This is a genomic window from Sorangium sp. So ce693, assembly GCF_051521375.1.
In the GTDB taxonomy this organism is placed as follows: domain Bacteria; phylum Myxococcota_A; class Polyangia; order Polyangiales; family Polyangiaceae; genus Sorangium; species Sorangium atrum.
In genome coordinates this window covers 9074735-9131016 of record NZ_CP150347.1, presented here as the reverse complement: position 1 = coordinate 9131016, position 56282 = coordinate 9074735, and the positions used below count along the sequence as shown (strand labels likewise).

Genomic DNA, 56282 nt, shown 5'->3' with positions numbered 1-56282 from the left:
GCTCGGTCGCGATCTCGATCTCCTCGCCCTGCTCTCAGCGCGGATGGAGGAGGGGGACGACGCCGTCCGCCAGGAGGTCGCGCCGCGGCGGCGCAGCGTGCTCGCGCGGCTCGCCGTGAGGGCGCGGGCCGAGGGGCGCGCCTCGGAGGCGGAGCTCTACGAGATGCTGCTCCAGAGCGAGCTCGCCTGATCGCTCCCTCGCGGCCCGCGCCCTCGCGGCGAGCCGCGCGCTTGGCCCGCGCGCCGCGCCCGTGATAGCCCGAGCTCTTGCGCAGCGCGCGCAGCGCTTGGAGGTGCAGCATGGCCGAGCAGCCGTCGAACCGCGCCCAGCAGGAGGGCTCGCCGTGCGAGCCGGGCGCCTCGCCCGCGAAGGCGGGCCGCCCGATCATCGTGCAGAAGTACGGCGGCTCATCGGTCGCCGACGTCGACAGGATCGGCAAGGTGGCCGAGCGCGTCGTCGCCGCGAAGCGCGCCGGCAACGACGTCGTCGTCGTGGTCAGCGCGATGGGCAAGACGACCGACGGCCTGCTCGCGCTCGCCCGGCAGGCGGCGAGCGCCGCCGCGGATCCTCCCCGGCGCGAGCTCGACATGCTGCTCTCGACCGGCGAGCGCGTCTCGATGGCGCTCCTCTCGATCGCCATCCAGGCGCGGGGCTTCGAGGCGATCTCGTTCACGGGCTCCCAGTCCGGCATCCTCACGAACGATCGCCACTTCGACGCGCGGATCATCGAGGTACGCCCGTTCCGCATCGAGGACGAGCTCGCCCGCGGTCGCATCGTGATCGTCGCCGGCTACCAGGGGATGAGCTACCGCCGTGAGATCACGACGCTCGGCCGCGGGGGCTCCGACACGACGGCCGTCGCGCTCGCGGCGGCGCTCAGCGCCGAGCGCTGCGAGATCTACAGCGACGTCGACGGCGTGTACTCGGCCGACCCGCGGGTCGTCCCGGACGCCCGCCACCTGCCCGAGCTCGACTGCGCGGTCCTCCAGGAGATGGCCGAGTGCGGCGCGAAGGTCGTCTGCGCCCAGGCGGTCGAGTGGGCGCGGCGATCCGGCGTGGCCCTGTACGCGCGGTCGACCTTCGATACCGGCCCCGGCGCGCGGGAGACGGTGGTGCGCCGGTTCGCGCCGGGCTCGGCGCCGAAGGCGCTCGCGGCGCGCGCGATCGTCGCCGAGGGCAACGTCGTCCTCGCGCGGGCTCACGGCGGGCTCCGGCTCGACGAGGTCCTCCGCGCGGCAGGCGAGCTGGGGCTGGGCTTCCGGGATCTCTCCTTCGGTCACGGCGGCGGCGCGCTCGTGATCCCGCTTCTCAACGTGCCCGAGTGGCAGGGGGCCAGGCGAAAGCTCGCCGCGCTGCTGCCGTCGCTCGAGCTCGTCGAGGGGCTCGCGGCGGTCAGCGTCGTCGGCGACGGGCTCTCCGCGACGGCGGAGCCGCTCGCGCGCTTCGTCGAGGTCCTCGGGCGCGCCGGCATCGCGCCGCGGTTCACGGTCGCGGGCCCCCTGCGCCTCGGCGCCCTCGTCGACGCCGCGGACGTCGCGGCCGCGCAGCGCCTGCTGCACGCGTCGTTCGTCGGCGGCTGAGCGCGCCGCCAGCGCTCGGCGAGCGACGCGTGAGCGCGGCGAGCCGGCGCTCGCGAGGCGGAGGACGACCGTCAGTGCTTTCTCTGTCGCGTGAGCGCGACGAGCCCCGCCCAGCACGCGACCCACACGATCTCGCGCGACGCGTCCCAGGCGATCGCCGCAGGTCCGATCGACGCGGCCTCCTCCTCGGGGGCGCCGGGGGGCGTCGCCCCGAGCTCGGCGACGAGCGTCGGGGCGGCGTTCGACGGCACGTGGACGAGCTGCGCCCGACGCTCGCCCTCGCGGGCGACGAGCGCGAGCAGCGGCGAGGCCTTGTGGTCGCCCGCGAAGGCGAGGGCGACGACCATAGCGAGCCCCTCCAGCACGCGGAACGTCTCGCCGCCGTCGCGCGACACGCAGAGGAGCCCGGCGCCGGAGATCGCGATCGAGCGACCGCCGGCCGCCGCTGCGAGCCGGCAGTCGTCGGCCTCGGCCGCGCGCCGCGCCGCCCCGGACAGCGGCACGACCGGCGAGCCTTCGTCGTCGCCGCGGAGCCGCTCGAGCTGCGGTCCCTCGGCCGCGCTCGTGAGCGCCACGATCACCCCCTCGCTCGCGCTCATCCGGAGCACGCCGTCCCGCAGCGCGGGCCCGGGCGTCAGGGAGAGCGCGCCCTTCGACGGCGTCGGCCCGCCGTCGCGGCGGGGCGAGCCCGTGGCCGCGGAGCCGGTCTCCGGCGGCGGGACGACCGCGCCGGCCGCGGGCGACCACAGCGTCTTGCCGGCCAGCACCCACAAGCGCCCCGGCGTCGTCGCGAGCGTCACCGGCGCGCCGCCCGAGCCCCACGCGCCGAGCGGGCTCGCGCTCTTCCCCCGGTCGTCGCTCCGCAGCAGGTTGCCGCGGCGCGTGGCGATGAGGATCGCGCTGTCCGACAGAGCGATAGAGGACGCCGACGTGTCGATGCCGGCGCGGCGCGCGGACAGCGCCCCCGCGTCGACGACGAGCACGGTCCCGCGATCGGCGCCCGCTCGCTCCGCGCGGCGCGGGCGGCCTCCCGATCGCGCGGCGGGCTCGCCCGTCAGCCCGGGCTCTGCGCCGGCGCTGCCCGCGACGACGTAGCCGCCGGTCACCGCGAGCGTGCTGCACGGGACGGCGGCGCCCGCGTCCTCGACGACGACCCAGGGCAGCGCATCCCAGACGGGGGCCTGGTCGTCCGGGAGATCGGGCAGCTCTGCGAGCAGATCTTCGCCCTCGTAGGCGCCGTCCTGGTCCGCGTCGAGCGCCGGCAGCTCCCCCTCGTCCACGTCGTCCGCCGGGTCGTCTCCCGTCCCTTCCGCGCCGCCGTCGTCGCCGTGCGCCCCGCCGTGATCGTCGAGATCGTCCTGCTCGGCGTCGCTCTGCTCGACGGCCTCATCGGACAGCCACGAGCCCGCGTCGGCGTCCGCGATCCCCTCGTGGAGCGCCCCGACATCGACGCCTTCTTCCGCGGGCTCGTCCTCCCCGGTCCCGCTGTCGTCCAGGGCGAGCTCGACGCCGATCTCGAGGTCGCTCGCGTTCGCGTCGTCGAGCCCCTGCTCCGCGTCGTCGAGCGTCTGCAGGAGGTCGTCGAAGCCCTCGTCGCCCCCTTCTTCCTCGTCGTGCCCGAGCGGCGGCAGGTCGACGAGCTTGCCGTCGTTCTCGTCGTTCTCGTCGTGCTCGCGCTCGTCGTCGTCGACGGCGGTCTTCGGCTGCGGCGCCGGGCACGTCTCGCGGCGCTCCTCCATTCGCTCGCTGCAGGCTCGTGAGGCTGACATCGGCGGGAGTGTAGCGCCCCTCGCGGCGCTTTCGCCCCGCGCGGCGATCCTCGTGCGCGCCGTGGGCCCCAGAGCCCGTCCGCCCCGGCTCGCGGCGGCGGCTCTCGTCGACTCTCGTCGGTTCTCGTCTGGTTCGGGCCCGCGGCCCGTCACGCTCCCGATGGCGCCGCCGGCGAGCCGCGGGCGCGGATCATGGAGGGGTGAAGGTGAGCGGCCCGACGATCTCGCTGCGCTTTGGCGGGCTCGAGAACGCCACGGCGCCCGCGGATCGAGGGAGGGACGCGGCATCTTGACGCGGCGAGGAGGCTGGCCATCCCCGCCGGGTGTGCCCGCTGGATCCCTCCGGCGAGCGGTGCTTAGCTCCGCCGTCCATGGGCCGGAACGACAGCAATTCCAGGCGAGTCGCATCCGCGTCTCCGGCCGGCGGGCACCCCTCGGGGGCCGCGGGGCAGCTCGGGCCCGCGCGCGGCCCCCTCTCGATCGCGGATGCGAGCGCCGGGATGCTGGTGCAGCACGTCCTTGTCCATCCAGCGGACGTCGTGTTCGTGAAGAGCATCGTCGAGGCGAGCGACGGCGTCGCGCTCCTGCTCGCGGATCGCGGCGGAGAGCTCACGCTCGCGGCGCCGCTCGGTCGGGGCGACGAGCTCGCCGAGCTCCTGCTCGATCTCGAGCGCGACGTCGGGGCGCGTCGCCGCGACGCGCTGCGCTGAGGGTGGCATGACGGAGCGCCGCGACCCGAGCTCGGTCGATCTCGTCGAGGAGCCCTCGCTGGACGCTGCCGCTCAAGACGGAGCGGCGCAGGGCCTACCCGCGCCGTCGGGCGCGCTGCTCGACCCGCGCATCCTCGCTGCCTGGCGGGAGTGGCTCGCCGCGCTCGCGACCGACGCCGAGGCTGCCATCGCTGCAGCCCACGTGTACGGGGAGCTCGGCCCCGAGGCGCGCGAGGCGTGGCTCGACGTCCTCGCGGAAGACGCGCCCAAGCTGCAGGTCCCTGCGGTGGCGATCTATGCCCCGCTCCTGTCGGTCGAGAGCGACGCCGGGCGCCGCGAGCGGATCGAGGTCGCGATCGGGGAAGGTGAGCGCGCTCCGCGTCCGGCGAGCGGCTTCGCGCTGCGCGGCGTCGCCGCGGGGGGCGATCGCGTGGTGGCGCTCGTGACGCCGCTCTACTTGCGCTTCGTCCGGGTGCTCTGGTGCCGCTATCTCCCCGAGGATGGCATCGCCTGGGCGCGGCACGATCCCATCGTCCGCGCGGAGGACGCGCCGGGTCCGGGGATCCTGCTCGACGGCGCGCAGCTCGAGGCCACGCCGATCAAGCTGGTCATCGAGGAGCTGTGCCATGCCGTCCTGGCGCAGCAGCGCAAGGGCGCCGAGCTCCCACCCTCGCTGCAGCTCTGCGCCGATCTCTTCGACGCGCACCTGGAGGGCGATCCGCTGCCATGAGGCCGCTCGCGCCGGTCTGCACGCCGCTCTTGCTGATCGCGATCGGCTGCGGCGGGGGCGGCGACGCCGTCCGGGAGCCAGCGGCGGGGCCGCCGGTCGCCGCGGCGGCCCCGGCGCCCGGCCCGGTGCGGAGCTTCTCGTACGAGACCCTCGACGGCCGCGAGCTCTCGACCGGGTCGCTCTCGGGCAGGTTCAGCGTGATCGGCTTCGTCGCGACCTACGATGTGGCGTCTCAGGCGGAGGCGCGGTTCCTCGCGGGGCTGTTCCGCGATCACACGCCGCGCGTCAACGCGGCGCTCCTTGTCCTCGAGGCGAGCGAGAACCGGCCGCTCGTCGAGGCATTCGTCGCGGCGCTCAGGCTCCCGTACCCGGTCGCGCTCGCGGACGCCCCGACGATCGCCGGAGAGGGGCCCTTCGCCGGGCTGCACCACGTGCCGAGCGTCGTCGTCCTGGACGCAGGGGGCCGGGAGGTATTCCGGCATGTGGGTCTCATCACCCAGGAAGCGCTCGAGGAGGTCCTCCGCGGCCTCGAGCGCGCGAGCGCGCGGCCCGCGCGGTAAGCCCGGCTGCGTGCCGCCCGCTGAACGTCGCGCCGGGCGGACAAGGGGGGCGACATCCGGGCGGCCGTGGCGCGCAACGCCGAATTCCTGCCGAAGACGGCAATCCGAGGTGGCCTATCGCAATGGCGCGCAGAGCGCTGGATGAGCGTGCCTCGGCACGAGGGAGGAGGAGCAGCAGCCCCATTTCTTCGGCCGGTGCGCGCCCGTTTGGGCGATGATGGCGCGCATGGCGATCGACCACATCGGTTTTCCAGTATCGGATTATGAGCGGAGCAAGGCCTTCTATCAGGCGGCCCTGGCCCCCCTTGGCTACGGGCTCCTGATGGAGATCACGCCCGAGATGACCGGGGGCGCGGGCAGCCACGCCGGCCTGGGGGCCGACGGGAAGCCGGACTTCTGGATCGGCACGGGAACCCCCCTGAAGGGCGGCTTGCATGTCGCCTTTGTCGCGAAGACACGGGCCGACGTCGACGCGTTTTACCGGGCCGCGCTGGCGGCTGGAGGCGTCGACAACGGTCCGCCGGGGCCGCGGCCGCAGTACCACCCGGGCTACTACGGTGCGTTCGTGCGCGATCCTGACGGGCACAACGTCGAAGCGGTCTGTCACGGCGGGTGAGGGATGACGGAGCATGGCGAGCGCTCCTCTCCGGCGCTCGTCCGGTGCTCGCCGCCCGCTCCTCGTCGCCCTCGGCGACCGTCCTCTCCTCGCGCTCAGATCCTGCTGAGGAGCTCTGCCTTCTTTGCAGCGAACTCCTGATCGGTGATGAACCCCTTTTGCCGAAGATCGGCGAGTCGCTCGATGGCGGCGAAGATATCCCCTTCCTGCGCCGGAGCAGGGCGGGGGAGGGCGGCGTCCGCCTGCGCCGGAGCGGGCGCTTGCGCCGGAGCGGGCGGGGCGATCGGCGCCTGCTTCACGGCAAGGTCGCCGGAGATGATTGGCAAGCTCATCACGCTCACCACGCCGTACTGGCTTGTGAACGTCACCGACGACCCTGATCCCTGCTGCTGCGACACGCCGCCGATCTGGTGATCGAGCGTGTCGTAGACGCTGACGCGCCCGTTGACCTCGACGGCCAGGCGCCGCGCGCCGGGGAAGTAGGCATATCGGACGTTGTTCTGCGATCCGCTGGAGCTCGGCACGCCGAGCTCCCCGGGCCACCAGCTGCCCGAGCCCCCTCCCGACCCCGGGACGAACAGGCTGACCGGCGATCCCCCGAAACCTCCACTGCCACCTTGCTGTTGCTGCTGGCCGCCCTGCGATGGATAGCTCGGGGGCGCTGGAACGAACGGCTGGTTGGCCAGCAGACTGGACAGCTCGGAGCACAGGCCATCCACCTTGGCCTTGAGACCGTTGTTGAACATGTCCCCGACCATGGTCATGCCGCCCTGCATCCACTGCCCTCCGCCGCCCAGCTCGGGGTGGTAGAACTGCGCCATGGTTCCATGGCCGTTCACGAGCGCCTGCAACAGCGTCATCACCGCGTCGGTGCTGACGAAATAGCGCTGTGACAGGTCGGAAACTCTCTGCTGACCTTCGACGGTGAGTTGCTGCATGGTGAGGCGCTCCAGGAGGAGGGAGCGCCCACCCTTGCACTGCGGTGCGTCGATCGCAATGCGGGCGAGCGACGATGACGGCGATCAGCCAGCGAGCTTGCGGACGCTCGCGAGCTGGACACAGACCGCGACGACGTCCATGGCGACGCGGATCTGATCCAGCGGCGGCATCGAGGGCGCGACCCGGATGTTGCGGTCGCGAGGATCGCGGCCGTACGGGTACGTCGCGCCGGCGCCGGTCAGCTTCACGCCCGCCTTGTTGGCCAGGCGCACGACCTCCTTCGCGCAGCCGTCGAGGGTGTCGAGGCTGACGAAGTAGCCGCCGCGCGGCGAGGTCCAGCTGGCGATGCCCTTGCCGCCGAGCTCGCGCTCGAACGTGGTCGTCACCGCCTCGAACTTGGGCCGCATGAGCTCGGCGTGCCGCTGCATGTGGCTCAGCAAGCCCTTGTAATCCTTGTAGAACCGCACGTGCCGCAGCTGGTTCACCTTGTCCGGACCGATGGTCTGGATGCCGAGGTGCTTCTTCGCGTCCGCCACGTTCGCGGGGCTGGATGCCATGGCGGCGACGCCGGCGCCGGCGAACGAGATCTTCGACGTGGAGGCGAAGACGAACGGCCGGTTGGGGTGGCCCGCGGACTGGCACGCCGGCACGATGTTCGCGAGCTTGTCGCCCTCGGCGTACAGGTCGTGGACCGCGTAGGCGTTGTCCCAGAAGAGGCGGAAGTCCGGGGCCGCCGTCTTCATGGCAGCGAGCCGGCGCACGACCTCGGGGCTGTACGTGGTGCCGGTGGGGTTGGAGTACTTCGGCACGCTCCACATGCCCTTGATGGCCGCGTCCTCGGCGACGAGCTTCTCGACCTGATCCATGTCCGGCCCGTCGTCGCGCAGGTCGATCGTGATCATCTCGATGCCGTGGTGCTCGCAGATCGCGAAGTGACGATCGTAGCCGGGGCTCGGGCACAGGAACTTCACCTTGGGCTGCTTCGCCCAGGGGCCGCTGCCGTCGGGCACGCCGTGGACGAGCGCGCGGACCACCGCGTCGTGCATCATCGTCAGGCTGCTGTTCCCGCCGACGATGACCTGCTCCGAGGGGACCTCGAGCATCTCGGCGAAGATGGCCTTCATCTCGGGCAGGCCGTCGAGGCCGCCGTAGTTGCGCGTATCCGAGCCGTCCGAGGCGATGAGGTCGCCCGCGCCGGGCAGCGCGAGCATGCCGTTCGCGAGATCGAGCTGCTCGGACGACGGCTTGCCGCGCGTCATGTCGAGCTTGAGGCCGCGGGCTTCAAAGGCAGCGAAACGCGCCTCGAGCTCACGGGTGAGCGAGGCAAGAGCATCGGGAGACAACGAGCGCAGTTCGGTCATGGCGCGCGATATCTAGCAGAATTTCGCGCGTGCGTCGCGGCCGGACGGCGCGCGGCGGGTGGGGCGGTGCGTCGATCGGGCAGAGGCGCGGAGAGGCGCGGAAAGGCGCGAGAGGCCGGGGAGCCGCCGGGCGCAGCTCGCCCGGCGGCGTCCGCCTCGTCCGCCTCACTCCGCGGCGATGGGCTCCACGCTGTTCGCCGCGTGGCTCACGTGGCTCACCTCGGGGTTGTTCTCGAAGTACGCCTTGCCGGCCAGGCGCTTGACCAGCGGGCTGAACCGCTCCGCGGCCTTGCCGCCGACGATGTCGCGGAGCAGCGCGACGTCCTCGCGCGCCCGGGCGAGCGTCTCCGGGTCCGTGAGGAACTCCTTTGCCGCCTTCGCCTTGGCCGGGGCGGCCATCACGGCGTCGCGGAGCGCGCCCGCCGCCGCCTTGGCCTTGCCCATGGCGCGCTCGGCGGCCGTCTGCTTGATGAGCGGCGCCACCTCGTAGACAAGGTTGGCGGCCGAGCCGGCGACGCGATGCGGCGCGTGGTGGAGCGGGCTCGCGTACTTCGGGTTCCTCGCGAGGAACGCGCGCACCTCGGCCTCCGTGACGCCCGCCTCCTCGTAGGCGCGGGTGAGCTCCTGCTCGGCCAGGATGCGCGCCTTGAACATGTACATCTGGATGCGGGAGTAGAAGTTCGTCGCGCCGTCGCCGCTCGTCTCCACCGCGCAGAAGATCGTCCCGGGGTAGCGCGACGTGATCAGCGACTGGACGCCGTCGGAGACGCCCGACGAGGGCATGCAGCCGAACGGCTTCACGCTCACCGTCACGTGCGCCTTCGACTTCACGGCGTTCACGATGAGCTTGCCGACCTCCATGTGCCCCTCGCCGCCGCGGAGGTCGTTCGAGTAGTAGTCCTTCGCCACCTCCGCCACGAGGTCCATGTCCGGAAGGTGGTAGTCGAGCAGGCCGAGCGGCAGCGCGAACGCCTGGAAGCCGACGCGCAGCGCCCCCTCCGCGAGCCGCATCGTCGCGAGGCGCTTCGCCACGCCGAACTCGTCCAGGCCGGCGAGGCCGTAATTGCCCTCGTCGGCGCCGCGCAGGTCGCGCCGCTCGCGGGTGTCTCGGGCGCACTCCCAGATGTTGTAGAGCAGCCACGCCGTCGTGAGCTGGATGTCGTTCTCGCCGCCCTCGCTCTCGAGGAACCTCTGCAGGGCGTAGTTGCCGTCTCCCTCGGTCGTCATCGCCCAGAACTCGCCGATGATCGACGTCTTCGCCTTGGGCCGGAGCTTGTCCACCCGGACGCCCTCGAACTCCTTGCGGGCCTCGTAGAGCGCCTTGAACACGTTCGTCTGCTCGAAGAGCGCCTTGTAGAGGATGCGCTTCGCGCTCTCCATCGCGCGGTTCGTCGCGCCCGGCTCGACCTCGTAAGGCCGGATCCGGTAGCCGAGCGCGTTCAGCGTATCGCCGCAGACGATGGCCTTGATGATCGCGATGAAGAACGCGGGGTTCATCTCGAGTCCGACGTCGTCGCCCGTCGCCTGCGAGAGGCCGCCCGTCTGCTGGAAGAGCATGACCCGGAAGCCGTCGAAGCCGGCGTCGCGGAGCGCCTTCCTGTACTCGGTCACGTACATGCCGAACCGACAGGGCCCGCACGCGCCCGCCGTCAGGAAGACGTAGTTCTTGATGATGTCCTCGGTCGACATCCCCTGCTTGTCGCGCAGGTCGATGAGGTACTTCACGAGGCCGCCGACCGTGAAGTACGTCGGGTTGCACTGGCCGCGGTTGCCGAACTCCTTGCCCGTCTGCAGCCCCGCGTTGTCGCTCATCCCGAAGTAGTGGACGTTGTAGCCGAGGCCCTTCAGCGCGCCCTCGCACAGGAAGTCCTGCGCGGCGGTGAGGCCGCTGATGAGGAGCGTCACGCTGTCGCGCTCCTTCTTGGTCATCTTCGGCTTGAGCATGTTGTCGACCCATTGGCGCCGCTCGGCCTTGAGCCCGAGCCGCTCCCGCTCGGCCTCCTCGAAGGCCCTGAGCTCGGCCTCGATGTCGACGTCGGTCTTGGTGGATCGCGCCTCGCCCACCAGAGGAAGGCGCGTCTTCTGCGTGGTGGTCGTGCTCGTCGTGCTCGTGTGTTGCATGGCGTGGCTTCCCTTCGCTTGGATGCTGGAAGGGGCGGCCCCGCCGTCCCCCCCTCGACCTTCGACGTGGTTCAGGCTTCCAGGGGGACGACGGTCCCGTCGGACTGCTTCTTCTTGAGCTGCACGAGGCCCGTCTTCTGCGCCTCGGGCGGCGAGACCGGCGCGACGTAGCTCCGGACCTTCTCGGCGAGCGCCGCGATCTCCCGCTCGAGCGCGGGATCCGTGATCTTGCGCGCCGCCTGCTGGTCGCGCTTCAGCTGGAGCAGCTCGAGCCGCTTCTCCTCGATGCGCTGGACCAGCTGCGCCTTCTTCTTCGCCGCGTCCTCGAGCGCCTCCTCGTGCAGCTTGAGGCTGTGCGCGTACGTCTTCACGCGGATCTTGATCGAGCCGCCCGGCTTGTTGGCGTCGATGTCGTGCAGCGCCGCGTACGGCGTGGCGCTCGAGCTCACGATGCTGTCGATGATCCCGTACGTCGGCGCGTCGTGGCCGCACTTGAAGCTCGAGAGATCGAGCAGGACGACGTTCGGGTGGCGGGCGGCGAACTTGGCCGCCCAGACCTTCTGCGCGCTGTTGGCCGAGTAGTTCTCCGGCCAGACGTCGTTGATGTCGAGCGGGTGCTGGCCCGTCGCGATCTCGTCCTTGAAGTACCTCGCGAGGTACTCCATGTCGCGCGGGACGGACCGCACCGAGAGGATCGGATAGCCGAGCACCTGGAACTCCTCCGGGATGCCGTGGTTCAGGCCCGGGTCGGAGTGGTACGGACGGCCGATCATCAGGATGGCGACGCGATTTTCGGACTCGACCGTCTCGAGGATCGCCCGCCCCTTGTCCTGGAGATCGCGCTCGAACTGCGAGAGCGCCCGCATCCCCTCGCGGTGCGCGTGATCGCTCTCGTCCTCGGTGATGCCGAGCCGCGGGCCCCAGGTCTCGAACATCCGGCGCGCCGTCAGCGTCATCTCGGAGAACGTGAGCGCGGGATCGAGGTACTCGATCCCGCGCGTCTTGAAGAAGTCGACCTCCTTCGTGAAGGCCGCCTTCATGACGTCCGGCACGCCCGCGACGATCGGGCAGCTCGTCTTGTCCATCACCCCTTCGCCGAAGCTCGGCACATGGGTGAGGATGGGGAAGAAGATGTAATGGAGCTTCTTCTCGTCCGAGTGGTGGTGGAAGAGCAGGTTGTGGACATGGGCCTGCGCCACCTTGGACGGGAAGCACGGATCGATCGAGCCGTACTTGCCGCCCTCGACCCACATCTCCTCGCTCGTCGCGTCGCTGAAGACGACGTTCTGCTTGGGGACGCCGAGCGCCTCGAAGTAGGCGCGGTAATACGGGCCGGTCGAGTAGATGTTGAGGACGCGCGGGATGCCGATGCGGACGCGGCGCAGGCGCTCGCGCACCTCGATGCCGCTCCGCCGGAACGGGCGCGTCGTCTCCACCCGGCGGATGCCGAGGAAGCCCTTCTTGACGACCGTGTCCTTCACCGGCGCGCCGTCCTCCGGGAGCGGCGCCGTGGCGTAGAAGTGCCGGAAGGCGAGCTTCGACTCGTAGTCGACGAGGTTCGGGAACTGCTTCGCGATCTTCTTCCGCTCGGCGACGAGCGCGAGCATCGCCTGCTCGCTCTCGACGGTGCCCTTCTCGCACGAGAAGCCCGAGATGTAGCGGCTCGTCGTCCCGTCAGGCCGCTTCGTGTCGATGAAGGTCCGCTTGCACTCGTTCGGGCAGAAGTGGCAGACCGTCTCCTCGTCGTTCTTCGTCGTGTATTCGAGGGCGATCGCCGCGTCGATCCCGATGAACGTCGACTGGCCCTTGCGCTTCACGACCCGGAGGGTCTCGAACGCGGCTCCGAGCGCGCCGGCCTCGCCGGTGTGCGGGTGGACGAACACCTCGGCGCCGGGGACGCGCTCCTTGATGTAATCGACCTGCGCCTTGACCGCCGCGAGGTTGTACTGCGTGCCGCCCTGCAGCACGTAGCGCGTGCCGAGCGCCGCGAGCCGCGGGATCTGCACGACGTACTGCCACACGTTCTTCGGCAGCACCTGGGCGAGGCCGGCGAGCAGCTCCTCCTTCGAGAAGCCCTCCTTCTGGAAGTTCACGCGGTCCGTGTCGAGGAAGACGGCGCAGCCGTAGCTGAACTTCGGCGCGAGCTCGGCGCCGAACGCCGTGTCGGCGTAGTCGGTCACCTTCAGGCCGAACTGGTCGGCCATCGCCTGGAGCAGCATGCCGTTGCCCGCAGAGCACGAGTTGGAGAGGCGGAAGTTCGCTATATCGCCGTTCTTCATGAACAGGACCTTGATGTCCTGTCCGCCGATATCGCAGATGACGTCGACGTCGCCGAAGAACTTCACCGCGCTCATCATGTGGGCGACGGTCTCGACGATGTTGACGTCGGCGCGCATGCACTCCTGGAGCACGTCGGCCGCGTACCCGGTGCCGCCGAAGCCGAGCACCTCGAGCGTCGCGCCCTGATCGAGCACGTACTGCCGGAGCTGGGAGAGGAGCTCCTTCGCGTCCTGGATCGGGTTGCCCTTGGAGAGCTGGTAGGCCTTGCAGACGATGCTCCCGTCCTCGTCGATGAGCACCGCCTTCGACGAGGTGGAGCCGCCGTCGAGGCCGATGACCCCGCGCACCACCTGGCCGGGCGCGAGCTTCATCGGCGTGAACCTCGGGATGCTGTAGAGCTTCCGGAACTCGTCGACCTCGTCGCGGGTCTTCACGAGCGGCGGGCCCGCGCTCTCGCCGAGCCGGGCCTTCCTGCCGTTCGTCATGTACTCGATGAGCCCCGCCTTGCCGGCGTAGAGGCCGACCTCCGGCGCCTCCTTGAGCCCGTACACGCACGCGCCGAACGCCGCGTAGTACTGCGAGTTCTCCGGGACGAAGATCGTCTCCTCGACCGGCCGGTCCTTCGGCCAGCTGTAGCCGCGCTCGTCCCAGGTCTCGGGGATCCGCTTGCGCCAGCACTCCTGGAGGAAGGGGAGGTAGGTGTTGGGGCCGCCGAGCAGGAGCACCTTGTGCTTCAGCGTCGAGCCGCGCGTCAGCACCGACAGGTTCTGGAGGACGATCGCGTCGGCGAGGGAGCAGAGGATCTCCGTCGAGGGGATGCCGCTCTTCACGAGGTTCACGATGTCCGTCTCGGCGAAGACGCCGCACTTCGCGGCGACGTGGTGGAGCTTCGAGTCGTCGAAGTGGATCTTCACCACCTCCGACGACGGGAGGCCCACCTTGATCATGCACTTGTCGATGGTGGCGCCCGTGCCGGAGGCGCACTTGTCGTTCATCGATGGCGCGGCGGTTTTGTCGCCCGTCTTCTCGTCGCGCTGGAAGATGATGATCTTCGCGTCCTGCCCGCCGAGCTCGATGACGCTGCCCACGTCCGGGTGCAGGTTCTCGACAGCGAGCGTGACCGCGTTGACCTCCTGGACGAACTTGGCGCCGAGGCCCGGGCAGAGGGGCGCGGCGCCGGAGCCCGTCATGAACACCCGCCAGCTGTCCCTCGGCGACGCGGGGAACGACGCCTCGATGGTCTCGAGGAGCTCGAGCACCTTCTCCGGCTGCTTCGTCTGATGCCGCTGGTAGTCGCTCCAGAGAATCTCGAGCGTCTGCGGATCGAGCACGACGGCCTTGACCGTCGTCGAGCCGACGTCGATGCCGACCACGACCGGTTCCTGGATCTGCCTTCCCATCGGGGCTCCTCCCACCGCCGTCGCCGGTCCCCAGCGTCCGACTGACTGGCTGGTCAGTCGTGATGGCTACAACGGGGTGCCCTGGAAATCAAGCAATCCGGTGCGTCTTGGTCGTCGCGAAACGCTGTTTTTCGGCCATCTCCGGCCGTCGCTGCGTCCAGGGTGCAAGGTTCCGACGCGGCGCTCGGTGGCGGGCGGTTGCGGCTGGTTGCGTTTGGTTGCGCGCCGTTCCCTTCGGCGTCCGCGTGTCGTGCGCTGTGCCGCGAACTTTCCGGAACTTTTCAGGCGGCGGGCCTGCTCGACGCCGGAGGGGAGACATCGATCCCCAGATGGCGGGCCGGTGATGGTAAAGCGACCGGCCCATGGACAAGGCCGAGCGCCGCCAAGCGCTCCTCCGCGCGGCGCGTACCGTGTTTTCCGAGAAGGGGTATCACGAGGCGAAGGTCGACGACATCGTCGCGCTCGCGAAGGTCGCGAAGGGGACGTTCTACCTCTACTTCCCCGACAAGCGCTCGGTGTTCGGCGAGCTCGTGCGCGGCCTCTTCTCGCGGCTCGGCGGCGCCATCCTGCGCGTGGACCCGTCGGCGGACGTCGAGGCGCAGGTCAAGCACAACATCCGCGCGATCGTGGCCGTCCTGCTCGACGATCCGGCGCTGACGAGCATCCTCCTGTCGCACGCGGCCGGGCTCGACCCGGCGTTCGTCAAGGAGCTGCGGGCCTTCCGGCAGGAGGTGAAGCTCCTGCTGCAGCAGAGCCTCGCGGAGGGGCAGCGGCTCGGCGTCATCGAGCCGGGGGACACCGAGCTCTACGCGACGTTCACGATCGGCGCGCTGAAGGAGGTGCTGTTCGAGAACGCCCTCGAGGAGCAGGCCCGCCCGCGCGAGCGGATCGTCACGGCGCTCCACGATTTCCTGCGGCGCGGCTACCTCCGGATGGACCCCGCGGCCGGGCTCGAGGCGCGGCGCCCGGAGGGCGAGCGCGCCGTGCCCGCGGCGGGGGACGCCCCCGGCGAGGCGCCGGAGCGGGCGAGCCCGCCGCGCGGTCGGCGGGCCAGGTCGCGCGGGGACTGACCGGCGCGTCAGGTCGAGATGACCGGCGCGTCAGTCAGGGGATGGACTACCCCGGTCAGGTCGGCTGTGTAGGGATCAAGCGCCGCGCACGACAACGTGCCGGATGAAATTGTGCAGCGTCCTTGTGCCGAGCTGATCCGGCGCGATGGGGGCGAGGAGCGCCGGGACGTCGTGGCCCTCGGCCTGCAGGATCTCGCGCCGCCACGCGATGTAGCCGGCGATGACGTCGTGGTCCATCTCGGGGTGGAACTGCACGCCGTAGCAGGCGCTCGTGAAGCGGATGACCTGGTGGTCGTCGAGCTCGGTGAACGCGAGGCTCGTGGCGCCCTCGGGCAGCGTGCCGACCGTGTCGACGTGGGTCGCGTGGGTCTCGAAGCTCGACGGCAGGCCGTCGAAGAGGGGGTCGTCGGCGCGGCGCTGGACGCGGATCCTGCCGATCTCGCGGCCGCGCGGGTTGCGGACGACCTCGCCGCCGAGGGCCTGGGCGAGGATCTGGTGGCCGAAGCAGATGCCGAACGTCGGGGTGCCGGCGTGCACGACGCCGCGCAGCCACGCCTCGCAGCGGAGCATCCAGGGCTCGCGGTGGGGGACGTTGGCCGACGAGCCGGTGACGACGAAGGCGGCTGTCTCGGGGGCGTCGGGGGCGGGGAGCTCGTCCGTGCGGGCGTCGACGGTGGCGTACCCGCCGCTCCAGGTGGCGCCGATCGTCTGCTCGATCAAGACGGAGAACTGACCGCGCCGCTCGAGGACCGGGGGGACGGGCTCACCGGTCTTCACGATGACGATCTTCTTGCGATGTCGCACCGTTCCAACATAGCGCAGCGCGGCCGTCGAGCGAGGGCGGGGCTTGGCAGCGCGGGGCTGGAGCGCGAAGATGCGCCCCGATGTCCGCGTACGTCGTGTCTCGCCCCGTCTGGCGGCGGTTTCGCCCGCGTTTCCTGAGCCGCGCAGCGGCGCACGTGAGGGCCGGCGGGCACGCCGCCATCGTGCTGCCGGACGAACGGGTGGACCTGCTGCTCTCCATCGGCGAGGACGGGAAGCTCACGGAGCTCGGGCTGTGGTCGCTCCTGTCGATCGAGCAGCAGCGCTTTCGCCGCGTGAGCGAGGGGCCGGCCAAGGGGCTCGCGACGGCGCGGGTGAAGCGGCAGTACGAGGGCTCGGTCCTCGACTGGTGCGAGCGCGACAGCACGCACCCCGGGGCGCTCCGCGAGGTGGCGCTCGACTGCCTGGCGTGCGGCGCCTGCTGCCACGACGCCAACGTGGTGCTCGACGAGGTGGACCTCGCGCGCTTCCGGGGGGCCGGGCGCGGCGACCTCACGGGGCGCACCTACGTGCGGCGGGCGCGGGACGGGAAGATCACGCTGCGCTTCGCGGCGAGCGGGCGGTGCCAGCACCTCTGCGAGGACCGGCGCTGCGCCATCTACGAGATCAGGCCGGACAACTGCCGCGCGTTCGTCGTGGGGAGCGAGGCGTGCCTGTCGGCGCGCGAGGAGACGCTCGGGATACGCGACGGGGCGCCGGTGGAGCGGTGAGCGGCGGGCTCGCCGCGGGGCCCGCGGTCACGTGACGGCGGGGGCGGCGGGGCGAGCGTCGCGCGCCTTCAGAACAGGAGCCGGACGCTTCCGCCGAGCGGACCGAGCTGCAGCTCCGCCTGAGTCGTGGCGCGATCGAGCTTGATCTGACCCGTGATCCAGAGCGGTACACCCGTGAGGACCATCGCGCCTCCGGCGCTCATCAGCACGGTGGGAAAGACCCATGCGCGAGACGCGCAACCACAGGAGTCGTCGCCGCTCTTTCGGGTGAGGAAGAACATGCCTGCTCCGACGGAGCCGAGGACCAGCCCGCCCACGGAGAGGCCGGTGCCCACGTCGCGCCGCGTGGTGTCGACGGCGGGCGCCGGCGCCGTCGACTGGGCGTGCGCGTTGCCCACGAGCAACAGGATCACCCCGAACGCGGCGAAACGCATGCCGGCGAGGATCCCTGGTCGCGGCGCGCCCGTCAAGACGAGGAGAGTCTCTCGATCGGTCGAGAACGTGGCGCGGCGGACGCGCGGGAACGCGAGGATCGAGGCCACGATTCCCCTGGGCCGGGCGCTCACGTCCGAACGCTCGTGAGCTGGCCCGCGACCGCGGCGTCATGGAACGCCGAGAGGTCGCGATGGGCGGCCTCCCGGTCCGGCAGGCCGTGGGTGGCCAGCCAGGCGACGCCTTCCTCGAGGCTGGCGAAGACACAATGTGGAAACTGCTGGCGTCCCAGGGCGTTGAGCCCCGTGACGATGCTGCGCACGATGGACGCGCGGAAGCCCGAACCGACGTGGATCACCGCCGAGTGGGACACGATGCCATCCACCGAACACAACATCCCGGCGAGGGCGCTGCGGCTGCGCGTGTCGGGTACGATGGCCTCAGGGGTCACGATCTGCAGGAGCCACACCTTGCGGGACGGGGAGCTTGCCTGGGCCCCCACGATCGCCGCCCTCAAGGAGGCGGCGTGGTGCGGGTGGGTCGTCTTCATCCAGACCGCGGTGGCCAGGGAGCTCCAATAGCCTACCGCGACATCCGCCGTCGCCTCGACGACCTGACAGCTCGCGCGCAGCTCGAGCTGCTCACCGGCCTGGGTGAGCGACCGCTGCGGTGCATCGATGAGAGGTCCACACGACGTCGACGACCTGTTCACTCCGCTCGATTCTACGCGAATCTGGCGAAGATCACGGCGAAGAGTGGCGTCGAGCAGGTCGATCGCACGCTGGGTAACCCGGGCGTCTGGCAACGAGAACGAGGCGAACGTGCTGCGCGTCGATCGCCTGGTGTTCTTCGGCGCGGGTCAGGTCCATTCTCCGCCCTCTCACCACAGATTTCCAGTGGGAGCCTGTCTCAACCGACGTTGGCACAGAGGGCGGTGACGGCCCCACGAGGGAGCCGTTCAGCCGATGTGAACACACGGGGCACCTGAACGAAAGAACGTGTTGTGAGGTTCCGGAGGGTCGGTACGATGCCAGTTTATGCGGCATGGGTACTGGCTCATCGTTGGAATGGCGATGTTTGCAGCGTCGTCGGCCAAGGCAGATGCCCCGAAGACGGACGCCGCGATCCGGAAGGCTCTCATCGCCGAGTCACGAGCGGCGTACAGCGGGAGCTGCCCGTGTCCTTACGATACCGATCGAGCGGGCAGACAATGCGGCAAGCGCAGCGCTTATTCGCGGCCGGGAGGCGCAGCGCCTCTCTGTTATGATCGCGACGTGACGAAGGAGATGATCGCCGAGTACCGCGCGCGCGACGCGGGTCCTTGAGCTGTCTCGATCGCGTCGTTGCTCCTCGTCGCGCCTGGCGCTGCACCCACCCTCGGCCGCCTGGCTCTGTCCGGCGTTCTTGGCGAGGCGCGGCTGGTTGCGGGCGCGGCTCGCGACGAGCACGACGACTGGAGTGTAGGCGTTTCCCAGGGAATCCAGGTGTCGGCGTCGATCGTGAACTTGGAGCGTTCATCGTCCTGCTCACCTGCAACGGCAATCCCGGCCAGCAATGGTCCGTCACCGATCTCGGCGGCGGTGCCGTCCGCATCACGTCGCGCCTAAGCGGCAAGGTCATCGACGCTCACGGTTCCCCGCCGACCGACCGCACCGCCCTCTTCCAGACGGCTTCCAGCGGCGGCAGCAGCCAGCTGTTCACGCTGAACCCGGTCGGAACCGGCGCCGACGCCGGTGCGGGCACCACCGGCGAACCGGAGCCGTGACGCCGCTCGTCCTTCGATCAAAGCCACCCCACGAGGCTGAGGCTGCCGAGCAGCGCCGGGCGCGCGCCGCGCGCCGCCTCGGTCTCGACGAAGCGGACCACCGGATACGGGTGCGCGACGAGCGCGTGCGCCTCGGCGACGACGTGGAGCCGCCTCACGATCCCGAGCTCGACGCCGGCGCCGGCGTCCGCGGCGAACGCCCACTGCGCGCTGTGGACCCCCCGGTACGGCCACGATGCCTCGCCGTCGACGGCGACATGGAGCGCCCCGAGGCCCACCGAGAACCTCGGGCGCAAGCGCAGCTCGGGCCAGGGGAGCGCCGCGAGCTCGACGAGCCCGAACCGCTGCTGCACGGTCGCGCTGCCCTGCGGCCCGACCACGCGCGGCGCCGTCCCGAGCCCGGCGAACGAGAGGCGCGCCTCGAGCGGACCGATCGGCGCGAAGCGCAGACGCGCGACCAGGAGCAGCGCCGGGCCGATGCCGCCCGGGCTCGCGAGGAGCCCGCCCCCCAGCTCGACGCCCCAGGTCGATCGGCGCGACGCGTGGACGCGCGGCTGCTCCGCCTGTCGAGGCACCTGCTCGCTCACCTTGCTCGGGGGCGGCGCGGCGGCGGGCGCGGGCGCGGGCGCGCGCTGCGAGGACATCAGGAGCTCGAGCAGGCTCGCGCGGAGCAGCTCGACGGCGCGCACCGCGAGCACCTCGACGATGTGCTCCCGCGCCTCGCCGCGCGTGTCGATCCGCCGCACGAGCGTCTCGTGCGTCCGCGGGTCGACCACCCAGAGCTCGGCGGCCTGACCATCCGGCGCCAGGAACAGCCCGATCAGGGCCGCAGAGCCGGCCTGCTGCCCGGCGTCGTCCATCGTCGGCCGGGGGGCGGAGGCCGACTGCGCATCGAGGACCTCCACGTCGAATCCGTCGGCGACGAGCTCCCCGCGGATGCGGATCAGCGCCTCGGAGATCGACGGATCGGCGGCGCCTGGCCGCACGAGGACCACGCGCGCAGGCTCCCCCGACGCCGCGGGGCTCGCCGCGCAGAGGAGGAGCGCGAGGGCCCCGGCCAGCGCCTGCGCCCGCGCGAGCCTCACGGCGTTCGAGCGAGGGCCCGCGCCGCCTGCGCGTAGGTTCCGCCCGGGAACCGGCTCAGGTACGCCCGCGCGACGGCCTCGGCCTCCGCGTCGCCGTGGAGCCGCTGCACGATCACCATCTTTCGCCCGAGCGCTTCGGAGGCATAAGCCCCCTGCGGAGCCTCCTTGAGGTAGGTCTCGAACCAGGCGAGCGCCGCGGCGCCTCCCTCCTGGGCCTCCGCGAGGCGGCCGAGCAGGAACGCCGCCTCCTTGCCCCGTTGCGTCGCCGGAAAGCGCCGGCGCTGGGCGAGGAGCGCCTGCCGCGCGACGTCGTTCCGCCTCGTGTACCGCGCCGCGTCCGCGAGGACCGAGAGCTCCTCGTTGCTGCTCTCCGCGAGCGAGACGCCGAGCCCGCGGCGCTGCGCCTCGTCGACGATGGCGTCGAGCTTCCCCGCCGCGAGCTTCCCGGCCCAGTCGCGCCTCGGCTCGGCCGAGAGCGCCGCCGCGGTCGGGCCCGCGGGGGTCCCGGGCGGATCCGGAACCGGCGCTGCGCTGGGCTCCTCGGCGCGGTCGGGCGGCGCCGGGGCGGGCGCCGGCGACGCCTCCGCGCCTTGCTGAAGATCGAGATCGCGCAGGAGGACCTCTCCCGTGCGCTGCCGCAGGGTCAGCCACTGCCCGGCGCGCACCGCGATCGGCTTGCCGGACAGCGGTCCGCTGACGATGACGGCGCCGTTCTCGAGCCGCAGATCGAGGCGCTCGTCCTCCGGCGCCCAGGAAAGCGCGAAGGCCGTCCCGGTCACGGTCACGAGGAACGGCCCCGCGTCGAACAGCCACTGCGCCTCCGACCGATGGACCACGCGCGCGTGGACCTCTCCCCGGTCGAGGGCGACCCTGGCGCCCTGCTCGTCCACCGACACGATGTGCGCGCGCGCCATCTCGGCGAGCTGCACCTCGGTGCCATCGGAGAACCGGACCTTCGGACGGCTCGACGTGTCCGCCTGGACGGAGCCGTCCTGCTGCACGGCGCCGCCCTCCACCTCGTAGGAGAGCCGATCGGAGCGCGCTCCTCGCTGCCACACGTTGACGCCGAGAAGGACCGCGGCGGCCGCTGCGAGCGCGAGCGCTCCGGCCCGGAGGGGCGACAGCCGGAAGCCCGGGCGCCTCGCCGTCCGCTCCGTCACGCGGAGCAGCCCCTGGACACGCTGCTGGGGCGACATCATGCCGAGCGACCGGCGAGCCAGCTCGACCGCGCGCGCGGCCTCCGGGCCGAGCGCCGGGTCCTTCTCCTCGTCAAGAGTCATCCTGCGCCTCCGCTCTCATGCAGTAAGCGGCGAGGGACGTGTCCTTCTCGACCTGGGACGACACGCGCTCCGTTGCCCGGCTGAGCCTGCGCTTCACGGTGGCCAGCGATATGCCGGTTGCCTCCGCGATCTCCGGCAGGCTCATCCCCTCCATGTGGCGGAGCACGAACGCGGTCCGGTCGTCTGCGCTCAGCGTGTCGAGGATCGCATAGAGGCGGCCCAGCGCCTCGCGCGCCTCGCTGTCCGCCGGCTCGACCGCCTGTTCCGGGAGCTCGGCAGTGTCCGTGAGCTGGAGGATGCGCCTCACGCGCCTGCGGCGGAGCTCCCATTTCAGGAGTCGGACGGTCACCGAGAACACGAAGCTCCCCAGCGCATCGGGGTCTCTCAGCCCGGATACTCTGGAGAACACGCGAACAAAGACCTCCTGGGTCACGTCCTCTGCGTCCGCGCCGGGCCCGAGCACGCGCGCGACGATCCGGAACACCTTGGGCGCATGTGCGTTCCACACCGCGGTTGCCGCCCATGGTTCCCCTTCGATGAGCGCGCGAGCCACCTCACTTGCGTCAGTACCGCCACGCTCTGACGGAGCGATGGCAAGGCTGGCTCTACGCACGACGTCATCGCTCCGAGGGCTCGTGACTTCGCAGATCAGTCGTGATGAGCGAGCACAGTACCGAGCGGAGGTTCCCGGCGCAAGGCGGTCAGCGCGCGCCGCCGGGGGGGTCGTTCCGGCAAGCTGCGCTGGCCCCAGCGCGGGGTGTGGTGCGATCGTCGCCGACACCCTCGGAGTGAGCCGCGCGAGGCAGCGGGCAGCGAGGTCCCTGTACACCCGGACTGCGGCGACGGCCCACCAGATGACCTGGAGTGGAGTCAATATCACATCGGACGCCCACGATCTGCGTTGCCCAGATCCCGGCACGGCGACCGCCACGGATGTCCGCGGAGGCCGCAAGGAACTCGGTGGGTACTTCGACCCAGCCAGCCAGGCGCACGTCTGTCAGGCAGTAGCGGCGCGCCCTCGAACCGGCTCACCGCGAGAATAAATATCGTGGGGCGGGAGATTTCCATCGTGAGGGCGGATGCGGCGCGGGCTCGGACGCGGCGCGCGGCCTCGAGGACGTGGACGTCTGACGAGCTCGATCGTGGCGCGTGCGCCTCCATGGCGATCGCGCCAGCGGGCGCCGGGGCGGGCGACGCGGGGCGCACCACTTTTGCATCACTGCCCGGGTTGAATCGCCGGCCGCCACTCAGGTGCGGCTGGACCTCGCGAGGCGCCGGCGCAGCCGCGCGGTGGCGAGCGCCCCGAGGGCGAGCAGCCAGGCCGGCGCGCCCTGGCTGCCTGGCGTCATGTGGCAGCCGCCGCCCCCTCCTGCGCTCGGGAGGTCGCCGCCGCCGCTGCTCTGCGCGCCGGTTGCGCCGGTGCCGGCGCTGCTGGCGTCATCGCCGCCGGCGGCGGTCGTGGTGGATGTGGCGCCAGCTTCACTGCTGGCACCTCCGCCGTCGCCGCCGGTGGCAGCGCCGCCTTCACCACCGCCACCGGCGGGTGCGCCGGTGCCGACGCCGCTGGTCGCATCGCCGCCGGCGCCACTCGTTGCATTGGCGCTGGCACTGCCGGTTGCGCTACCGCCGCCACCGCTGTTCGGGTCGCCGCCGCCACCGCTGGTCGGGTCGCCGCCGCCACCGCTGGTCGGGTCGCCGCCGCCACCGCTGGTCGGGTCGCCGCCACCGCTGGTTGGGTCGCCGCCGTTACCGCTGTTCGCGCCGCCGCCACCGCTGGTTGGGTCGCCGCCGACGCCAGCGCTGATCCCACCGCCATCACCGCCTGTGCCCGTGCCGCCCGCCCCGCCGTCGCCGCCCGTACCGCTGCTCGCGCCGCCGCCCGCGCCGTCTCCGCCTGTGCCGTCTCCACCCGGCACGCAGGCGCCCGCCTGGCACGCCCCGCGCGACGCGGGCTGCGCCGGGACGTAGAGCCACGCATGGTCGATCTTCTGGTAAGGCGCAACCACAGAACCGGCGTTGCCGCCGGCGATCAGGACACGGCCATCGTTGAGCAGCGCCGTCGCGTGGTCGTTGACCATCACGTCCAGCGCCGGCCCGAGCGCCCAGGTGTCGCTCGCCGGATCGTAGAGCTCGGCGGCGAGGGCGCCGTCGCTTTCGTCATGCGAGTTGCCCGCCATCATGACCCTACCGTCCGCGAAGAGCGCCGTTCCAGGAGATCTCCGCGCCGTCGTCATCTCCGCCGCCGAGGTCCACGTATCGCTCGAAGGATCGTAGATCTCGACCGTCTTGCCGCTCTCGGTACCCCAGCTTCCGGCCACCAGCACCCGGCCGTCCGGAAGCAGCGTCGCCGTGTGCCGCATGCGAGCCCAGCGCATCGAGGCGACGGGCGTCCACGTGTCGGTCGCCGGATCGTACGTCTCCGCGCTCGTCAGGTGGTGATCCGGGCTCTCGGGGGGATACCCGTCAGCGCCGCCCGCGACGAGGACCCGGCCGTCCTGGAGCAGCGTCGCCGAATGGTTCTGGCGCGCGACGTTCATGGGCGCCCTCGCGGTCCACGTGTCCGCGACCGGATCGTAGACCTCGACCAGGACACCACCGGCACCGCCGGGCTTGTCGCCGCCGGCGACGAGCACCCGGCCGTCCTGAAGCAGCGTGGCGGTGTGAAAGAAGCGCGGCGCGACCGTGGACGCGGCCGGCGTCCACACGCCCGTCGCCGGGTCGAATCGCCTCGTCGGCGCAGGGCCAAAGTCGGTGCTCACGAACGGGCTGTCGCCGATCACCAGGACCGTCCCGTCCGGAAGCAATGTGGGTGTCTGCGCGCTCCGCAGGCCGTCGATCGTCGCGGTCGGCGCCCACGCGCCCGTGCTCGGATCGTAGCGAGTCCAGACACGCCGAGTTTGGTTCCGGCCGGGCACCGGGGCCCCGCCGATGACAAGGACCGTCTCGTCCAGGAGCACCGTGGTCTGCAACCCGGGGAGGATGGAGGCGTCGATCCGCGCCGTCTCCTGCCACCGATCCTCGGCGCCCGGGAAAGCGCAGGGGGTGCTGTCCGGCAGCGCGGGTCCGGGCGCCGCGCACCCGGCCGCGGGGTCGCACGCCGGCGCCTCGTGGCACTCGTCGGCGGGCAGGCACACCGCGAGGCTCGACCCCTCGCAGGCGCCGGCCACGCAGGCGCTCGCCGTCGAGCACACGTCGCCGTCGCTGCATGGCGTCCCGTCCGGCGCCGCCGCGCCCCCGACGCACGCGCCCGCCTCGCAGACGCCGCCCGCGATGCACGCGTCCGCGTCGTCACAGGCGGCGCCCGTGACCGGCGTGCAGGCGCCGTCTTGCGATGCGCCCGACGCGGCCGCGCAGGCGTCGCAGGGGCCGTCGCAGCGCGCGTCGCAGCACACCGAGTCCGCGCAGGAGCCGCTGCCACAGTCGCTGTCCGTCGCGCAGCCCGCGCCGAGCGGCGAGCGCTCGTGGAAGAGCACGGCCGACGCCGTCGGGGTCGTGGCGCCGACGTACCCGCCGGCGAGGAGCACGCTGCCGTCCTCGAGGCGCGTCGAGGAGTGGAACGCGCGCGCCAGGGTGGCCGGCGACTCCAGGTCGAGGCTCGACCAGGCGAGGGTCGCCTCGTCGAAGAGCGCCTTCGTCCCGTAGAACGTGTACGTGCCGCAGGTCTCCAGGCCTCCGGTCAGTAGCACCTTCCCGCTCGGGAGCAGCGATGTGCGCGTCCCCCGGATGCTGCTCGAGCTCGGGGCCGTCCCGCACGACGAGGCCGGAGCATAGGACCCGGACGTCGCCGCCCAGCGGTCCTCCCGGGGGAAGTAGACCTGCGAGAAGGCGTGGACCGCCGGGTCGGGACCGGAGAGGGTGCCTCCCGTGACAAGGACACCGCCGCTCGCGAGCGTCATCGCGTCAGGGTACCTGTACCTCGACGTCGACAGGACAGGCCTGCGCTCGTTGGTCCAGAGCCGGGTCTCCAGGTCATAGATGCTGCAGCTGCTCCCGACCGACATCACCCGCCCGTCATGGAGCAGCGTCGCGCTCACCGGGTTGATCGTCGACTCGCGGCACAAGGCCGCTTCCGTCCAGGAGCGCGACGTCGGGTCGTAGACGGCCGCGTTCAGCTCGTCGATGAACAGCGAGTTGGACCAGGCCATGCCGACCAGCACGGGCCTGCCGTCGACGAGCACCATCGAGGGCGCGGGGTGGGGCTTGGCCAGGTACCCCACCTTGGTCCAGGTGTCGTTCGTCGGGTCATACAGCTCCGCCGAGCTGAGCTCTGTCCCGCTCTGCTCGCGTCTGATCCGGCCGCCCGCCACGAGGACCTGTCCGTCCGGCAGGAGGACGGCCGCGTGACCGTGCCGACCCTGGTAGAGCGGCGCCGCAGGCGACCACGTCCTGGTCGCGGGGTCGTAGATCTCGACCGCCGCGAGGCCCACCGCCGTGCGCGCTGCGTCCGGCGACCCGTCGTCCACCTCCGTGAATCCACCGACGACGAGCACACGGCCGTCCTGAAGCACCGTGGCCGAGTGCTCGGCCCGGGGGGTGATCATCGAGGGAACGGCCTCCCAGGACGGCGTGCTGGCCGCCCACGCGACGCCCGCGGGCAGCGCCACGATCCCGCACGTGAGGGCGGCTCCGAATCTCCAAGTCGATCGCATGGTCCTCTCGGCCTCCGCGGCCTTCGTTGCGCGGGGTCGCGTGAACATTCACCGCATTGTTCGACACCATGGCGTCGGACATGACGTCATCCGAGACGTGATGGATCGCTTGCTCGATCGCATCGCCGGCCGGCAGGCCGTCAGCATGTCCGGATGACCGCCGGCCTCGCCAGCACGCCTGTCCCGCGGGCGACGCGCCCCGCGCGTTTCGGAGCGGCTCGCAGCGCTAAGGTGCGCCGTCCTCCTCGCCCGGCCGGAGGAACACCCCCACGCTCCGGAGATCGCGGTGCGCATAATGCACCTTCACGGTCTCCGCGTGCGCGCGCCGCCCGAGCTTCTCGTACGCCATCACCAGCAGCTCGAGCGCGGCGTCGCGGTATTCCTCCTTATCGAGCCAGTGCAGGTCGAGCCCGAACGTCAGCGCCGCCGCGGGCCGCCCCTCGGCGCAATCGCGCTTCGCCGATTCGATCCACTTCTGCACGCGGGGCGGCTGCGTCTTCCACGCCTTCACGCGCTCGTCGGGCGAGCCCACGCGGATGCTCCCAGCGCCGGGCGGCAGCGCGGGCCCGAACGTGCCGAGGGTCGGGATGCGATCCGCCTCGAGCCAGCGTTCCGCGGGCGGGTCCTCGGCGAGGGCCTTGCGGTCGGCCTCCTCGAACCATTCGATGGCGGCGAGCGCGGCGTACACCTGCAGCGGCGCCGGCTCCTCCTCGTCAGGGCTCGAGATGAGCTCGCGCGCGCGGGCAGCGAGCACCGCGAGGGGCGTGGGCTCGCTGTCTCTCCAGGTCTCCGCGGAGTCGCGCGCGTAGTTGTGCGCGATGCACGTCGGCGGATCCGCGGGGTCGTCGTACCACAGGCCATGGTGCAGCCCGTCGGAGTCGCCCCACATCACGGTGACCAGCTCGGGCGGGTCGGCGCGGAACCGGCACTCGAGCCGCGGGTCGAGCCTGCCGCGCGTCTTCCGCTCGAGCCCGCCGTCCTCGAACCAGATCATGATCCCGCCCGGCGAGCGCCCCAGGTGGCTCATCCCCTGCCGCTCCATGTCGTCGAGGCTGCGCCAGAACGCCGCGAAGGTCGCGAGGTAGCGCGGCAGCCGCAGGCCATAGACCTCTTTCATTCGTGTGGCCACGGCCTCGAAGCGGGCGTTCATCGACGCGAGCGCCTCGGCGCGGCGGCGCGCCCCGAGCTCGTCGGTCGCGAACATGCCCTCGGTGTAACGCGCCGGCGCGAGGCCCACCGTCGCCTCGAGCGGCGCGTCGAGCTGCGAGGCGACGCCGCGAGACCTGAGCCCCTCGAGCGTCGCGGCGAGCTCGTCGAGCGCCGCCGCGGGCTCGCCCATCCGCGCGAGCGGCACGACGATCAGCTCGCCGGACGGCCCTCGGTTCGTGCGCGCTTCGAAGAGGCTGAACGCCGCCACGAGGCCGAGCCCCGGCACGAAGTGCGGCGGATCCCAGCTCGCGAGCTTCGCGCGCTCGTCCTCGACGGGGAACATCTTCTCCCAGCGTTCGCGCGCGAGCGCGAGCGCTGCCTCGATCTCCGGGTTGCTCATGGCGCTCGCCATCGTACGTGAAGCCGGCCCCGCCGGGGGCGGAGGCGAAGGGGCTGGTGCGTGCTGGCACGAGCGCCGCCCGGTCGTGGGGCCATGTCGGCTTCGGGTGCCGCCTCTGTTGCTTCTGCTGGAGCCGGCGCGGTGCACGTTGCGCCGTGGGCCAAGCTTCCGGCGGCCTACGCGCCCATCTACACACCGACCAGCTCGCGTGCGAAAAAATCGAAGTTCAAGCTGTCTTCACTGATGTCTCATAATCGAGCCGGGGGCCGCGCGGGTAGAGCCCTTCCGGTTTTCCGTGGCCGATCATGCAGATAAAGTTCGACTTCAGCGAGGTGCCCTTGAAGAAGAGCTCGTCGACGAGCGCATTGTCGAATCCCGAGAGCGGGCCGACGTCGAACCCGAGCGCTCGTGCGGCCAGCATGAGATAAGCCCCTTGCAGCGAGCTGTTCCGGAAAGCCGTCTCGTGGCTCATCTGGAGATTCGAGGTGAAGTACGGTTTGACGTCAAACGCGGGCCACAGCTCGTCGAGCCGTTCGTAGAACTTTTCGTCGTAGGCGACGATGATCGTCGCGGGGGCGCGTTTGACCTGACGTCTGTTCGTCTCCATCAGAGCGGGGTAGAGCTTCTCCTTCGCTTCGTTCGAGCGGATGTTGAGAAAGCGGGCCGGCATCGAGTTCACCGATGTCGATCCCCATTTGAACAATTCGTAGATGGTCTTGAGATCGTCCTCGGTCACGTCCTGGTCCGTCCAATCGTGATACGAGCGCGCCTCGGTGAAGAGCTGCTCCAGGGCATCAGGCGCCAAGATCTTCTTCATGTGTCGTCTCCGGTTGGCTCCATTATCGTCGCGGCGAACGAAGTTGACCAGGTCGGACAATCCGGATAGTCTGTACGGGGCAGCGGATGATGAGCTTGGACCTGAACGCCGCGAGGATCTTCGTCGAGGTCGTCACCGCGGGCTCCTTCACCGAGGCCGCGAAGCGCTTGGAAATGCCCGCCTCCACGGTGAGCGACCGGATCGCCGCCCTGGAGAAGGCCCTGGGCGTGAGCTTGCTCACGCGGACGACGCGAAGCCTGCGCCTGACCGACACGGGCGAAGAGTACTTCAACAAGAGCGCGCCCGCGGTCCGTCAGCTCGTCGACGTGTTCGATGAGACGCACGGAGCTCAGGCGCAGCCGAGCGGAACGTTGCGCCTCGCCTGTCCCGCGGAGTTCGCCTCGCGGGAAATCGCCGAGGCCGTGGTCGAGTACCGAAAGAGATTTCCGCAGATGAACGTCGAGATCCTCATCGCGAACGATCTCGTCCATTTTCATCGGGACCGCGTCGACATCGCGATCCGCGGAGGCCACCTGAAGGACTCGAGCCTCAGGGCGAAGAGGCTGGGCCTCGGCCGTTTGATCCTGGTGGCGAGCCCGAAATACCTGCGGCAGTCCGCCCGGATCACCGGTCCGGCGGATCTGCGCGCGCACTCGTGCCTGGGTTTTCTCTCCTCGGACAAGGCCGGCTCCGAAACCGTCTGGAACCTGCAGACGGCTTCGGGCCTGAAGGCCAAAGCCAAACCGAGGATCACCACGAGCACGAATTCGTTCGGGGCGATGGAAGAGCTGATGAAGGCCCACGAGGGAATCGGCTTCGTCCCCGAGAACCTCATCCGGGAAGCCATCCGCCGCGGGAAGGTCACCCAGGTCCTCACGGACTGGTCGAGCGGCCCTATTCCGGTCCACCTCGTCTTCCCGGCGCATAGAACGCAGCTCCCCAAGATCCGAGAGATTATCCCCCTCCTGACGATGAAGGTAAGCCCTCTTCTTTCGAGCGAACCGTAGGCTCGTCGTACGGAGATGCAGGAATTCAGCACGTGAGTGCCTCGGGAGCCACCGATCACATCCGCTTTGCCTCGTCGACCAGGATGCTCACCGCGGCGCTGAACTGCGCGGGGCTGACCCGGCCGTAAGCGAGCCGCATGCCCGCGCTGCTCGCTTCGAGGGTGGCGAGCGGGCCCGGCAGGACGGCGACGCCGCGTACCAGGGCGCGGCGCGCCAGCTCCACGATCGGGTGCCGGGGCCAGAGCGTCCAGACCGCCAGGCCTCCGTCGGGAGGCGTGACCTCGAGAGGGACCTTCCGCGCCGCGCGCGCCAGCGACTCGAGCGCGGCGTCGCGACGCTCGGCGTAGGCGCGCCGGGCACGCCGCACGTGGCGCTCGAAGCCTCCCTCCGCGATCCAATCGGCGAGCGCTGCCTGGGTCACGCCGTCCCCCGCCCTGACGCTGCTCTGGCGCTGCCGCGCGAGCACGTCGAGCAGCTCGCTGCTGCCGCACACCATGCCGACGCGAACGCCCGGCGCGACCAGCTTCGAGAGGCTGGCGACGTACAGGACGTGCGGCGCCGACGCGCTGGCGGCGAGCGGAGGCTGAGGCTCGCCGCGATAGTGGTACTCGTGATCGTAGTCGTCCTCGAGAATGGGCACGCCGTGCGCGAGGGTGAGGTCGAGCAGCGCGCGGCGGCGCGGCGCCGAGAGCGTGACCGTGGTCGGATACTGATGATTCGGCGTCACGTACACGAGCCGGACGCGCCGCCGCCGCAGCAGCCGCTCGAGAGCGCCGACGTGCAGGCCTCGCGCGTCCACCGGGACGGGCACCACCTCGGCTCCCGCCGCTCGAAACGCCCGCCAGGCGGGGAAGTACCCTGGATCTTCCACGGCCACGACGTCGCCGGGTCCGAGCAAGGTGTGCGCGGCGAGCGCGATGCCCTCCTGCGAGCCGCACGTGACCAGCAAGCGCTCGAACTGCACCGCCCGCGCGCGCCGCAAGTAGGCGAGCAGCTCCCGCACGAGCGCCGGATTGCCGTCCACGTCGGCAGCATGCAGCGCGCTCGTACCGCGCCGCGCGAGCACGTGCGCGTACGATGCCCGAAGCTCGCGCAGGGGCAACAGCGCCGGATCGGGCGTCGCGGCGTGCAGCGGATACCGCACCTGGCCGAGCGCCGCGGGGGGCGGCCCGGGCTCGCGCACGACGCGAAACTGGTAGCGCGCAGCGCTGCGCTCCTCGTGCCGCGGCGCAGGCGGCCCGGGCTCGGGAGGGGCGACGCGATAGCCACGGCGCGGCTCCGCGCACAGCAGCCCCTCCGCGCATAGCGCGTCCAGCGCCACCATGACCGTCTGCCGGTGCACCCCATAGGTGCTCGCCAGCTCGCGCGTGGACGGTAGCAGCTCGCCCGCCACGCGGCTGCCGCTCGCCAGCGACCGGCGCAGCGCCTGCGCGACGGGCACCCAGCGCGTGCGCCGACCGTCGCGGGAGACGGCGCTGCGCGGCTTCGGAGAGGGACCCATCTGGTCGAAGTATAAACGCACATCTGGACGAAATGCTGCAACCAGCCTGCGCTAGACATCCGGGAGAGGCGCGGCTCGTTGGTGGGGTCGGCCTCCCGGAAAGAACCCACATGCACCTCACCCCGAGCACGCTCCGCGGCGAAGCCGTGGTGCTCCAGCCCCTGTCCGAAGATCAGCTGCCCGAGATCAAGCGGGCCGCGCTGTCCGCTCCCGACGTCTGGCGGTTCATCCCTTACTCCATGCGCGATGCGGCGGACGTCGAGAAGGTCATCCGCCTTGCGCTCGCAATGCAGACCCGCGGAGAAGCCATCTCCTTCGGAACCCGCCTCGCGTCGACGGGCGAGCTGATCGGCGGCACCAGCATTCGCCGGGTGGACGCCGCGCTGCCGTCCGTCGAGGTCGGCGGCACCTGGATCGTGCCAGCGTGGCAGCGCACCCGCGTCAACACGGAAGCCAAGCTGCTCCAGCTAACGCATGGCTTCGAGCAACTCGGCTGCCAGCGCATCGAGCTGAAGACCGATGTCCGCAACCTGCGCTCCCAGGCCGCCATCCAGCGCATCGGCGGGACCCGGGAGGGGGTGCTGCGGTCGCACATGCGGCGCGCCGACGGCAGCCTGCGTGACAGCGTGCTGTTCTCGATCCTGGCGAGCGAATGGGCTGCGGTGAAGGAGCGCTTGCTGGCCCGGCTGGCGAGCGCTGAGGGAGCGACGCTGGCGTTGCGCGTGGCTGGCTGAGGATCATCGCGGCGGCTGGGTGGACGTGGCCTGTCCCGGAGCTCTCCCTGGATCTAGAAGATGCGGACGAACGACCCGATCGCGTTGCGTCGAGAGTGGCTTCTGGCCGGACCTCCGTAGGCCGGCCCTCGTCGAGGCAACGATGTCGGCGAGCTTCACGAGAAAAGTGTCCAAGTCGAAGCGAGTGGTCGCCGCGGGCGCGCCGGCGCGGGATCTCACGGGGCGATGCGCCGCGCCCGAAGCGCCCGGCGGGCCTGTCAGTCGGTCTCGGGGCGCACCGACGCGGAGATGATGCCGTCCGTCTCTGCGGGCGAGCCATCGGCGTTCCTGGGATCGTGGATCTCGATGGTCGTGTAAACCGCCTTCAGCCGGGCGGACGAGCGGTCCTCTGCGGGCTTGCTCGGCTCCTCGGCCAGCAGCGGCTCGCCCCGGGCCCTCGATGTGTCGAAGACGCGACGTACCATCGGAGGAGCCCCTCTCGGGACAGCGGCGCCGTGGCCAGGTCGGGGTCGGCGAGCCCGGCCTCCTCCAGCGAACGCTGCTTGTCGCGGGCGCGCGTCCAGAGCCGCACCTACAGGTCGTCGAGGCGGAGCTGGTCCACGAGGTGCGCGCTGATGTGCGGCGCCGCCCAGCGCTGCACCGCCACGACCTGGGTCTCGCTTTCCATGAGGCGCGCGAACTCCTCCGCGCGAAGGCCGTTCTCGCGCAGCCAGCCCTCGGGCCGGGCCGCCCGAGCTCCTCGCGTGCGGCAGCCGTGATGTTCGGGTCGCGCTGCCGCACGTACTGGCTGGGGTAGCGGTCATCGCGCGAACCCGCGATCTGGGTGAGCCGGCTCTGGGCCGCCTCGGTCAACGCCCGCAGCAGCGCTATCTCGCGCACGGGATGACAGCCCATCCCCTCGTTGACGCCGAGCCTCCGCAGGGCGTTGTCGCGTCGGTCGCAGATCTTGCACAAGAATGCGGGGATGCCGACGTCCGACGTGATCTCCCACGCGCCGACGGCGACGTCCGCGCGCTCGTACCTGTCCAGGACCTCGCGGCAGCCTCCCTCCGGGATGCTGTCGAGATCGATCCGGGTGGCCGCGCGCGACGCCGGGCTGCGCTGCCGCCACAGGGTCGTCGCGTCGCGCTCCACCGCCTCGCACAGACCGTGGCTGATCGCCTCGAGCACGCCGTTGCCGGAGGCCAGGCCGTTCGAGCTCGCGACGGTGATGCCCATGACGGGCATCAAGCGACGCACGCGGCGCAGCGTCTCGTCGGGATCTATCTGGCGGTGGGTGCGGGCGAAGTAGCCTTTCGGGACCGGGCTGTCCAGCGTGCTCGGATCGAACCGGGGATGCATGTCGCCTCCGGAGGAGACCCGGAACGCCTCGGGGGGGTCAAGCGCCCAGGGAGAAGGCCAATCAGAACATGCGCGACCTGCCGGACGGCAGGGGGCTCGGCACGTTCTTCTGGGAGCCGACGCGGAGCGGTTCATGGGGCTCTTCCCTCTTCACGCCGCAGGGCGGCGCGTAGGAGGCCAACCGCGGCGACTTCGCGGAGTTCGACGCGATCGAGGCGAGCTTCGGCCTGTGGTAGGGCGTTCCACCGCGAGCCCGTGGGCTGCTCGGCGGCGATCCCGGCCAGACGTCTGGCCGTACCAGGCGAGCGGACACATTTCGGAGGGGATCGAGCGCTTCGGCGCTCACCAGAACTGATGGGACGACGATGTCCGCGCGATCCCTGCTCGGCACGCGCCAGCGCCGCAATTCCATCGTGGACGGTGGCGGCGTGCAAGGCGATCGATGATCCCATTGCCTCTGCCAGATGCGTAGAACGTTCTATCGCTTTTCTGGATGAATGAATGAGCCTAGAACTTTCTCCGGTGTTTCGTCGACGACATGCGAATGGTTGCTCGTCGTGATTGCTGTTCCATGGCCTCTCGCTTCCATGGCCAGAATAGATTCCGGACGATAGTAGGCCCACGGATGCTGCCTGTTGTAGTCTGATGGAACGTTCGTGCCGCGTCCGTCCGAGTTGCGAGTCAGTCGAATGAATGGCGTCAAATCAAGCTGAGCTACGAGTTTGTCGATCGGATCGACCGTGTCGAGGCCTAGAAATGGGGTGCCGATGTGGGTGTCCAGGCCTAACCCCGGATTTCTCGGGACAATCGCGTGGATCGTGTCCCGATCCAGCACCCAATCGTATCGATGTTCCGATCCGCCTTGTCCGGCGGCGCATTGCGCGAAAGACACCGGGTGCGCGATCGGGCATGCTTTCAGCACAGCCTCGGCCGGTAGGCCTGCAAGCTTGACTGCGCCGTGTAATTCAATGGTTCCGCTTCGGTCCGTCCGGAATCCTTTTATCCGGTTCGCCCGGAAGAATGCTCGACCGCCTTTGACCTGAGCGACTGTCATGTTCGTCGTCCAGTTCGGCTCGAGCTGGTCGCTGTGCACGCTCTCCCGGCTGTCGAAGGTGTAAACGTAGGTGGGCGAGTCTTCGAGGGGAGACGCTCCGAGCAATCGCTCGCGACGAAAGTAAATGACTTGTCCCTCGTTGCTGTGCATGCAATCGAATGTCTCGTCGGGGAACCTGGCCATCAACTCGCTCGGCGACTCTGCGGCCATGTAATCTCGGCCGCTTGACGTGTGGACCGTCGTTGCGTCGTTGATGCTCGTGATGTACTCGATTGCGCTGAGTCGAATATGTCCCCATGTGCGTATCGAGTTCTTTGAGAATGGAATTTTTGCGAATGGGTCGTCTCCTTGGATGGTGCTTAACAAGGATTCGGCCATGCGACTTTCCAGGTAGCGTCGCCCATGAAGTTCATTGAGGAGCGTTCCCTTCTCCTCTTGTAATAGAAATTCGATGGCGAGAGGTCGAATGTAAAGAGGCGGGCGGTTGCCCGAGGAATGTGCCAGCGTGATGAATGTCATGGATGGCCCTCCTGAAATTTCAGGGGCCAGGCATCCTAGGAACCTGGCGTCCGCGAGGTCAATCCTGCTGCGGGTTGACGCTGGCTGAGCTCCACGCCGGTGAGATCGGTTCGCTCGCTCGATCCTCGACCTGAACGGCAATCAGACCGGCGACGCCTGCGACCTGGGCATCGACGAGCGCGGCGGGGCATGCCTGGCCGCCGGGGTCGTCGATCGCGACGACGACACGAGCTGGCCGAACCCTGCCAGCCTTCCGAGCCCCGAGACCATCGACACCGCGATCTTCGGCCGGTACTGCGGCGGGCGCTTCCTTTACCTATGCGCTATCGCTGGGCGGCGCAGGTTGCGATCGCCTCGCTGCCAGGACAGCCTCCTTCACCGGGGCGCTCAAGTCTGGATAGCGCTCACGGCGAGCTCAAGCGCCGAGCTCGGGAAGCAGGACTATATCTTTCTACCATCAGCGCAATTCCCCCGCCGAAAAGTCGATCGATGCGTGATTTTTGTAGCAAAGCTGCTTGGACGCTCGCCGTGTTGGGACATACTGGTCCCCTCGATGGCTTGGCCGCATCCGGGGGCAATTGCCTGCCCGCTCGGGTCGCGCTGAGGAAAGGAGACTTATGTCACGATGGTTGAAGCTCTCGTTGATCGCCCTTGGTGCCAGTGCTCTCTTGGCCGCGTGCGGGGATGACGGTGAGTCGTCCGCTGGCTCCGGCAGCGGCGCGAGCACGTCGGCCGCGAGCGGCTCGGGCGGCGGCGACGCTTCGACGAGCACCTCTGCGTCCGGAAGCGGCGGCGGTGACGGCGGAAGCGGCGGCGGCGATGGCGGGAGCGGCGGCGGCGATGGCGGGAGTGGCGGCGGCGATGGCGGGAGTGGCGGTGGCGATGGCGGGAGTGGCGGCGGCGAGTCCCTGCGGGCCGAGGCGGAGCTCCAGGGGTTGAACTCGAGCGGTCTGACCGGGACTGCGACGTTCACGCAGGCCGGAGAGGAGGTGACGCTCACCATCACGGTGTCCGGCTGCCCTGCCGGCGAGCACTCCGCTCACATCCACCAGAACAAGAGTTGCGAGAACAACGGTGACGCTGCGGGCGCCCACTGGATCCCCAACGGCGAAGGGCTCGGCAGCTTCGAGTGCGATGAGGCTGGCAAGGGCACGCATAGCGTCAAGCGCGGGACCGATATTTGGACCGTCGGTGGTGACGAGGCCACCGACGTGACGAAGTACGCGATCGTGGTGCACGCCGCGGCAGACCCGCAAGCCGGCGGCCGCATCGCCTGCGGGCTCATCGAGCTGGAGTAACCCTCCGCGCAGCGCTTCCGTCCGGGCCTCCAGGGGCGCATCCCCCTCCGACCGGCTCGCTCTTTCCCCCGACCCGATGGCGCCTGGCGAGATCGACGCGCTCGTGCCCGACCTCGCCGGCTGGCGCCGCGAGCGCATGCCCGAGCTGCCCGAGACGGCGTACTTCGCGCTCGCCCCGGACTGGATCTGCGAGGTCCTGAGCCCGTCGACCGAGGACGTCGACCGCGCGGAGAAGATGCCGATCTACGCGCGCGAGGGCGTGCGGTACGCGTGGCTGGTCGACCCGATCGCGCGCACGCTCGATGTGCTCTCTCTCGTGTCCAGTCGAAGCTGGGAGCGCGGTCCGATCCACCGCGACGCCGCCCGCGTTCGCGTCGCCACCTTCGAGGCGATCGAGCTCGACCTCTCGGTCCTCTGGGCGAAGTAGTAGCTCCTCGATTGCGTGGTGACGGGAGGTTCTGTTCGACGCTCTTGGAGCGGATCTCGTCGTGGTCGGTCAGCTGGGCGGCGGCTCGGCGCTGGCCTGGCGGGGCCCCGGGATCAGCGGCACCGAGGCATCTCAGCCAGGAAACTAACTAAATCTAGGCGGAATCTAGAAAATTAACTCTGCATATTGGCTAAATGAAAGCTCCGTTCAGAATTGATTCTCTAGGATCCAGGTGATCGGAAGCCACATCGAGAGAATCGACTCTGGGAACCAGATTGATCTACCCAGGATCCAGAAAAAGCGCTCAGGAATCGGGCTAAACGCCCCGCGCGGGCCCTGTCGGATCGGTGATCCGTGGACGCACGGCACCGGATCCGGCCACGCCGCGCGGGAGGACGAGGGCTCAGCGCTTCAGCTCAGGGCGCCGCCGCTCCCTGCTCGGCCGGCGCAGCCTGCGGCGCGGGGGCGGGCGGCTGTGCGGCGGCGCCGTCCTGCGCCGGCGCATCCATGGCGCAGCGGAAGCCGATCCACGCGTGCGCCGTCACGGGCGCCGCGGCGGTGCGGTACGTGGCGGAGAGCTTCTCGGGGCCGTCCAGGAAGCTCCCGCCGCGCACGACCTTCAGCGGGAAAGAAGGGTCGCCCTGCGGGTTCTCGCCGCCGGGCGGCGGGAAGACGAGGCCGTCCGAGACCCACTCGGACACGTTGCCGGCGAGATCGTAGACGCCCTCCGGGGTGCGATCGCTCGGGTGGGCGCCGGACGCGCACGTCGAGACGTCGGCGCCGCGCGCTAGGCAGCCCTCGTTGCGGTCGTAGCAGGCGCGCTCGCAGGCCGGCGCCTCGTCGCCCCAGACGAACGCCCGGCCGGCCGCGCCGCGCGCGGCGACCTCCCACTCCGCCTCGGTGGGCAGCCGCCGGCCGCGGAAGCGGCAGTAGCTCTCGGCCTGGGAGTAGTCGACGCAGTTGATCGGGTGCCCGGTCGCGTTGCGGGGCTCGTTGCAGCGCCGCGTCCAGAGCTCGACCTCCCGCTGCTCCTCCGGCGTCGTCGGCGCCTGCGCGCCGGGCAGGAGCTCGGGCGTCAGCGAGACGTGATCGGCCGTGGAGCACATGCGCTGCTGCATGCAGGCCCGGTAGGCGCGGACGGTGACCTCGTTGCGATCGATGTAGAACCCGCGGGTGAGCGTCACCTGGCGCGCCTCGCCCGCGGCGCCGATCGTGGTCGAGATGGGCCCGATGAAGACCATGTCCGCCGGCGGCGCCGCAGGCGCGGCGGGCTCGGCGGAAGGCGCCGCGGCCGAGGCGCTCGCCGTCGGCGCGGCGGTGGCGGGCGCCGGCACGCCCGCCGCGGCCGGCGCGGTACGCCCGGCGGACGATGCCGCGGTGGTGCGCGCGGCCGGCGCCTTCGCCGGCTTCTTGTCGGGCGCCCGCGTCAGGACATACGCCGTCGCGCCGGCGCCCCCGAGCACGAGCGCCGCGACGAACCAGGGAAGCGCCGCGCGCGCGGTGCTGCGACGGTGCTGTGGCGCGGCGTGCGGCGGCGGCGGCGTGGCGTGCGGCGGCCCGCCCGCCGCGGCCTGGGGGTGCGGGGCCGCGCCGGGGTGCGGGGCCGCGCCGGGATGCGGGGCCGCGCCGGCCGCAGGGGGTCTGGCCGGCGCGACCGTCTCGATCATGGAGTCCTCGACCTGCGCGGTCCTGGAGCCCCCCGTCGCCAGCGCGCCGGCCCCGTCTCGCGCCCGAGGCGCCGCGCCGCCCGTCGCGCCGGCGGCCTGCGGCCCGCTCGCGCCGGCGGCCTGCGGCCCGCTCGCGCCGGCGGCCTGCGGCCCGCTCGCGCCTTGGCTCACCTTGACGACGGCAGGCCGCGCCGGGGCGGGCGCGTGCGCGTCGGCGAGCATCGTCGGCTCGCTCGGCCCGACGGCCACGCCGAGCCCTTGCGCTGCCGCGTACTCCGCGGTCGACTGCCCCGCCGCGTGCTCCGGGGAGGAACCGCCCCGACCCGCGAAGGACCCCGCGCGCTCGCCGTGCGCCGCGGCCGAGAGGGCGTCCCAGAACTCGCCTGCGCTCGTGAAGCGGTGCTTGGGCTCGATCGCGAGCGCCTTGTCGAGCACGCGCTCGATCGCCTCGGGCGCGTCAGGGAGCCCGCGCGCGCGCAGCGTCGGGCGCACCGCAGGGTCGGCCGAGGCGACGTAGAGCTGCGTGGGGTCGTCCCCCTCGAGCGCGCGCCTGCCGCTCACGAGCTCGACGAAGATGAGCCCGAGCGCGAACACGTCGGTCCACGGGCCCGTCGCGCCGCGGGCCTTGTTGAACTGCTCGGGCGCGCCGTAGCGCGGCGTGAAGGCGCTCGGCCCCTGCCGGGTCGCGGCGAGCGCCTCGGTGAACGTCGGGTGATCGGACAGCACCTTGGCGATGCCGAAATCGAGCACCTTCAGCGTCCGCGCCCCGCCGACCTGGGTGAGGAACAGGTTCGCCGGCTTCACGTCCCGGTGCGCGACCTTGTGCGCGTGCGCGACGGCGAGCGCGCGCGCGGCCGGCGTGAGCAGCTGGATCGCCTCGGCGATCGACATGCCGGCCTCGCCCCGCTCGCGGCGCTCCCGGAGGTATTGCCCGAGCGTCTGGCCCTCGAGCCACTCCAGCACCAGGTAGGGCACCCACACGCCGGCCTGGGTGGTGAACGCGCCGACGTCGAGCGCCTGCACGATGCCCGAGGTGGCCCGCGACAGCCGGTGCAGGATCCGCCCCTCGCCCCGCAGCGTCTCGAGCAGCGCGTCCCGCTCCGCGGCGTCGAGCGAGGCCGGCAGCTTCAGGCACTTGATCGCGATGAGCTCGCCGAAGCCCTCGTGCATCCCGCGGTAGACGACGCCGAACCCGCCGTCGCCGATGACGGCGGCGACGCGGTACTTCCCCTCGATGGTCTGCCCCGAGAGGCCAAACGGATCGTCGGACGGCTCCGCCATGCCCCGCTCCTAGCGCGTCGCCGTGCCCAGGCAAAGGGGCTTCCGCGCCGCCTGTCTCCGCCGGCGCGCGCACGCGCTCGCGCGGCTTGCATCTGCATGCATGGGCTTGCATCTGCATGCATGGGCTTGCATCTGCTCGCATTCGCTTGCATCCGCTCGCTCAGCCTGCGTCCGGCTTGCGCCCCTCGGCGTCCTGGGTGCGTCCGGCTTGCATCCGGCGGCCCGCGGCCCCATGCCGACGCTCATGAAGACGCCGCGAGCGCTCGTGATCCTCGCCGAGGGAGCCGAGGAGATGGAAACGACGATCATCGTCGATGTCCTGCGCCGCGCCGAGGTCGAGGTCGTCCTCGCCGGGCTCGATGGCCCGGGCCCGGTGCGCTGCAGCCGAGGCGTGCGCCTCGTGCCGGACGCCGATCTCTCGGCGGTGACGGGCGACTTCGACGTGGTGGTCCTCCCGGGCGGCAAGGGCGGGGCCGACCGGCTGGCCAGCTCGCCGGCCGTCGGGGAGCGCCTTCATGCGCAGGCGCAGGCGGGCCGGGTCGTCGCGGCGATCTGCGCCGCGCCGATCGCGCTGGCGGCGCACGGGCTCTTCCAGGGCCGCAGGATGGCGTGCCACCCGTCCGTGAACGACGTGGTGTCGGCGCACGGCCAGCTCCTCGCGAGCCCGGTCGTCGAGGACGGGCTGCTCGTCACGAGCCAGGGGCCGGGCACCGCGATGGCGTTCGCGCTCGCGCTCGTCGCGCGGCTCCGGGGCGAGGAGATCGCCGCGAAGGTGCGCGCGCCGATGATGCTGACGGCCTGAGCGAGATCGGCGCTCGGCCGGCCGAAGTTCTGCTAGGCAATCGAGGACGTCAGATTTGCTTTCCGCATCCACGGAGGTCGAGATGAAGCTTATTTCCAAGAGCGCAATTGTCACCGGGGCTGGCCAGGGGATCGGCCTCGAGATCGCGAGAGATCTCATGAGCCGGGGCAGCAACGTGCTGCTCTTCGGCCGGACGGCGGCGAAGGTCGAGGCGGCTGCCGAGGAGCTGAACCGCGCGGCCGACGGCCCGGCGCGCGCGCTGCCCTTCCTGGGCGACGCGTCCCGCGCAGAAGACGTGTCGCGCGCCGTCGAGGCGGCGACGTCGGCGTTCGGATTGCCGGGGATCCTCGTGAACAACGCGGGGATCGCCACGCTCGCGCTCCTGACGGACCTGCCGGAGGAGGATTTCGACCGCGTCATCGACATCAACCTGAAGGGCCCCTTCCTCTTCATGAAGGCGGTCGCCCGCGGCCTCATCGCCGCGAAGCAGCCTGGCGCCTTCGTCAACATCAGCTCCATCAACCAGGTCCTGGCGACCGACGGCCTGTCGCATTACTGCGCCTCCAAGGCGGCCCTCGCGCAGCTCACCAAGGGGGCCGCGTCCGAGCTCGGGCGCCACGGCATCCGGGTGAACGTCGTGGCGCCGGGGCTCATCCGGACCCCGCTCGTCGACGACTTCGGGCTCACGACGGGGCTCAGCGCCCAGAGGTTCCTCGAGCGCACGCCGCTCGGGCGGATCGGGGAGACGACCGACGTGGCGCCCGTGGTCTCGTTCCTCTGCAGCGAGGAGTCGCGCTGGATCACCGGCGATACGGTGTTCGTCGACGGCGGGAACAACCTCCGCGGCCTGCACAGCTACTGGGACACGATGAACGCCAGCCTCTGAGGGCCGCGCGTCCCCGAGGGGGCTCCTCCGGACCGGCACCATCGGGCTCTCCGGCGTCGTAGCGCCTTGCATCGACCCGGAGCCCCGAGGCGCCGCCGAGGGGGTGTAGCTCGGCGTCGAGTCCGGACGCTTCAAGCGCCGTGATGGGCGGGGGCCTGCGCCCGTCCGGCGACCCACCGCCGCCCTTCCCCTTCGTTTGCAGGATCACCGTCGCCCGCGGAAGGCGCGTATACTCCGCCGCGTGCTGCCGCTGCTCGCTCTGACAGTCATCGTCGTGCTGTGCCTTGGCTACCGCTTCTACGGGAGGATCGTCGCGCGCAACTACGCGCTCGACGACGGCGCCGTGACGCCCGCCGTGAAGGTGAACGACGGCGAGGACTACGTCCCCACGAAGCCGTTCTACCTCTTCGGGCAGCACTTCAGCGCCATCGCCGCCGCCGGGCCGATCGCGGGCCCCATCCTCGCCGGCCAGGCGTTCGGGTGGCTCCCGTGCATCCTCTGGATCGCGATCGGCGTCGTGTTCATCGGCGCGGTGCACGACTTCTCGGCGCTCATCGCGAGCGTCCGCCATGAGGCCGAGAGCGTCGCCGAGATCGCGAAGCGGCACATCGGCCGGCGCGCCTGGCTGTCGATGATGATCTTCATCTGGCTCGCGCTCGCCTACGTGATCGTCGCCTTCACGGACATCACGGCGAGCACCTTCGTCGGCAAGACCGAGGAGTTCGAGGGCGGCACGTTCCAGTTCAACCCCGGCGGCGCCGTCGCCGCGGCGAGCGCCGCCTACCTCGGCCTCTCCATCGTCATGGGCGTGGTCGAGAAGTACCTCAAGCCGCCGCTCTGGCTCACCACGCTCATCTTCGTGCCCGCGACGCTCGGCGTCGTCTGGCTCGGCACCAAGATCTCGACCGCGTTCGTCCTGCCGCTCGACAACCCGCAGCGCGCGTTCGGCCTCATCATCCTCGTCTACTGCCTCATCGCCTCGCTCCTGCCGGTCTGGCTGCTGCTCCAGCCGCGCGGCTACCTGGGCGGGTTCGTCCTCTACATCGCGCTCGCGGTCGGTGTGATCGGGATCTTCTTTGGAAACCTCCGTTATCCGGGGGAGTTCGAGCTGCGGCAGCCCGCGTTCACCACGTTCAACGCCGGCGGCGCGACCGGCATGCTCTTCCCGTTCCTGTTCGTCACCATCGCCTGCGGCGCCTGCTCCGGCTTCCACGGGCTCGTCTGCTCGGGGACGACGTCGAAGCAGATCTCGAAGGAGACGCACACCCACCCGGTGGGCTACGGCGCGATGCTGGCCGAGGCGTTCGTCGCGCTGATCGCGCTCGCGACGCTCGTCATCGTGGCGCAGGGGACGAAGCTGCCCGGGCCGGGCAAGATCTACGGCGACGGGATCGGCAGGTTCCTCACCGTCATCATCGGCAAGGATCACTTCCTGTTCGCCGCGACGTTCGGCGCCATGGCGTTCTCCACGTTCGTGTTCGACACGCTCGACGTCTCGACGCGCCTCAGCCGCTACATCCTCCAGGAGCTGTTCAACTGGAAGGGGCGCGCGGCGTCCGCGGCCGCGACCGCGATCTCGCTGGCGCCGCCCACGCTGTTCATCATGACCGCGCGCCCGCCCGCGCCCGGCGTGCGGCCCGCGTACCTCGACTTCTGGACGCTGTTCGGCACGAGCAACCAGCTGCTCGCGGCGCTGACGCTCCTCGCGGTCACCGTCTGGCTGCACCGCGAGAAGCGGCGCATCTGGTACACGGCGATCCCGATGGTGTTCGTCATGACGATCACGGTGTGGGCGCTCATCCTCCAGGTGCGGACCGCGTTCGCCGCCGTGGCAACCGAGGGGTTCGCGCTGAACGCGACGACGATGAACGGCGTCGTGGGGCTCGCGCTGATCGGGCTCGCTGTGTCGCTGATGGTCGAGTCGGTGAAGGCGCTGAAGAACGGCCCGGCCGCCGAGCCGGCGCCCGGACCAGGAGCGCTGACGCGGTAGCGATCACCCGGCCGCGGCGCGCTCCCGGAGGCGCGCCTCGGCCAGCCGCTCGGCGGCGAGCTGCGGCGACACGCCTTCGCTCGCCGCGATCTCGAGGACCCTGAGGACCGTGTCGTAGATCGCCTGGACGCGCCGGTGGACCTCGGCGCGGGTCCAGCCGAAGAGATCCGCGCCGCCGCTCAGCACGCCGCCTGCGTTGGCCACGACATCGGGGACGTAGAGGACGCCGCGCGCGGCGAGCGCGTCGCCGTGGCGCGGCTCGAGGAGCTGGTTGTTGGCCGCGCCCGCGACGATCTCGGCCCGCAGCTCCTGCACGGCGCGGTCGTCGAGGACGCCGCCGAGCGCGCACGGGGCGAAGATGTCGGCCTGGACCGAGGCGATCGCGCCCGGCGGCACGACGGTGGCGCCGAGCTCGGCGGCGACGTGGCGGGCGCGATCCGGGTCGACGTCCGCGACGAGCAGCCGCGCGCCCAGCCGGTGGAGCTCCGCCGCGAGCCGGCCGCCGACGCTGCCGCAGCCCTGGAGCGCGACGGTCCTGCCGGCGAGCTCGTCGCTGCCCCACCGGTGGCGGGCCCCGGCCTGGATCGCGCGGAGCACGCCCCGCGCGGTCCACGGCGACGGGTCGCCGCCCTCGCCGGCGAGGCCCTTCACGTGGCGCGTCTCGCGCCGGATGAGCTCCATGTCCGCGGGGGTGGTGCCCACGTCCTCGCCGGTGATGAACCTGCCGCCGAGGCGCTCGATGAAGCGCCCGTGCGCGCGGAACAGCCGCTCCCGGTCGAGCGGCTCCGCGCCGCTCCGGAGGACGACCGCCTTGCCGCCGCCGACGTCCATCCCGGCGAGCGCGTTCTTGTAGGTCATGCCGCGCGACAGGCGCAGCGCGTCCACCAGCGCCTCCTCGTCGCTCGCGTACCCGAGGAGCCGCGTCCCGCCGAGCGCCGGGCCCAGCGCGGTGCTGTGGATCGCGATGATCGCGCGGTAGCCCGCGGGCTCGTCCGCGCAGAGCAGCACCTGCTCGTGCCCCATGGCGGCAAGGGTGTCGAACACGCTCTTCATGCCGCGCCGAGCGTACCATTCCGCGGCGACCCCCAGGGCCGGCGCGCTCCGTGACGTCCCGCGCGTCCCGCGCAGCGGCGGCCTGGCGAGCCGGGGTGGCCGGGGGGCAGGGCCCGTCCGCCCTCACAGGTCCGAAAAGCGCCAGAGCCGCGCCGGCACCCGCGCTACGACGCCTGCATGCGCATCGACGAGGACGCGTGCTACCGCGCGCTCGAGACCCGCGACCGTCGCTTCGACGGTCGCTTCTTCACGGGCGTGCGCTCGACGGGCATCTACTGCCGCCCCATCTGCCCCGCGCGCACGCCGAGGCGGGAGCGCTGCGTGTTCTTCCCCTCGGCGGCCGCCGCGCAGGAGGCCGGCTACCGCCCGTGCCTGCGCTGCCGCCCCGAGGCCTCGCCCGGGACGCCCGCGTGGCTGGGCACGTCGGCCCTCGTCTCGCGGGCGCTCCGGCTCATCGCGGAGGGCGCGCTCGACGACGCGGACGCCCCGGCGCTCGCGGCGCGGCTCGGCGTGGGCGAGCGCCACCTGAGGCGGCTCTTCCTGCGGCACGTCGGCGCGTCCCCGCTCGCGGTGGCGCAGACGCGGCGCCTGCTCTTCGCGAAGAAGCTCCTCGACGAGACAGCGCTCTCCATCACCGAGGTGGCGCTCTCGTCGGGGTTCTCGAGCGTCCGCCGCTTCAACGACGCGATCCGCGCCGCCTACGAGCGCTCGCCGCGCGAGCTGCGAAAGGCCGTGTCGAAGCGGGGCGGGGGAGGGGCGGGCGGCGCGCCGGACATCGCGCTCCGCCTCCCGTTCCGGCCGCCGCTCGACTGGGGCGCGCTCGCGGGCTTCCTCGGGGCGCGCGCGATCCCCGGCGTGGAGTCGGCGGAGCCCGGCGCGTACCGCCGCACGGTGCGCGTCGCCGGCGGGCACGGCGTCGTCGAGGTGCGCCCGGAGGCCGGCGAGCCGTACCTCCTCGCGCGGCTGCGGCTGCCCGGCACCGAGGGGCTCATCCACTGCGCGGAGCGGCTGCGGCGGCTCTTCGACCTCGGCGCCGATCCCGACGCGATCGCCGCGCACCTCGGGGCCGATCCGCGGCTCGCCCCGCGGGTCCTTGCGATGCCGGGCGTGCGCGTGCCGGGCGCGTGGGACGGCTTCGAGCTCGCGGTGCGGGCGATCCTGGGCCAGCAGGTGAGCGTCCGCGCCGCGACGCAGCTCGCGGGCCGCCTTGTCGAGCGGCACGGCGAGCCGCTCGCGGTCCGCGGCGGCCTGCCCGAGGGCGCCGAGGGGCTCCGCTTCGTCTTCCCGACGCCCGAGGCGCTCGCCGCGGCCGATCTGACGGACCTCGGCCTGCCGCGCGCCCGCGCCGCGACGATCACGGCGCTCGCGGCGCGCGTGGCCTCCGGCGAGGTCGCGCTCGACGCCTCGCGCGGCCTGGAGGAGACGGTGCGCGCGCTCTGCGAGGTCCCTGGCGTCGGCGCGTGGACAGCGCACTACATCGCGATGCGCGCGCTGCGCGAGCCGGACGCGTTTCCGGCGACGGATCTCGGCCTGCGGCGCGCGCTCGGCGGCGTCTCCGGCGCGGATCTCGCCGCGATGGCGGAGGCGTGGCGCCCGTGGCGCGCCTACGCCGCGGTGCTGTTGTGGACGGCGGACGCGCAGGGCGCGCGGCCCGTAGAGACGGAGGTATCAGATGGATCTCTCGCTGGATGAGGTGGAGTCGCCGATGGGGGTCATGCTCTTGGCCGCCGGGGGCGGCGCGATTCACGCGCTGGATTTCGCGGACTGCGCGCCGCGCCTCCGCCGCTTGCTGGAGGCGCGGTATGGCGCGGTCGCGCTCCACAGCGCCGCGGATCCCTGCGGCTTCTCCGGCCGGTTGAGGGCCTATCTGGGCGGCGACCTCGGCGCGCTCAAGGACGTCCCCTTCGAGCCTGGCGGCACCGTCTTCCAGCGCCGCGTCTGGGCGGAGGTCCGGCGCATCGCTCCTGGGTCGACGCGGAGTTACGGCGAGATCGCCGTGTCTCTCGGCCAGCCGTCGGCGTCCCGCGCGGTCGGCCTGGCGAACGGCCGGAATCCCGTCTGTCTGGTGATCCCGTGCCACCGGGTCATCGGGGCCGGCGGAGAGCTCACGGGCTATGCCGGCGGCCTGGAGAGGAAGCGGTGGCTGCTCGCGCACGAGGGCGCCTCAGGGGAAGCAGGAGAGCAGCTGCTCCGCCTCTAGGATGTAGGCGCAACCCATCAAGGTGAGGCAGCTATTGTGCTCGTCGAACTCGAACGAGCAGCGGGACTCGCACCTGCTGTCGACGGTCCCGCCGCAGCGCTCCTCGATGCAGCAGTACATCGCCGCCTGGGTCGTCCGGCACGTCGTCTGCGCCGCGCAGGCCTCCATCTGGTGGCTGATGCAGTCGAGGCAGTTGAAGGATTGGCCGGCGAACGAGCGGGGGGGTGTGGTGTCCGCTTCGAGGCAATCGAGAAGGCACCCGTCCTCCTCGCACGCCTCGACGCACGCCCACGTCTCGGCCGTGCACCGCGGCAGGAGCGTGACCGGCAACGCTTCGAATGGCTCCGAGCACGCCTTCGCGACGCACGTGCCTCTTCGCCCACACTCGGTGAACTGGTCCTCGCAGCGCACGCCACCGCAACAAGGCTCGTCGAGCCTGCCGCACGGCGCGCACTCGCCGTCGGCACAGTTCTCCCCGTCGTCACAGGCGGCGCCGCAGGCGCCGCAATGGTTCCGGTCCGTGGAGAGGTCCGCGCACGCGGACCCGCACAGCGTGAGGCCCCCCGGGCACGTGCACTGCCCGCCCACGCAGGTCGTGTCCGCGGGGCACGACGCCCCGCAGGCGCCGCAGTTCTCCGGATCGGACTGAACGTCGATGCAGTGAAACCCCGAGGCGGACTCGCGCGGACAGTAACCCTGCCCGGCCGGGCACTCGCAGCGCCCGCGCACGCAGCGCGCATCGTCGGCGCCGCAGAGGGCGCTGTCCTCGCCCTCGTCGGCCGTGCCATTGCAGTTGTTGTCGGCGCCGTCGCACCGCTCGGCGAGCGTCGGGGCGTTCCGCGGATTGTCATCGTCGCAGTCCGTGCCGCCGCAGATCACGGGCAGCGCGTCGTCCCCATCGCCGTCCAGCCCCTCGAAGACGCATTGCCGGAGCGACTCGTCGCAGCGCTCTGCCTGGGTGCACGGATCCGCGTCCACGCAGTCGGCCGGCGTCGCGCACGCCTTTTCGCCGAGGCAGATGCCCCTCGCCCGATCACAGCGCCCGCCCGGACAGCGGGTGTCGTCCGCCTCCGACTCGCACCGACCGCCGACGCAGCGATCGACCGTACAGGGGACGCCGTCCGCGCAGTCCTGCGCGCTCTCGCAGGGATCGCCTGACCCTTGCTGCGGGGCGCTGCCGTTGCAGCTCGCGAAGAGGAGCGCCGTCGACGCGACCAGCGACGACAGACGAAAGAGAAAGGTGATACGGCGTCTTAGCGGGGAGTTTTTCACGAGGGCGCTCCTTCGAGAATAGAGCTCGACCGCGAGCTCCTCCACAAGCCGGGCGCCGCTTTGCGACGGCGCGCCTCGAGGAGCGCCCCTGCCTACTGCTTCTTCGACCCCAGGAGCGCCGCGATCGTCGGATAGTCGCTGTCCTCGACGGCGCCCTGGATCACGCACGTCACCTGCCCGCTCGGCGCCGCGATCGCGTGGATCGGCAGCTCGGTCGTCTCCTTCACGCCGAGCGCCCGAAGCCACCCGGCCCGCTGGGGCCCGTCGGGCAGCCAGTACGAGGCGCGCACCCCGGTGCCCGGCTGCGCCTCCAGGAACCGCGACAGCTGCCGCTCGTCGTCGTCGATCGAGATGAACGCCAGGTCGACGAGCACGCCGGCCGCCCGCAGCTTCTGCTGCCACCCGAGCAGCCGCGGCATCTCCTCCATGCACGGCTTGCACCACGCCGCCCAGAAGTTCACCCACACCCACTTGCCGACGCCGAACCCGATGTGCGCCGGCAGCTTCTCCGCGCCGGCGGCGGCGACCGCCGTGAGCCCGCCCGACGAGGGCGCAGGCCGCGGCGACTGCCCCGCGCACAGGAGCCGCGGGGCGGCCGGCGCCGCCTCCGCCGTGGCGCTCGCAGGCGCCGTGGCGCTCGCGGGCGCCGCGGCCCCCGGCGCCGTCACCGCGTTGCTCCGCCCCTGACCGGGCGTCGGGGGCGGCGGCAGATCGGCCTTCTTGTCCGCGTCGCACCCCCCCGCGAGCCCCGCGGCCAGGGTGAGGGCCACGAAGGCGCTCCGGAGGGCGCCGCTCCGCCTCGCGGTGCTCACAGCTGACAGTCCACCCACGAGACGAACGCGCTCCGGTTGATGGCCTCCGCCGTACATGCCTTGTTCTTGCGCGAGACGTTCCATTGGCAGTATTCCGCGCCGAGCTGCGCGAACTCGTTCCCGAGCCACAGCATCCCGACCTTCTTGTCCAGGTCCTGCTCCTTGAACTTGTCGGAGATGTCGAAGAACGCGCTGTTCGCGCGCTTGTGCGACAGCGTCCGGTTGAACTCCGGCCCCCCCGTCTTCGACGCGCGGGCGACGATGAAGAAATAGCGGGCGCCGCGCCGATCGAGCCACATCTCCTCGATCATCTTCTTCCCGTCGTCGTCGAGCTTCTCCGAGGCGTCGTCGAACATCACGACCCCGCCGCGCTGCTTCAGCGGCGTGAAGAGCGCGTTGAAGTCGTCGTCGCTGATCGACGCGAGCGTCTTCACGTCGGCCGGCTGGCACCCGCGCCGCGCCTCCGCCCCGACCAAGCCGCACGCGTTGAGCACCCGCTGGAGCACCGTCTTGAACGCGGGCGTGCAATACGGCGCCTCGGCGTCGTTGGCGATGGCCACGGCCGGCTTCACCGCCGCGGCCAGGCCCGTCTTCAGGCGCTGCGACGCGGCCTGCACCTCGCTGTGCACCGTCACCCCGGACGCGACCAGAAGCGCGCACCCGGCCACGATCCCGATGATCCCTGCGCCTCTCATGAACACCTCACTTCGTCCGGAGCGCCGGCGCGAGCTGCCTTATCGCGTACGACATCCCGATGTCCGTATCTTCGTCGCAGAGCCGCGTCGTGCCCAGGAACATCTGTGGCGTCGAGACAGGGAGCTTGTTGTCCACGATGTAGCGGAGCATACGGTTCAGCCGCAGCGCCGTCTCCTTCGAGTCCATGCATGCGTCGAGCCCCGGCCAGCGCTGCCGGATCGCCGCCTGCACGTTGGCGGTGCCCGCCCCCGCCTTCGCGCCGGCGAGCAGCTCTTCCTGGTTCTCGTAGGCCCACTCGAGCACATCCATCGCCCGGTGATCGCTGCACAGGATGGCCTTCGAGAGGAGGCACGAGCCCGGGTGCACCGGGCGGTCGAGCATCCAGTTGCACTCGCTGTCCAGCGGGAAGAGCACCAGCGTCGCGTCGAGCTTGTCGAACACCCCCTCGGACACGAGCCGCTGGTGGAACGCCTTGCAGGTCGGGCAGAGCGGATCGACGAAGATCGTCGCCGGCTGCACCGCGCCCGGGCGGGTCACGTGGATCAGCGCGCCGTTCGGCTCGGTCGGCTTCTCCAGCTTGCCGCAGCCGGTCATGTAGCTCGCGTAGCTCGGCAGCGCGCTCGCGTAGAGCAGCGCCGGCGTCACCGTGCACACGGCGAGCGCGACGAGCCACCCCGGCAGGAGCAGCAGCGAGCCCATGCGGCGCGCGGGCTGGGCAGGCGCTGCGGCGGCCCCGCCCGGCGCGTCGACCCCGAGGGGCGCCGCGGGCACGGTGGGCCCCACCCCGGCCGCGCCAGCTGGAGCAGCCGCGCGCGGCGCCGCGCTGGACCAGGCCGCGGCGCGGGCCGCCCTGCGGTCCTCGAGGAACGCCCAGACGCCGCCGGCCGCGAGCAGGATCGACGAGATGTACATGCCGACGCACGTCTTGCAGAACACCCCGAGGCGCGTCGCCGAGATGATCGCCATCATGAGCGACACGGCGAGCGGCGTGAGGCCCGCGACGAACAGGAAGTGCGCCGCGCGCCGCGGCGCGTGCTCGGCCGAGAGCAGCACATAGAGCGCGAACGCCGCGAAGAACGCGAACGCGCCCAGGGCGAACAGCGAGATCGGGATACCGCCCCAGAAGCCCTCGCGGAACAGGGCGGAGTAGGGGCTGTACATGGCCACGCGGCACGCGGTGTCGGCGCCCGCCTGCGCGCCGAGCCCCGGGATGAAGCTGCAGTGCAGGTCGTGGACCTGCCGGTCGAGGTGCCGGATGTAATCGAACGTCGATGAGGCGCTGAACGCGAGTCCCAGGAGCGACCCGCTGAGCGCGAGCGCCGCAGGCCCGCGAGGACCACGACTGCCTGACATGGCCGAGTGGATTACGCGACGTCGGGCAACGCGTCAAATAAGGACGCCTGTGCGCCCGGGCGTCGCGCGGCCGACGACGCGCACGCGCGCCGCGCCGTCCAGGGAGCGATCGCCCGGCGTCGCGGGCCCGCGGGGAGCGCTGCGCTGAGCCCGCCGGCAGGCATCGCCGAGGCCGCCGGCCCCGCGCCTCGCGGCGCGGGGCGCTGGTCGGCGTTGCCCACGCGATCGGCCGCTGCTAGGAGCCGGCTCGGGGGGATTCGGGATCCCAGAGCCAACCGATGACGACCTCTGCACCCGGCGCGGCGACCGGCGCGCCCCCTCCTGTGAAGCTCGGTCCGTTCGATGCCGAGTTCCTCGCGGACCTCCCTTACGACCCCTCGGTGCTCTTCTTCGACGAGCTCCTCGAGGTGGACGCCGAGAAGGGCCTCGTGCGCTGCCGTATGCCGACCGACAGGCCGATGCCGCTCGTCGACGCGCAGCGGGCGCACCCGCTACTGCACCCGCGCCACGTCGCCGGCGCCATCATGGTGCACGCGACGGGGATGCTCGGCTTCGTGCACGCCTACCACCTGCTCGGGCTGCGCCACCGCGAGGGCTGGATCGGTTATGGCACCAACATCCACCGGGTGGTCTTTCGCAAGCTGGTCCAGCCGGGCGCGCCCATCGAGGCGACGTGCGTGGCGACGCGCTCCCGCCTCGGCGTGAAGCGGCACATGATCCGCTATTCGTTCGAGTTCCGTCACGAAGGCAGCGTCTGCTACGAGGGCGATCAGACGGCCGTGTGGATGCGCGTGCAGGACGTTCCAGCCATGGATTCCCGACCCGCGCTCGAGGACCCCGAGCGATCCCTCGCTTGACCCGCGCGTTCGTCTCGTCTACCGGCCCTCCCCATGTCGGATTTCGATGCAGGATCGATCGTCCCGTCCACACGCGATCTTCTCCAGGTGCTCTCCACCCGGAGGAAGAACATGGCTCTTGTCGGGCTCGTCGGCTCGGAGGCGCCCGCGGAGGATGCGGCGCGGCTGCATGAGCTCAACATCTCGGCGCTCGCGTTCGCCGAGGCAGGGCTCGCCATGCAGGGGGCCGCGCGGGCGACGAGGACCGTGCCGTCGCTCTGCCTGTCGCGGGTGAGCGATCGCGACGGCGCCCTCGCGGCGCGCTACCACGGGGCGGACGGGGTCTGCATCGACGCGACGCTGCCGCTCGACGACTGGGACCGCCTCGCGAAGGGGGCGAGGACGATGCGGATGCTCCCGCTCGCGCTGGCCGAGAGCAGGGAGGGGGCCGAGGCCGCCGCGAAGGTCGGCGCGCGCGCGGTCCTGCTCCGGTGCGCGTCGGCGGACGAAGTGATCGAGGCCGTCGCGTCGCTCCCGAGGGCGCTCACCGTCGTCGCCGAGGTGCTCTCGGCCGACGCCGACGCGCTCCGCCGCCTCGTCGGTCACGTCGACGCGGCGATCGTCCCGCCGGGCGTCCACAAGTCGGCGCAGTTCCCGGCGCTCGTCGCCGAGGTCGATCCCTGAGCGCTGAAAGTTCGGGCCGCCCCTCGACGGCGCCGGCTCCCTCCTCCACGATCCGGCCTCGATGAGCAACGCTCACGAACTGGAAGAGCGGCGGCGCGCGCTCCGCGAAGGGGCGCTCGTGCAGGCCATGCCCGAGCTCGGGACGCTGATCGTCACCGGATCGGACCGGCAGACCTGGCTGAACGGCCTTGTCACCTGCGATCTCGCGCCGCAGAAGCCGCTGCCTGCCGGGGCGAAGGCCGCGCCTCCCGCGGGCGGCGCCTACGGGCTCAACGTGGGGAAGACCGGGAAGATCTTCGCCGAGGTGTGGATCGTGATCGCGGCCGATCGCATCTACGTCGGCGCGCTGCGGGAGCGCGTCGAGCAGCTCCGGGAGATCTTCGACCGCTACCTCATCATGGAGGACGCCGAGGTCCAGGACGCCTCCGGCGAGCACGCCTGGGTCTTCGCCCACGGCCCGCGGTCCGCCGATCTCGCGGCGGCCGGGCGCGCGGCCGGCGCCGAGGCCGCGATCGTCGACTGGACCAGCCTCGGGGGCGCGCTCCTCGTGGCGCCCCGGCAGGCCGAGGGCGCCGTCCTCGAGGCGCTCCTCGCCGGGGGCGAGGCCCGCCCGGTCGTGCCGGTGACGGCGGCGGCGTGGGAGGTGCTCCGGGTCGAGAACAACGTCCCGCGGTTCGGGGTCGACTTCGACGACCAGAACTTCCCGCAGGAAGCGTCGATCGAGGAGCGCGCCGTCTCGTTCAACAAGGGGTGCTACCTGGGGCAGGAGACGGTGTTCATGCTCCAGGCGCGCGGTCACGCCAAGAAGCGGCTCGTGCAGCTCGCCGTGGAGGGGGAGGGCGGCGTGCCCGCGGGCGCGGAGATCGCGCTGCCCGACGGCGCGGCCGTCGGCGCCGTCACGAGCCAGGTCGAGGATCCGCGCGGGACAGGGCTTCTCGCGCTCGGCTACGTCAAATACAAACACGCCGTCCAGGGCACGGCGCTCCGGGTCGCCGGCCGGGCAGCCGAGATCACGCGCGCGCCGAGGGCGGGGGACGGGCCGGGTCGGGCCAAGGTCTAGCGCCCCGCCGTCGGCCGGACGGCGGGCCGGCGGAGCGCGGATAAGCGCATCTCAGGGGAAGATCTCGCGCTCTCCATAGACCGCGGCGAGCCGCTGCAGCGCCACGGCATAGGCGGCGAGGCGCAGCGTGCACTTCTTCTGCCGCGCCATCTCGGTCACCTCGCGGTAGGCCCGCTTCATCGCCTTCTCGAGCCGGGAGTCGACCTCCTCGAGCGTCCATGTCTCCGAGCGCTTGTTCTGCACCCACTCGTAGTAGCTCACCGTGACGCCGCCCGAGTTGGCGAGGACGTCGGGCAGGATATGGATCCCGCGCTCCAGGAGGATCTTCTCCCCCTCGGGCGTGCACGGCCCGTTCGCGCCCTCCGCCACGAGGCGGACCTGCAGCCAGCTCGCCTCCTCCACGCCGACCTGGTTCTCCAGGGCCGCCGGGATGAAGATGTCCGCCTTGAGCCGGAAGAACTCCTCGCGGCTGATCGGCTTGCCGGCGGGGTAGCCCGCGATCGAGCGGTTCTTCTTCACGTAGTCCTGCAGCTTGTGCGGATTGAACCCTTCCGGATTGTAGAGATACCCTGTGTGATCGCCGACCGCGACGGTCGAGGCGCCGAGCTTCGACAGGAGCACGGCCGTGTTCGAGCCGACGTTGCCGAATCCCTGCACGAGCAGCGTCGAGCCGCCGAGGTTCACGTCGTTGTCCTCGGCCCACTCGGTGATGCAGTGGACGACGCCCTGGCCCGTCGCCTTCTCGCGGCCGTACGTGCCGCCCGACGCCACCGGCTTGCCCGTCACGACGCCCTTCACCGCCTGCTTGAAGAGCTGTCCGACGGTGTTCATGTACGTGTCCATGGCCCAGGCCATGGTCTTTGCGTCGGTGCCCATGTCGGGAGCCGGGATGTCCGTCTCCGGGCCGATGTTTCCGCCGAGCGCATGGAAGAAGCGGCGGGTGATCCGCTGGAGCTCGGCGCGCGACACCTCGTTCGGGTTGAACTTGATTCCCCCCTTTCCGCCGCCGAGCGGCAGGTTCATGAGCGCGCACTTCCACGTCATCATCGCGGCCAGCGCCTTGAGGTCGTCGAGCGACACCGTCTCGTGATATCGAATGCCCCCCTTGAACGGCCCGAGGAGGTTGTTGTGCTGGATCCTGTAACCCTTGAAGAGCCGGATGCTGCCGTCATCCATCCGTACAGGGAAATTGACGATGATCTCGTTCTTCGGCTGGCTCAGGATCGTGGTGATGTAACCCGGCAGCTCGATCAGCCGGGCAGCCTCGTCGAGATAACCCTGGACGACTTTGAAGAACTCGTATTTGTGCCTGTGGCTCGGAACAGCAGGGACGCTCACAGGCGGAGTCGTGTTCTTGGTACTGAGTTGTTCTTCCATGGCTATGTAACTTTCTAGTGCGCCGAGCCCTTCCGTTCAACGTCGGGCGCAACCATGCGATGCGTCATCGTGGTTCCGGACGGGCGGGGCGATGCGTCAGGCCGCCAGTGTGCGAGGAGGCGCCGCGTTGACGGCGGGGAAGCTGCGTCGGGCGGCGAGGCGGCGCGTGCGTGCGATGTGGGTGTCGCGCATCGATGGATGCGCGGTCGTTGAACCGCGCACCGCGCACCGCGCGCGGCGCGCGGCGCCGTTCAGGACCTCGACCACAGGACATACAGATAGGTGATGGTCCCGGTGACGAGCAGGGCATCGACGCGGTCGAGGATGCCGCCGTGGCCGGGGACGATCCCGCCAGAGTCCTTGATCCCGAAGGAGCGCTTGAACAGGGACTCCCCCAGGTCTCCGGCCTGACCGAGGCCGCCCGCGACGATCGCGAGCGCGACCGCGTCCACGAGCGGCAGCGATCGGAGGAACCAGAAGTGGGCAAGTAGCGCGCCGATCACCGCGAAGAGCAGGCCGCCGAGCGCGCCCTCGACGGTCTTCTTCGGGCTCACGGCCTCGTAGAGCTTGCGCCGACCGAGGAAGCGGCCGGCGAAATAGGCGCCTGTGTCGGAGAACCAGGAGAGCAGCAGGGCCAGCACAACGAACGAGGGGCCGTCGGCGCCCGCGTCGCGGCGGAGGAGCGCCAGCGCGCCGAGCCCGCCGCCGACGTAGAGCGGGCCGAAGGTCATCGCCAGCACGCGCAGCGCCGCGGTGCGCATCTCGCCGAGGCGCACCAGCGTGATGAGCATCGCGACGAACGGGAGCAGGAAGATCAGCGCGAGCAGCGCGCCCGGCGAGCCGCTGAACCGCCAGATCACGCCGAGGACGGCGAGGGTGAGCGCGACGCCGGTGGCCCGCGCGACCCGGTCGTCCGCGTGCGTCATCGCGAAGAGCTCGAGCGCGCCGATGGCGGAGGCGGCCGCGACGAGCGCCGCCCAGCCCCAGCTCGGGCCGAGGTAGAGCAGCGAGAGGAGCAGGGGAGCGGCCACGATCGCGGTGGTGACCCGCATCGCGAGGTTGGAAGCAGCCAATCTCAGACCCCCGTCCGTGAGCCGTCGTGGGAAGCATGCGAGGCGGGCGCGGCGATCTCGCGGGCGCGCCACGGCCGCTCCGCGTCGAGCGCATCCGCGCGCGACGTGGACGACGGCTCGCCCCCGGAGCCGCCCTCCCCGTCGTGCGCGGGCGGGGCGGCGCCGTCGCGCCGCTGGTAAACCGCGATGGCGGCGAACAGGTCGTCCTCGGTGAAGTCGGGCCACAGCCGCTCGGTGAACGACAGCTCGGCGTACGCGGCCCCGTAGAGCAGGAAGTTGGAGAGCCGCTGCTCGCCGCCGGTGCGGATGATGAGATCCGGCTCGCCCACGCTCAGGCTCGGCAGCCGCGCGGCCAGCAGCTCCCCGTCGATCGACTCCGGATCGAGCCTGCCGGCGACCGCCTCCATCGCGAGCTCGCGCGCCGCGGCGGCGATCTCCTCGCGCGCCCCGTAGGACAGCGCCAGCGCGAGCGTCATCTGCCGGTTCGTCGCGGACGCCTTCCGGAGCGGGTCGAGCACGTCGCGCACGCCCTCGGGGAGCCGGCTGATGTCGCCGATCGCGACAAGGCGGATGTCGTTCTCGAGGATCTCGCAGCGCTCGCTCATCAGGTACTCGCGCAGCAGCCCCATCAGCGCGTCGACCTCGTTCTGGGGCCGCGCCCAGTTCTGCTCGCTGAACGCGTACAGGGTCAGCGCCTCGACGCCGAGCCTCCGGCAGACGCGCACGATCCGCCGCACGGCCGCGCTGCCGGCCTTGTGCCCGGCCTCGCGCGGCTCGCCGCGCAGCTCCGCCCAGCGACCGTTGCCATCCATGATGATTCCGACGTGGCGCGGGAGATTTCTGGCTTCTACAAGGTTCATCGGCGGGGGCAGTTTCCCTTGTTGACTACCGACTGTCGACTGTTGAGTCTTCACGCCCATGAGCACAGGGGTTGGTCTCACGGTCACGCTGCGCGTCAGGATGGGCGCGCACGACGCACATTACGCGGGCGAGCTGTGCGATGGAGCGCGTATTCTCGCGCTCTTCGGAGACGTCGCCACCGAGCTCCTGATCCGCCTCGACGGCGACGAGGGGCTCTTCCGCGCGTACGAGGCGGTCGAGTTCCTCGCCCCG

Annotated in this window: 48 protein-coding genes and 2 pseudogenes (2 of these 50 running past the window's edge); 23 read left to right on the top strand and 27 right to left on the bottom strand. The window is 71.2% G+C overall.

The features are described 5' to 3' along the window. Positions 1 to 190: the 3' end of a tetratricopeptide repeat protein gene (locus WMF14_RS34085; RefSeq protein WP_437793006.1), read on the top strand. The gene continues 2369 nt to the left of window position 1, outside the view; the window shows 190 of its 2559 coding nt (coding positions 2370-2559); its start codon lies off the left edge, out of view; its stop codon occupies positions 188 to 190. Between the two features lie 110 nt (positions 191 to 300). Then, positions 301 to 1581 carry an aspartate kinase gene (locus WMF14_RS34080; RefSeq protein WP_437793004.1) on the top strand — a complete coding sequence of 427 codons (1281 nt, stop codon included), beginning with the start codon at positions 301 to 303 and terminating at the stop codon, positions 1579 to 1581. Positions 1582 to 1652: 71 nt separating this feature from the next. Here the strand turns inward: WMF14_RS34080 and WMF14_RS34075 are convergent, their stop codons facing one another. Then, a complete protein-coding gene (locus WMF14_RS34075) occupies positions 1653 to 3350 on the bottom strand; it encodes a hypothetical protein (protein WP_437793003.1) in 1698 nt (565 codons plus the stop codon). Positions 3351 to 3721: 371 nt separating this feature from the next. Between WMF14_RS34075 and WMF14_RS34070 the strand changes: the two genes are divergently transcribed. From WMF14_RS34070 to WMF14_RS34055, 4 genes are all read left to right on the top strand, one after another. Then, positions 3722 to 4060, top strand: coding sequence for a DUF4911 domain-containing protein (locus WMF14_RS34070; protein ID WP_437793002.1), 339 nt, complete (start codon positions 3722 to 3724; stop codon positions 4058 to 4060). 7 nt (positions 4061 to 4067) lie between these two features. Beyond that, positions 4068 to 4790 carry a hypothetical protein gene (locus WMF14_RS34065; protein ID WP_437793001.1) on the top strand — a complete coding sequence of 241 codons (723 nt, stop codon included), beginning with the start codon at positions 4068 to 4070 and terminating at the stop codon, positions 4788 to 4790. Next, on the top strand, positions 4787 to 5350 hold the full coding sequence (locus WMF14_RS34060; protein ID WP_437793000.1) for a TlpA family protein disulfide reductase: 564 nt from the start codon (positions 4787 to 4789) through the stop codon (positions 5348 to 5350). The genes WMF14_RS34065 and WMF14_RS34060 overlap by 4 nt, the downstream gene beginning before the upstream one ends. Positions 5351 to 5576: 226 nt before the next feature. After that, positions 5577 to 5966, top strand: coding sequence for a VOC family protein (locus WMF14_RS34055; RefSeq protein ID WP_437324191.1), 390 nt, complete (start codon positions 5577 to 5579; stop codon positions 5964 to 5966). 95 nt (positions 5967 to 6061) lie between these two features. On the opposite strand, the gene WMF14_RS34050 is transcribed toward WMF14_RS34055, so the two are convergent. The 4 genes from WMF14_RS34050 to WMF14_RS34035 all read right to left on the bottom strand — a co-directional run bounded on the left by WMF14_RS34050 (position 6062) and on the right by WMF14_RS34035 (position 14067). Continuing rightward, positions 6062 to 6904, bottom strand: a complete 843-nt coding sequence (locus WMF14_RS34050; protein ID WP_437792999.1) for an SHOCT domain-containing protein — start codon at positions 6902 to 6904, stop codon at positions 6062 to 6064. Between the two features lie 84 nt (positions 6905 to 6988). After that, positions 6989 to 8266: an aminotransferase class I/II-fold pyridoxal phosphate-dependent enzyme gene (locus WMF14_RS34045; RefSeq protein ID WP_437324189.1), complete on the bottom strand. Its 1278-nt coding sequence runs from the start codon at positions 8264 to 8266 to the stop codon at positions 6989 to 6991. A 165-nt stretch (positions 8267 to 8431) separates the two neighbouring features. Beyond that, a complete protein-coding gene (locus WMF14_RS34040) occupies positions 8432 to 10387 on the bottom strand; it encodes a 2-hydroxyglutaryl-CoA dehydratase (RefSeq protein WP_437792998.1) in 1956 nt (651 codons plus the stop codon). A gap of 71 nt (positions 10388 to 10458) precedes the next feature. After that, complete coding sequence (locus WMF14_RS34035; RefSeq protein ID WP_437792997.1) at positions 10459 to 14067, bottom strand: BadF/BadG/BcrA/BcrD ATPase family protein; 3609 nt, start codon at positions 14065 to 14067, stop codon at positions 10459 to 10461. A gap of 362 nt (positions 14068 to 14429) precedes the next feature. Between WMF14_RS34035 and WMF14_RS34030 the strand changes: the two genes are divergently transcribed. Beyond that, complete coding sequence (locus WMF14_RS34030) at positions 14430 to 15137, top strand: TetR/AcrR family transcriptional regulator (RefSeq protein WP_437792996.1); 708 nt, start codon at positions 14430 to 14432, stop codon at positions 15135 to 15137. A 75-nt stretch (positions 15138 to 15212) separates the two neighbouring features. Here the strand turns inward: WMF14_RS34030 and WMF14_RS34025 are convergent, their stop codons facing one another. Next, the gene (locus WMF14_RS34025; protein WP_437792995.1) at positions 15213 to 15941 is read right to left on the bottom strand and encodes a glutamine amidotransferase; all 729 of its coding nucleotides are present in this window, start codon (positions 15939 to 15941) and stop codon (positions 15213 to 15215) included. Between the two features lie 80 nt (positions 15942 to 16021). Here WMF14_RS34025 and WMF14_RS34020 point away from each other — a divergent pair, with 80 nt between their 5' ends. Then, entirely contained in the window at positions 16022 to 16669 is a 648-nt protein-coding gene (locus tag WMF14_RS34020; protein WP_437792994.1) for a YkgJ family cysteine cluster protein, read from the top strand. Positions 16670 to 16737: 68 nt separating this feature from the next. On the opposite strand, the gene WMF14_RS34015 is transcribed toward WMF14_RS34020, so the two are convergent. Next, the gene (locus tag WMF14_RS34015) at positions 16738 to 17235 is read right to left on the bottom strand and encodes a hypothetical protein (RefSeq protein ID WP_437792993.1); all 498 of its coding nucleotides are present in this window, start codon (positions 17233 to 17235) and stop codon (positions 16738 to 16740) included. Further along, positions 17232 to 17906, bottom strand: a complete 675-nt coding sequence (locus tag WMF14_RS34010; RefSeq protein ID WP_437792992.1) for a hypothetical protein — start codon at positions 17904 to 17906, stop codon at positions 17232 to 17234. The genes WMF14_RS34015 and WMF14_RS34010 overlap by 4 nt, the downstream gene beginning before the upstream one ends. A 262-nt stretch (positions 17907 to 18168) precedes the next feature. On the opposite strand from WMF14_RS34010, the gene WMF14_RS34005 reads away from it, so the two are divergent. Next, positions 18169 to 18426 carry a hypothetical protein gene (locus tag WMF14_RS34005; protein WP_437792991.1) on the top strand — a complete coding sequence of 86 codons (258 nt, stop codon included), beginning with the start codon at positions 18169 to 18171 and terminating at the stop codon, positions 18424 to 18426. Continuing rightward, positions 18423 to 18866 (top strand): RICIN domain-containing protein, encoded by a 444-nt coding sequence (locus WMF14_RS34000; protein ID WP_437792990.1) that lies wholly within the window; start codon positions 18423 to 18425, stop codon positions 18864 to 18866. Before WMF14_RS34005 ends, WMF14_RS34000 begins: the two co-directional genes overlap by 4 nt. Before the next feature lie 17 nt (positions 18867 to 18883). Here the strand turns inward: WMF14_RS34000 and WMF14_RS33995 are convergent, their stop codons facing one another. The 6 genes from WMF14_RS33995 to WMF14_RS33970 form a co-directional block, all read right to left on the bottom strand. After that, on the bottom strand, positions 18884 to 19951 hold the full coding sequence (locus WMF14_RS33995) for a hypothetical protein (protein WP_437792989.1): 1068 nt from the start codon (positions 19949 to 19951) through the stop codon (positions 18884 to 18886). Then, positions 19948 to 21231 (bottom strand): FecR domain-containing protein, encoded by a 1284-nt coding sequence (locus WMF14_RS33990; protein WP_437792988.1) that lies wholly within the window; start codon positions 21229 to 21231, stop codon positions 19948 to 19950. Before WMF14_RS33990 ends, WMF14_RS33995 begins: the two co-directional genes overlap by 4 nt. Continuing rightward, positions 21221 to 21739 carry an RNA polymerase sigma factor gene (locus tag WMF14_RS33985; RefSeq protein ID WP_272095181.1) on the bottom strand — a complete coding sequence of 173 codons (519 nt, stop codon included), beginning with the start codon at positions 21737 to 21739 and terminating at the stop codon, positions 21221 to 21223. The genes WMF14_RS33990 and WMF14_RS33985 overlap by 11 nt, the downstream gene beginning before the upstream one ends. Before the next feature lie 739 nt (positions 21740 to 22478). Then, entirely contained in the window at positions 22479 to 25880 is a 3402-nt protein-coding gene (locus WMF14_RS33980) for a Kelch repeat-containing protein (RefSeq protein ID WP_437792987.1), read from the bottom strand. Between the two features lie 226 nt (positions 25881 to 26106). Further along, the gene (locus WMF14_RS33975) at positions 26107 to 27429 is read right to left on the bottom strand and encodes an ADP-ribosylation family protein (protein ID WP_437792986.1); all 1323 of its coding nucleotides are present in this window, start codon (positions 27427 to 27429) and stop codon (positions 26107 to 26109) included. A 226-nt stretch (positions 27430 to 27655) separates the two neighbouring features. After that, positions 27656 to 28246 (bottom strand): malonic semialdehyde reductase, encoded by a 591-nt coding sequence (locus WMF14_RS33970; RefSeq protein WP_437792985.1) that lies wholly within the window; start codon positions 28244 to 28246, stop codon positions 27656 to 27658. A gap of 86 nt (positions 28247 to 28332) precedes the next feature. Here WMF14_RS33970 and WMF14_RS33965 point away from each other — a divergent pair, with 86 nt between their 5' ends. Beyond that, a complete protein-coding gene (locus WMF14_RS33965; protein WP_437792984.1) occupies positions 28333 to 29253 on the top strand; it encodes a LysR family transcriptional regulator in 921 nt (306 codons plus the stop codon). A 55-nt stretch (positions 29254 to 29308) separates the two neighbouring features. Here the strand turns inward: WMF14_RS33965 and WMF14_RS33960 are convergent, their stop codons facing one another. Next, a complete protein-coding gene (locus tag WMF14_RS33960) occupies positions 29309 to 30754 on the bottom strand; it encodes a PLP-dependent aminotransferase family protein (RefSeq protein ID WP_437792983.1) in 1446 nt (481 codons plus the stop codon). Positions 30755 to 30864: 110 nt separating this feature from the next. Between WMF14_RS33960 and WMF14_RS33955 the strand changes: the two genes are divergently transcribed. Then, positions 30865 to 31488, top strand: coding sequence for a GNAT family N-acetyltransferase (locus WMF14_RS33955; protein ID WP_437792982.1), 624 nt, complete (start codon positions 30865 to 30867; stop codon positions 31486 to 31488). Between the two features lie 257 nt (positions 31489 to 31745). Here the strand turns inward: WMF14_RS33955 and WMF14_RS33950 are convergent, their stop codons facing one another. The 3 genes and pseudogenes from WMF14_RS33950 to WMF14_RS33940 form a co-directional block, all read right to left on the bottom strand. Next, complete coding sequence (locus tag WMF14_RS33950; protein ID WP_437804453.1) at positions 31746 to 31952, bottom strand: hypothetical protein; 207 nt, start codon at positions 31950 to 31952, stop codon at positions 31746 to 31748. Between the two features lie 358 nt (positions 31953 to 32310). Next, a pseudogene (locus tag WMF14_RS33945) lies at positions 32311 to 32706 on the bottom strand (YcaO-like family protein); the annotation flags it as partial. A gap of 601 nt (positions 32707 to 33307) precedes the next feature. Further along, entirely contained in the window at positions 33308 to 34402 is a 1095-nt protein-coding gene (locus WMF14_RS33940; protein WP_437792981.1) for a hypothetical protein, read from the bottom strand. 617 nt (positions 34403 to 35019) lie between these two features. On the opposite strand from WMF14_RS33940, the gene WMF14_RS33935 reads away from it, so the two are divergent. Further along, a complete protein-coding gene (locus WMF14_RS33935) occupies positions 35020 to 35700 on the top strand; it encodes a superoxide dismutase family protein (protein ID WP_437792980.1) in 681 nt (226 codons plus the stop codon). Between the two features lie 67 nt (positions 35701 to 35767). Next, positions 35768 to 36127, top strand: a pseudogene (locus tag WMF14_RS33930) (Uma2 family endonuclease); the annotation flags it as partial. A 416-nt stretch (positions 36128 to 36543) separates the two neighbouring features. On the opposite strand, the gene WMF14_RS33925 reads toward WMF14_RS33930, so the two are convergent. Further along, positions 36544 to 39075: an SUMF1/EgtB/PvdO family nonheme iron enzyme gene (locus WMF14_RS33925; RefSeq protein ID WP_437792979.1), complete on the bottom strand. Its 2532-nt coding sequence runs from the start codon at positions 39073 to 39075 to the stop codon at positions 36544 to 36546. 244 nt (positions 39076 to 39319) lie between these two features. Here WMF14_RS33925 and WMF14_RS33920 point away from each other — a divergent pair, with 244 nt between their 5' ends. From WMF14_RS33920 to WMF14_RS33910, 3 genes are all read left to right on the top strand, one after another. Further along, positions 39320 to 39877, top strand: coding sequence for a DJ-1 family glyoxalase III (locus WMF14_RS33920; RefSeq protein ID WP_272095156.1), 558 nt, complete (start codon positions 39320 to 39322; stop codon positions 39875 to 39877). A gap of 82 nt (positions 39878 to 39959) precedes the next feature. After that, complete coding sequence (locus WMF14_RS33915; RefSeq protein WP_437324151.1) at positions 39960 to 40763, top strand: SDR family NAD(P)-dependent oxidoreductase; 804 nt, start codon at positions 39960 to 39962, stop codon at positions 40761 to 40763. Positions 40764 to 41004: 241 nt separating this feature from the next. Next, on the top strand, positions 41005 to 42753 hold the full coding sequence (locus WMF14_RS33910) for a carbon starvation CstA family protein (protein WP_272095153.1): 1749 nt from the start codon (positions 41005 to 41007) through the stop codon (positions 42751 to 42753). 3 nt (positions 42754 to 42756) lie between these two features. On the opposite strand, the gene WMF14_RS33905 is transcribed toward WMF14_RS33910, so the two are convergent. Continuing rightward, entirely contained in the window at positions 42757 to 43806 is a 1050-nt protein-coding gene (locus tag WMF14_RS33905; protein WP_437792976.1) for a Leu/Phe/Val dehydrogenase, read from the bottom strand. Between the two features lie 177 nt (positions 43807 to 43983). Between WMF14_RS33905 and WMF14_RS33900 the strand changes: the two genes are divergently transcribed. Further along, positions 43984 to 45498, top strand: coding sequence for an AlkA N-terminal domain-containing protein (locus WMF14_RS33900; protein WP_437792974.1), 1515 nt, complete (start codon positions 43984 to 43986; stop codon positions 45496 to 45498). After that, on the top strand, positions 45479 to 46006 hold the full coding sequence (locus tag WMF14_RS33895; RefSeq protein WP_437792972.1) for a methylated-DNA--[protein]-cysteine S-methyltransferase: 528 nt from the start codon (positions 45479 to 45481) through the stop codon (positions 46004 to 46006). The genes WMF14_RS33900 and WMF14_RS33895 overlap by 20 nt, the downstream gene beginning before the upstream one ends. On the opposite strand, the gene WMF14_RS33890 is transcribed toward WMF14_RS33895, so the two are convergent. From WMF14_RS33890 to WMF14_RS33875, 4 genes are all read right to left on the bottom strand, one after another. Further along, on the bottom strand, positions 45971 to 46984 hold the full coding sequence (locus tag WMF14_RS33890; protein ID WP_437792971.1) for a MopE-related protein: 1014 nt from the start codon (positions 46982 to 46984) through the stop codon (positions 45971 to 45973). The genes WMF14_RS33895 and WMF14_RS33890 overlap by 36 nt on opposite strands. A 386-nt stretch (positions 46985 to 47370) precedes the next feature. Continuing rightward, positions 47371 to 48090: a thioredoxin-like domain-containing protein gene (locus tag WMF14_RS33885; RefSeq protein ID WP_437792969.1), complete on the bottom strand. Its 720-nt coding sequence runs from the start codon at positions 48088 to 48090 to the stop codon at positions 47371 to 47373. Further along, entirely contained in the window at positions 48087 to 48785 is a 699-nt protein-coding gene (locus WMF14_RS33880) for a hypothetical protein (RefSeq protein WP_272095141.1), read from the bottom strand. Before WMF14_RS33880 ends, WMF14_RS33885 begins: the two co-directional genes overlap by 4 nt. Before the next feature lie 7 nt (positions 48786 to 48792). Continuing rightward, the gene (locus WMF14_RS33875; RefSeq protein ID WP_437792967.1) at positions 48793 to 50139 is read right to left on the bottom strand and encodes a vitamin K epoxide reductase family protein; all 1347 of its coding nucleotides are present in this window, start codon (positions 50137 to 50139) and stop codon (positions 48793 to 48795) included. A gap of 278 nt (positions 50140 to 50417) precedes the next feature. Between WMF14_RS33875 and WMF14_RS33870 the strand changes: the two genes are divergently transcribed. The 3 genes from WMF14_RS33870 (at position 50418) to ygfZ (ending at position 52719) form a co-directional block, all read left to right on the top strand. Further along, positions 50418 to 50996 (top strand): hypothetical protein, encoded by a 579-nt coding sequence (locus tag WMF14_RS33870; protein ID WP_272095139.1) that lies wholly within the window; start codon positions 50418 to 50420, stop codon positions 50994 to 50996. Positions 50997 to 51107: 111 nt separating this feature from the next. Further along, positions 51108 to 51659: a hypothetical protein gene (locus tag WMF14_RS33865; RefSeq protein ID WP_437792965.1), complete on the top strand. Its 552-nt coding sequence runs from the start codon at positions 51108 to 51110 to the stop codon at positions 51657 to 51659. Positions 51660 to 51720: 61 nt separating this feature from the next. After that, on the top strand, positions 51721 to 52719 hold the full coding sequence (gene ygfZ / locus WMF14_RS33860) for a CAF17-like 4Fe-4S cluster assembly/insertion protein YgfZ (RefSeq protein ID WP_437792963.1): 999 nt from the start codon (positions 51721 to 51723) through the stop codon (positions 52717 to 52719). A 51-nt stretch (positions 52720 to 52770) separates the two neighbouring features. On the opposite strand, the gene WMF14_RS33855 is transcribed toward ygfZ, so the two are convergent. The 3 genes from WMF14_RS33855 to uppS form a co-directional block, all read right to left on the bottom strand. Then, positions 52771 to 54096, bottom strand: coding sequence for a Glu/Leu/Phe/Val family dehydrogenase (locus WMF14_RS33855; RefSeq protein ID WP_272095135.1), 1326 nt, complete (start codon positions 54094 to 54096; stop codon positions 52771 to 52773). Positions 54097 to 54347: 251 nt separating this feature from the next. Continuing rightward, positions 54348 to 55169, bottom strand: coding sequence for a phosphatidate cytidylyltransferase (locus WMF14_RS33850; RefSeq protein ID WP_437792961.1), 822 nt, complete (start codon positions 55167 to 55169; stop codon positions 54348 to 54350). A gap of 2 nt (positions 55170 to 55171) precedes the next feature. Beyond that, positions 55172 to 56029 (bottom strand): polyprenyl diphosphate synthase, encoded by an 858-nt coding sequence (gene uppS / locus WMF14_RS33845; RefSeq protein ID WP_272095131.1) that lies wholly within the window; start codon positions 56027 to 56029, stop codon positions 55172 to 55174. Between the two features lie 58 nt (positions 56030 to 56087). On the opposite strand from uppS, the gene WMF14_RS33840 reads away from it, so the two are divergent. Further along, on the top strand, positions 56088 to 56282 hold the 5' portion of the coding sequence (locus tag WMF14_RS33840; RefSeq protein ID WP_437792959.1) for a 3-keto-5-aminohexanoate cleavage protein. It continues 1188 nt past the right edge of the window; only the first 195 of its 1383 coding nucleotides appear in the window; its start codon is at positions 56088 to 56090; the stop codon falls past the right edge of the window.

What these genes read in the sequence shown, in the direction of transcription:
- WMF14_RS34080 (WP_437793004.1), top strand. Translation starts at nt 301, where the DNA reads ATGGCCGAGCAGCCGTCGAACCGCGCCCAGCAGGAGGGCTCGCCGTGC.
- WMF14_RS34075 (WP_437793003.1), bottom strand. Translation starts at nt 3,350, where the DNA reads ATGTCAGCCTCACGAGCCTGCAGCGAGCGAATGGAGGAGCGCCGCGAG.
- WMF14_RS34070 (WP_437793002.1), top strand. Translation starts at nt 3,722, where the DNA reads ATGGGCCGGAACGACAGCAATTCCAGGCGAGTCGCATCCGCGTCTCCG.
- WMF14_RS34065 (WP_437793001.1), top strand. Translation starts at nt 4,068, where the DNA reads ATGACGGAGCGCCGCGACCCGAGCTCGGTCGATCTCGTCGAGGAGCCC.
- WMF14_RS34060 (WP_437793000.1), top strand. Translation starts at nt 4,787, where the DNA reads ATGAGGCCGCTCGCGCCGGTCTGCACGCCGCTCTTGCTGATCGCGATC.
- WMF14_RS34055 (WP_437324191.1), top strand. Translation starts at nt 5,577, where the DNA reads ATGGCGATCGACCACATCGGTTTTCCAGTATCGGATTATGAGCGGAGC.
- WMF14_RS34050 (WP_437792999.1), bottom strand. Translation starts at nt 6,904, where the DNA reads ATGCAGCAACTCACCGTCGAAGGTCAGCAGAGAGTTTCCGACCTGTCA.
- WMF14_RS34045 (WP_437324189.1), bottom strand. Translation starts at nt 8,266, where the DNA reads ATGACCGAACTGCGCTCGTTGTCTCCCGATGCTCTTGCCTCGCTCACC.
- WMF14_RS34040 (WP_437792998.1), bottom strand. Translation starts at nt 10,387, where the DNA reads ATGCAACACACGAGCACGACGAGCACGACCACCACGCAGAAGACGCGC.
- WMF14_RS34035 (WP_437792997.1), bottom strand. Translation starts at nt 14,067, where the DNA reads ATGGGAAGGCAGATCCAGGAACCGGTCGTGGTCGGCATCGACGTCGGC.
- WMF14_RS34030 (WP_437792996.1), top strand. Translation starts at nt 14,430, where the DNA reads ATGGACAAGGCCGAGCGCCGCCAAGCGCTCCTCCGCGCGGCGCGTACC.
- WMF14_RS34020 (WP_437792994.1), top strand. Translation starts at nt 16,022, where the DNA reads ATGTCCGCGTACGTCGTGTCTCGCCCCGTCTGGCGGCGGTTTCGCCCG.
- WMF14_RS34005 (WP_437792991.1), top strand. Translation starts at nt 18,169, where the DNA reads ATGGCGATGTTTGCAGCGTCGTCGGCCAAGGCAGATGCCCCGAAGACG.
- WMF14_RS33990 (WP_437792988.1), bottom strand. Translation starts at nt 21,231, where the DNA reads ATGACTCTTGACGAGGAGAAGGACCCGGCGCTCGGCCCGGAGGCCGCG.
- WMF14_RS33980 (WP_437792987.1), bottom strand. Translation starts at nt 25,880, where the DNA reads ATGCGATCGACTTGGAGATTCGGAGCCGCCCTCACGTGCGGGATCGTG.
- WMF14_RS33975 (WP_437792986.1), bottom strand. Translation starts at nt 27,429, where the DNA reads ATGAGCAACCCGGAGATCGAGGCAGCGCTCGCGCTCGCGCGCGAACGC.
- WMF14_RS33970 (WP_437792985.1), bottom strand. Translation starts at nt 28,246, where the DNA reads ATGAAGAAGATCTTGGCGCCTGATGCCCTGGAGCAGCTCTTCACCGAG.
- WMF14_RS33965 (WP_437792984.1), top strand. Translation starts at nt 28,333, where the DNA reads ATGATGAGCTTGGACCTGAACGCCGCGAGGATCTTCGTCGAGGTCGTC.
- WMF14_RS33960 (WP_437792983.1), bottom strand. Translation starts at nt 30,754, where the DNA reads ATGGGTCCCTCTCCGAAGCCGCGCAGCGCCGTCTCCCGCGACGGTCGG.
- WMF14_RS33955 (WP_437792982.1), top strand. Translation starts at nt 30,865, where the DNA reads ATGCACCTCACCCCGAGCACGCTCCGCGGCGAAGCCGTGGTGCTCCAG.
- WMF14_RS33950 (WP_437804453.1), bottom strand. Translation starts at nt 31,952, where the DNA reads ATGGTACGTCGCGTCTTCGACACATCGAGGGCCCGGGGCGAGCCGCTG.
- WMF14_RS33940 (WP_437792981.1), bottom strand. Translation starts at nt 34,402, where the DNA reads ATGACATTCATCACGCTGGCACATTCCTCGGGCAACCGCCCGCCTCTT.
- WMF14_RS33935 (WP_437792980.1), top strand. Translation starts at nt 35,020, where the DNA reads ATGTCACGATGGTTGAAGCTCTCGTTGATCGCCCTTGGTGCCAGTGCT.
- WMF14_RS33925 (WP_437792979.1), bottom strand. Translation starts at nt 39,075, where the DNA reads ATGGCGGAGCCGTCCGACGATCCGTTTGGCCTCTCGGGGCAGACCATC.
- WMF14_RS33920 (WP_272095156.1), top strand. Translation starts at nt 39,320, where the DNA reads ATGAAGACGCCGCGAGCGCTCGTGATCCTCGCCGAGGGAGCCGAGGAG.
- WMF14_RS33915 (WP_437324151.1), top strand. Translation starts at nt 39,960, where the DNA reads ATGAAGCTTATTTCCAAGAGCGCAATTGTCACCGGGGCTGGCCAGGGG.
- WMF14_RS33905 (WP_437792976.1), bottom strand. Translation starts at nt 43,806, where the DNA reads ATGAAGAGCGTGTTCGACACCCTTGCCGCCATGGGGCACGAGCAGGTG.
- WMF14_RS33900 (WP_437792974.1), top strand. Translation starts at nt 43,984, where the DNA reads ATGCGCATCGACGAGGACGCGTGCTACCGCGCGCTCGAGACCCGCGAC.
- WMF14_RS33895 (WP_437792972.1), top strand. Translation starts at nt 45,479, where the DNA reads ATGGATCTCTCGCTGGATGAGGTGGAGTCGCCGATGGGGGTCATGCTC.
- WMF14_RS33880 (WP_272095141.1), bottom strand. Translation starts at nt 48,785, where the DNA reads ATGAGAGGCGCAGGGATCATCGGGATCGTGGCCGGGTGCGCGCTTCTG.
- WMF14_RS33875 (WP_437792967.1), bottom strand. Translation starts at nt 50,139, where the DNA reads ATGTCAGGCAGTCGTGGTCCTCGCGGGCCTGCGGCGCTCGCGCTCAGC.
- WMF14_RS33870 (WP_272095139.1), top strand. Translation starts at nt 50,418, where the DNA reads ATGACGACCTCTGCACCCGGCGCGGCGACCGGCGCGCCCCCTCCTGTG.
- WMF14_RS33865 (WP_437792965.1), top strand. Translation starts at nt 51,108, where the DNA reads ATGGCTCTTGTCGGGCTCGTCGGCTCGGAGGCGCCCGCGGAGGATGCG.
- ygfZ (WP_437792963.1), top strand. Translation starts at nt 51,721, where the DNA reads ATGAGCAACGCTCACGAACTGGAAGAGCGGCGGCGCGCGCTCCGCGAA.
- WMF14_RS33855 (WP_272095135.1), bottom strand. Translation starts at nt 54,096, where the DNA reads ATGGAAGAACAACTCAGTACCAAGAACACGACTCCGCCTGTGAGCGTC.
- uppS (WP_272095131.1), bottom strand. Translation starts at nt 56,029, where the DNA reads ATGAACCTTGTAGAAGCCAGAAATCTCCCGCGCCACGTCGGAATCATC.